General features: G+C 65.3%; 48 protein-coding genes and 1 pseudogene (2 of these 49 only partly in view). 25 read left to right on the forward strand and 24 right to left on the reverse strand.

Translation table 11 applies throughout. The features are described 5' to 3' along the window. The 9 genes from otnK to KY49_RS33940 all read left to right on the forward strand — a co-directional run. Positions 1–396, forward strand: the 3' portion of a protein-coding gene (gene otnK / locus KY49_RS33905; protein WP_042588946.1) for a 3-oxo-tetronate kinase. Its footprint begins 906 nt before the window's first position; 396 of the gene's 1,302 nt are visible here — the last part of the coding sequence; the start codon falls outside the window, past its left edge; its stop codon occupies positions 394–396. Further along, positions 393–1,031, forward strand: coding sequence for a 3-oxo-tetronate 4-phosphate decarboxylase (gene otnC, locus KY49_RS33910; RefSeq protein ID WP_042588591.1), 639 nt, complete (start codon positions 393–395; stop codon positions 1,029–1,031). The genes otnK and otnC overlap by 4 nt, the downstream gene beginning before the upstream one ends. A 107-nt stretch (positions 1,032–1,138) precedes the next feature. Further along, positions 1,139–2,464, forward strand: coding sequence for an MFS transporter (locus KY49_RS33915; protein WP_042588947.1), 1,326 nt, complete (start codon positions 1,139–1,141; stop codon positions 2,462–2,464). Between the two features lie 57 nt (positions 2,465–2,521). Beyond that, positions 2,522–3,298 (forward strand): 2-oxo-tetronate isomerase, encoded by a 777-nt coding sequence (gene otnI, locus KY49_RS33920; RefSeq protein WP_042588592.1) that lies wholly within the window; start codon positions 2,522–2,524, stop codon positions 3,296–3,298. Positions 3,299–3,326: 28 nt separating this feature from the next. Beyond that, a complete protein-coding gene (denD, locus tag KY49_RS33925) occupies positions 3,327–4,298 on the forward strand; it encodes a D-erythronate dehydrogenase (RefSeq protein WP_042588593.1) in 972 nt (323 codons plus the stop codon). A gap of 665 nt (positions 4,299–4,963) precedes the next feature. Then, complete coding sequence (locus KY49_RS33930) at positions 4,964–5,290, forward strand: hypothetical protein (protein WP_143134745.1); 327 nt, start codon at positions 4,964–4,966, stop codon at positions 5,288–5,290. A 74-nt stretch (positions 5,291–5,364) separates the two neighbouring features. Next, positions 5,365–5,673 (forward strand): hypothetical protein, encoded by a 309-nt coding sequence (locus KY49_RS33935; protein WP_059883315.1) that lies wholly within the window; start codon positions 5,365–5,367, stop codon positions 5,671–5,673. Positions 5,674–5,870: 197 nt separating this feature from the next. Next, entirely contained in the window at positions 5,871–6,278 is a 408-nt protein-coding gene (locus KY49_RS37970) for a hypothetical protein (protein WP_157380886.1), read from the forward strand. Between the two features lie 267 nt (positions 6,279–6,545). Beyond that, positions 6,546–6,929: a hypothetical protein gene (locus KY49_RS33940; protein WP_042588596.1), complete on the forward strand. Its 384-nt coding sequence runs from the start codon at positions 6,546–6,548 to the stop codon at positions 6,927–6,929. A 265-nt stretch (positions 6,930–7,194) separates the two neighbouring features. Here the strand turns inward: KY49_RS33940 and KY49_RS36665 are convergent, their stop codons facing one another. The 4 genes from KY49_RS36665 to KY49_RS33955 all read right to left on the reverse strand — a co-directional run bounded on the left by KY49_RS36665 (position 7,195) and on the right by KY49_RS33955 (position 11,179). After that, on the reverse strand, positions 7,195–7,617 hold the full coding sequence (locus KY49_RS36665; RefSeq protein WP_071762749.1) for a hypothetical protein: 423 nt from the start codon (positions 7,615–7,617) through the stop codon (positions 7,195–7,197). A 472-nt stretch (positions 7,618–8,089) separates the two neighbouring features. After that, positions 8,090–9,112 (reverse strand): 2Fe-2S iron-sulfur cluster-binding protein, encoded by a 1,023-nt coding sequence (locus KY49_RS33945; RefSeq protein WP_042588597.1) that lies wholly within the window; start codon positions 9,110–9,112, stop codon positions 8,090–8,092. A gap of 25 nt (positions 9,113–9,137) precedes the next feature. Then, a complete protein-coding gene (gene hcp / locus KY49_RS33950) occupies positions 9,138–10,805 on the reverse strand; it encodes a hydroxylamine reductase (protein ID WP_042588598.1) in 1,668 nt (555 codons plus the stop codon). Positions 10,806–10,978: 173 nt separating this feature from the next. Beyond that, positions 10,979–11,179, reverse strand: a complete 201-nt coding sequence (locus KY49_RS33955; RefSeq protein ID WP_010089345.1) for a DUF3079 domain-containing protein — start codon at positions 11,177–11,179, stop codon at positions 10,979–10,981. Between the two features lie 209 nt (positions 11,180–11,388). Here KY49_RS33955 and KY49_RS33960 point away from each other — a divergent pair, with 209 nt between their 5' ends. Beyond that, a complete protein-coding gene (locus KY49_RS33960) occupies positions 11,389–13,455 on the forward strand; it encodes a c-type cytochrome (RefSeq protein WP_042588599.1) in 2,067 nt (688 codons plus the stop codon). A gap of 149 nt (positions 13,456–13,604) precedes the next feature. Further along, positions 13,605–14,291: an aspartyl/asparaginyl beta-hydroxylase domain-containing protein gene (locus KY49_RS33965; protein WP_042588600.1), complete on the forward strand. Its 687-nt coding sequence runs from the start codon at positions 13,605–13,607 to the stop codon at positions 14,289–14,291. Between the two features lie 34 nt (positions 14,292–14,325). Here KY49_RS33965 and KY49_RS33970 read toward each other — a convergent pair whose 3' ends face one another. Beyond that, a complete protein-coding gene (locus KY49_RS33970; protein WP_042588601.1) occupies positions 14,326–15,282 on the reverse strand; it encodes a LysR substrate-binding domain-containing protein in 957 nt (318 codons plus the stop codon). Positions 15,283–15,361: 79 nt separating this feature from the next. Between KY49_RS33970 and KY49_RS33975 the strand changes: the two genes are divergently transcribed. Next, entirely contained in the window at positions 15,362–15,760 is a 399-nt protein-coding gene (locus KY49_RS33975; RefSeq protein ID WP_042588948.1) for a nuclear transport factor 2 family protein, read from the forward strand. Between the two features lie 28 nt (positions 15,761–15,788). Here the strand turns inward: KY49_RS33975 and KY49_RS33980 are convergent, their stop codons facing one another. Continuing rightward, positions 15,789–16,727: a LysR substrate-binding domain-containing protein gene (locus KY49_RS33980; protein ID WP_042588602.1), complete on the reverse strand. Its 939-nt coding sequence runs from the start codon at positions 16,725–16,727 to the stop codon at positions 15,789–15,791. Between the two features lie 143 nt (positions 16,728–16,870). Between KY49_RS33980 and KY49_RS33985 the strand changes: the two genes are divergently transcribed. Beyond that, positions 16,871–17,296: a PACE efflux transporter gene (locus KY49_RS33985; RefSeq protein WP_042588603.1), complete on the forward strand. Its 426-nt coding sequence runs from the start codon at positions 16,871–16,873 to the stop codon at positions 17,294–17,296. Between the two features lie 81 nt (positions 17,297–17,377). On the opposite strand, the gene KY49_RS36670 is transcribed toward KY49_RS33985, so the two are convergent. The 9 genes and pseudogenes from KY49_RS36670 to KY49_RS37975 form a co-directional block, all read right to left on the reverse strand. Beyond that, positions 17,378–17,863 (reverse strand): hypothetical protein, encoded by a 486-nt coding sequence (locus KY49_RS36670; protein WP_231636626.1) that lies wholly within the window; start codon positions 17,861–17,863, stop codon positions 17,378–17,380. Beyond that, on the reverse strand, positions 17,860–18,534 hold the full coding sequence (locus KY49_RS36675) for a M35 family metallo-endopeptidase (protein ID WP_080405474.1): 675 nt from the start codon (positions 18,532–18,534) through the stop codon (positions 17,860–17,862). Before KY49_RS36675 ends, KY49_RS36670 begins: the two co-directional genes overlap by 4 nt. Then, the gene (locus tag KY49_RS33990; RefSeq protein ID WP_042588604.1) at positions 18,524–19,081 is read right to left on the reverse strand and encodes a hypothetical protein; all 558 of its coding nucleotides are present in this window, start codon (positions 19,079–19,081) and stop codon (positions 18,524–18,526) included. The genes KY49_RS36675 and KY49_RS33990 overlap by 11 nt, the downstream gene beginning before the upstream one ends. Beyond that, positions 19,078–19,755 (reverse strand): PAAR domain-containing protein, encoded by a 678-nt coding sequence (locus tag KY49_RS36680; protein ID WP_082062493.1) that lies wholly within the window; start codon positions 19,753–19,755, stop codon positions 19,078–19,080. Before KY49_RS36680 ends, KY49_RS33990 begins: the two co-directional genes overlap by 4 nt. Before the next feature lie 310 nt (positions 19,756–20,065). Then, positions 20,066–21,016 (reverse strand): choline ABC transporter substrate-binding protein, encoded by a 951-nt coding sequence (locus KY49_RS33995; RefSeq protein ID WP_042588605.1) that lies wholly within the window; start codon positions 21,014–21,016, stop codon positions 20,066–20,068. A gap of 105 nt (positions 21,017–21,121) precedes the next feature. Continuing rightward, complete coding sequence (locus tag KY49_RS34000; RefSeq protein ID WP_042588606.1) at positions 21,122–22,129, reverse strand: GlxA family transcriptional regulator; 1,008 nt, start codon at positions 22,127–22,129, stop codon at positions 21,122–21,124. Positions 22,130–22,249: 120 nt separating this feature from the next. After that, positions 22,250–23,146: a choline ABC transporter permease subunit gene (gene choW / locus KY49_RS34005; RefSeq protein ID WP_042588607.1), complete on the reverse strand. Its 897-nt coding sequence runs from the start codon at positions 23,144–23,146 to the stop codon at positions 22,250–22,252. Further along, positions 23,139–24,454, reverse strand: a pseudogene (locus KY49_RS34010) (quaternary amine ABC transporter ATP-binding protein); the annotation flags it as partial. The pseudogene KY49_RS34010 and the gene choW, both read right to left, overlap by 8 nt. Positions 24,455–24,807: 353 nt before the next feature. Then, positions 24,808–24,981, reverse strand: a complete 174-nt coding sequence (locus KY49_RS37975) for a hypothetical protein (RefSeq protein ID WP_156162666.1) — start codon at positions 24,979–24,981, stop codon at positions 24,808–24,810. A gap of 56 nt (positions 24,982–25,037) precedes the next feature. Between KY49_RS37975 and KY49_RS34015 the strand changes: the two genes are divergently transcribed. The 11 genes from KY49_RS34015 (at position 25,038) to KY49_RS34100 (ending at position 45,417) form a co-directional block, all read left to right on the forward strand. After that, positions 25,038–26,012 carry a MurR/RpiR family transcriptional regulator gene (locus KY49_RS34015; protein ID WP_052495828.1) on the forward strand — a complete coding sequence of 325 codons (975 nt, stop codon included), beginning with the start codon at positions 25,038–25,040 and terminating at the stop codon, positions 26,010–26,012. 57 nt (positions 26,013–26,069) lie between these two features. Further along, a complete protein-coding gene (locus tag KY49_RS34020; RefSeq protein WP_042588609.1) occupies positions 26,070–27,629 on the forward strand; it encodes a peptide MFS transporter in 1,560 nt (519 codons plus the stop codon). Positions 27,630–27,660: 31 nt separating this feature from the next. Further along, positions 27,661–28,635, forward strand: a complete 975-nt coding sequence (locus KY49_RS34025) for an isoaspartyl peptidase/L-asparaginase family protein (protein WP_042588610.1) — start codon at positions 27,661–27,663, stop codon at positions 28,633–28,635. 363 nt (positions 28,636–28,998) lie between these two features. Next, positions 28,999–29,649 carry an NADPH-dependent FMN reductase gene (locus tag KY49_RS34030; RefSeq protein WP_042588611.1) on the forward strand — a complete coding sequence of 217 codons (651 nt, stop codon included), beginning with the start codon at positions 28,999–29,001 and terminating at the stop codon, positions 29,647–29,649. 215 nt (positions 29,650–29,864) lie between these two features. After that, positions 29,865–30,080, forward strand: coding sequence for a hypothetical protein (locus KY49_RS34035; RefSeq protein ID WP_042588612.1), 216 nt, complete (start codon positions 29,865–29,867; stop codon positions 30,078–30,080). 96 nt (positions 30,081–30,176) lie between these two features. Then, positions 30,177–31,076, forward strand: coding sequence for a hypothetical protein (locus KY49_RS34040; protein ID WP_042588613.1), 900 nt, complete (start codon positions 30,177–30,179; stop codon positions 31,074–31,076). Between the two features lie 1,003 nt (positions 31,077–32,079). Continuing rightward, positions 32,080–40,767 (forward strand): ESPR-type extended signal peptide-containing protein, encoded by an 8,688-nt coding sequence (locus tag KY49_RS37980; protein WP_156162667.1) that lies wholly within the window; start codon positions 32,080–32,082, stop codon positions 40,765–40,767. Positions 40,768–40,868: 101 nt separating this feature from the next. Beyond that, positions 40,869–41,543 carry an OmpA family protein gene (locus KY49_RS34085; protein WP_042588616.1) on the forward strand — a complete coding sequence of 225 codons (675 nt, stop codon included), beginning with the start codon at positions 40,869–40,871 and terminating at the stop codon, positions 41,541–41,543. A gap of 399 nt (positions 41,544–41,942) precedes the next feature. Continuing rightward, positions 41,943–43,088 carry a DUF2827 domain-containing protein gene (locus tag KY49_RS34090; protein WP_042588953.1) on the forward strand — a complete coding sequence of 382 codons (1,146 nt, stop codon included), beginning with the start codon at positions 41,943–41,945 and terminating at the stop codon, positions 43,086–43,088. Positions 43,089–43,102: 14 nt separating this feature from the next. Next, positions 43,103–44,257, forward strand: coding sequence for a DUF2827 domain-containing protein (locus KY49_RS34095; protein WP_042588617.1), 1,155 nt, complete (start codon positions 43,103–43,105; stop codon positions 44,255–44,257). Between the two features lie 23 nt (positions 44,258–44,280). Continuing rightward, positions 44,281–45,417, forward strand: a complete 1,137-nt coding sequence (locus KY49_RS34100; protein ID WP_042588618.1) for a DUF2827 family protein — start codon at positions 44,281–44,283, stop codon at positions 45,415–45,417. Between the two features lie 19 nt (positions 45,418–45,436). Here the strand turns inward: KY49_RS34100 and KY49_RS34105 are convergent, their stop codons facing one another. The 7 genes from KY49_RS34105 to KY49_RS34135 form a co-directional block, all read right to left on the reverse strand. After that, positions 45,437–45,808, reverse strand: a complete 372-nt coding sequence (locus KY49_RS34105; RefSeq protein WP_010096823.1) for a hypothetical protein — start codon at positions 45,806–45,808, stop codon at positions 45,437–45,439. An 80-nt stretch (positions 45,809–45,888) separates the two neighbouring features. After that, positions 45,889–46,689 (reverse strand): EAL domain-containing protein, encoded by an 801-nt coding sequence (locus KY49_RS34110; protein WP_042588954.1) that lies wholly within the window; start codon positions 46,687–46,689, stop codon positions 45,889–45,891. Positions 46,690–47,208: 519 nt separating this feature from the next. Then, positions 47,209–48,351: a DUF2827 domain-containing protein gene (locus KY49_RS34115; protein ID WP_042588619.1), complete on the reverse strand. Its 1,143-nt coding sequence runs from the start codon at positions 48,349–48,351 to the stop codon at positions 47,209–47,211. A gap of 160 nt (positions 48,352–48,511) precedes the next feature. Then, entirely contained in the window at positions 48,512–50,509 is a 1,998-nt protein-coding gene (locus tag KY49_RS34120) for an acetyl-CoA carboxylase biotin carboxylase subunit (protein WP_042588620.1), read from the reverse strand. Between the two features lie 49 nt (positions 50,510–50,558). Continuing rightward, positions 50,559–51,344 carry an enoyl-CoA hydratase/isomerase family protein gene (locus KY49_RS34125; protein ID WP_042588621.1) on the reverse strand — a complete coding sequence of 262 codons (786 nt, stop codon included), beginning with the start codon at positions 51,342–51,344 and terminating at the stop codon, positions 50,559–50,561. A 17-nt stretch (positions 51,345–51,361) separates the two neighbouring features. Beyond that, positions 51,362–52,969, reverse strand: a complete 1,608-nt coding sequence (locus KY49_RS34130; protein WP_042588622.1) for a carboxyl transferase domain-containing protein — start codon at positions 52,967–52,969, stop codon at positions 51,362–51,364. A gap of 74 nt (positions 52,970–53,043) precedes the next feature. Further along, on the reverse strand, positions 53,044–54,225 hold the full coding sequence (locus KY49_RS34135; protein ID WP_042588623.1) for an isovaleryl-CoA dehydrogenase: 1,182 nt from the start codon (positions 54,223–54,225) through the stop codon (positions 53,044–53,046). A 170-nt stretch (positions 54,226–54,395) separates the two neighbouring features. Here KY49_RS34135 and KY49_RS34140 point away from each other — a divergent pair, with 170 nt between their 5' ends. Further along, complete coding sequence (locus KY49_RS34140; RefSeq protein ID WP_042588624.1) at positions 54,396–55,145, forward strand: TetR/AcrR family transcriptional regulator; 750 nt, start codon at positions 54,396–54,398, stop codon at positions 55,143–55,145. Between the two features lie 81 nt (positions 55,146–55,226). Here the strand turns inward: KY49_RS34140 and KY49_RS36700 are convergent, their stop codons facing one another. Both KY49_RS36700 and KY49_RS38945 read right to left on the reverse strand, forming a co-directional pair. Then, positions 55,227–55,481, reverse strand: a complete 255-nt coding sequence (locus KY49_RS36700) for a PAAR domain-containing protein (RefSeq protein WP_080435435.1) — start codon at positions 55,479–55,481, stop codon at positions 55,227–55,229. A 234-nt stretch (positions 55,482–55,715) separates the two neighbouring features. Then, positions 55,716–57,671, reverse strand: partial view of an RHS repeat-associated core domain-containing protein gene (locus KY49_RS38945; protein WP_415877470.1) — the 3' portion only. Its footprint extends 2,145 nt past the window's final position; only the last 1,956 of its 4,101 coding nucleotides appear in the window; its start codon lies beyond the right edge, outside the window; the stop codon is at positions 55,716–55,718.

A 57,671-nucleotide genomic window follows, 5' to 3' on the forward strand; every position in this document is an offset into this window, starting at 1 on the left:
GTGGTCGAGCAGGCGCTCGCGTTCGCGCGCTCGCACCTGCCCGAACCGGTGCTGATCTACGCGACCGCGACGCCCGACGAAGTGAAGGCCGTCCAGCAGGCGCTCGGCGTCGAAGCGGCCGGCCATCTCGTCGAAAGCACGCTCGCCGCGATCGCGCGGGGCCTGCGCGCGCTCGGCGTGCGCAAGTTCGTCGTCGCGGGCGGCGAGACGTCCGGCGCGGTCGTGCAGGCGCTCGACGTGAAGTCGCTGCAGATCGGCGCGCAGATCGATCCGGGCGTGCCCGCGACCGCGACGATCGACGCGGAGCCGCTCGGCCTCGCGCTGAAGTCGGGCAATTTCGGCGCGGTCGATTTCTTCGACAAGGCGCTGCGCCAACTGGACGGAGCCGGCCGATGAGCATCGAGGCGACACTGCGCGAGGAGATCTGCGTGGTCGGCGCGAGCCTGTATGCGCGCGGCCATGCGGTCGGCAGCGCGGGCAACATCAGCGCGCGGCTCGACGACGGCTGGCTGATCACGCCGACCGACGCGTGCCTCGGCCGGCTCGACCCGAACGACATCGCGAAGGTCGGCCTCGACGGCCGGCCGGTGTCGGGCGGCAGGCCGTCGAAGACGCTGACGCTGCATCGCGGCATCTATGCGCGCAACGCGGAAGCGAACGGCATCGTCCATACGCATTCGACGCATCTGGTCGCGCTGACGCTCGCGGGCGTGTGGCGCGACACCGACGTGCTGCCGCCGATCACGCCGTACTACGTGATGAAGGTCGGCCACATCCCGCTGATCCGCTACCGCCGCCCCGGCGACCCGGAGGTCGCCGCCGAAGTCGCCGCGCTCGCCGACCGCGTGCGCGGCGTGCTGCTCGACCGGCTCGGCCCGGTGATGTGGGGCGCATCGGTGTCGCAGGCGTCGTATGCGCTCGAGGAGCTCGAGGAAACGGCGCGCCTGTGGCTGATGACCGAGCCGAAGCCCGAGCCGCTGTCCGAAGCGGCGCTCGACGAGCTCAGGCAAGCGTTCGGCGCGCGCTGGTAACTCACCATTTCTGCCCGCCGTGTGCGCGGGCCCTTTCCGTCAGCACACACCAACGACCGGCGTCGTACGCGCCGCCGGCACCCCCCATCATTGGATTGGAGACGACGATGACAGCTCTCGATGCGGCCGCAGGCCGTTCGCCCACCGTGGCCGCCCGTTCGGCCGAACTGGATCTGACCTACAAGAAAGTTTTCTGGCGCATCGTGCCGTTCCTGATGCTGTGCTACGTGGTCGCGTATCTCGACCGCGTAAACGTCGGCTTCGCAAAACTGCAGATGTCGCAGGATCTCGCGTTCAGCGAAACCGTGTTCGGGCTCGGCGCCGGGATCTTCTTCATCGGCTACTTCCTGTTCGAACTGCCGAGCAACCTGCTGATGCACCGGATCGGCGCGCGCATCTGGATCGCGCGGATCATGATCACGTGGGGCATCCTGTCCGCGCTGTTCGCGTTCGTGAAGACGCCCACGCAGTTCTACGTGCTGCGCTTCCTGCTCGGCCTCGCGGAAGCGGGCTTCTACCCGGGCGTGATCCTGTACCTCACGTACTGGTTCCCGTCGCACCGTCGCGCGAAGATCATCGCGGTGTTCATGTCCGCGATTCCGGTGTCCGGGATCTTCGGCAACCCGCTGTCGGGCTGGATCATGGAGCGCTTTCACGGCGGCTCGGGCTTTCACGGCTGGCAGTGGATGTTCATGATCGAGGCCGTGCCGGCGCTCCTGATCGGCATCGCGACGGTGCTCTATCTGGACAACAACATCCGCGGCGCGAAGTGGCTGAGCGATCGCGAGAAGCAGCTGCTCGAGGACGAGATCGCCGCGCAGCCGCAGGAGCAGCAGCAGCACGGCAAATCGCTTACGGCCGTGTTCGCGGACCCGCGCATGTGGTGGATGTCGCTGATCTACTTCGCGTTCGTCACCGGCCAGTACGGGCTGACGTTCTGGATGCCGACGCTCGTCAAGTCGACCGGCATCACCGACGCGCTGCAGATCGGCCTGCTGTCCGCGATCCCGTTCCTGTTCGCGATCGTCGCGATGAACCTGTTCGGCCATAGCGCGGACAAGCGCCGCGAGCGCCGCTGGCACCTGATCGTGCCGGCGCTGATGGGCGCGGCCGGCTTTGCGGTCGCCGCATCGTACTCGCACAATACCGCCGTGTCGATCGTGTTCCTGTCGATCGCCGCGGGCGGCGTGCTGACCTGCGCGCCCCTCTTCTGGTCGCTGCCGACCGCGTTCCTCGCGGGCAGCGCGGCCGCGGCCGGCATCGCAATCATCAACTCGGTCGGCAACCTCGCCGGCTTCGCGAGCCCGTACGTGATCGGCTACCTGAAGGACGCCACGCACAGCACGTCGGCCGGCATGTACGTGCTGTCGGCGATGCTCGTGATCGGCGCGCTCGCCGTCTGGCTCACGCCGGCCAGACTGGTCAACCGCTGATCGACGCGGGGGCGCCGCGCGGCTGCCCCCTTTTTCTCACTGACAGGATCTGCTGCCATGCCACGCTTCGCCGCCAACCTCTCGATGATGTACAACGAATACGCGTTCCTCGAGCGCTTCGCCGCCGCCGCTCACGACGGCTTCAAGGCGGTCGAGTACCTGTTCCCGTACGACTTCGCCGCCGAGGACATCCGCGAACGCCTCGACCAGCACGGCCTCACGCAGGCGCTGTTCAACGCGCCGCCCGGCGACTGGGCCGCCGGCGAGCGCGGGATCGCGTCGCTGCCGGGCCGCGAGGACGAGTTCCGGCGCGGCCTCGACACCGCGCTCGACTACGCGCGCGTGCTCGGCAACACGAAGCTGCACGTGATGGCCGGGCTGATCGCGCCGGGCCAGGACCGCGCGCGCCATCGCGCGACCTACGTCGCGAACCTCGCGCATGCCGCGCAGGCCGCCTTCGCGCACGGCATCACGATCCTCGTCGAACCGATCAACCAGCGCGACATGCCCGGCTATTTCATCAGCAGGCAGGACGATGCGCATGCGATCTGCGCGGAAGTCCGCGCGCCGAACCTGAAGGTGCAGTTCGACTGCTACCACTGCCAGATCGTCGAAGGCGATCTCGCGATGAAGCTCAAGCGCGATTTCACGGGCATCGGCCACATCCAGATCGCGGGCGTGCCGGAGCGTCACGAGCCGGATCTCGGCGAGCTGAACTATCCGTACCTGTTCGACCTGATCGATGCGCTCGGCTACGACGGCTGGATCGGCTGCGAATATCGCCCGAAGGCCGGCACGTCGAACGGCCTCGGCTGGCTGAAGCCGTATCTGTAATTCCCGCATTTCCACGAGGGCAACGCACATGAAAGTACTGATCACCGGCGGCGCCGGGTTTCTCGGCCAGCGTCTCGCGCGCAAGCTGCTCGAACGCGGCGAGCTGACCGGCGCGGACGGCCGGCTTCAGCCCATCACCGAACTGGTGCTGCTCGATGTCGTCAAGGGCGGCGATCTCGGCGATCCGCGCGTGACGTCGATCGTCGGCGACATCGCCGAGCGCGCGGTGCTCGAAAGCGCGATCGACACGCAGACGGGCGCGATCTTCCATCTCGCGGCGATCGTCAGCGGTCAAGCCGAAGCCGATTTCGATCTCGGGATGCGGATCAACCTCGACGCGTCGCGCACGCTGCTCGAAGTGTGCCGCGCGCGTGGGTATCGTCCGCGCGTCGTGTTCACGAGTTCCGTCGCGGTGTACGGCGGCGCGCTGCCGGACGTCGTGCAGGACGACACCGCGCTGAACCCGCAATCGTCGTATGGCGCCCAGAAGGCGATCGCCGAGCTGCTGCTGGGCGACTATGCGCGGCGCGGCTTCGTCGACGGCCGCGTGCTGCGGCTGCCGACGATCAGCGTGCGGCCGGGCCGGCCGAACGCGGCCGCGTCGTCGTTCGCGAGCGGCATCATCCGCGAGCCGCTGAACGGCGAGGAAAGCGTGTGCCCGGTGCCCGGCTCGACGCGCCTGTGGCTGCTGTCGCCGCGCGGCGCGATCGACGCGCTCGTCGCGGGGTGCGAGATCGATGGCGCAAAGCTCGGCAACAAGCGCGTGATCAACCTGCCGGGGATTTCGGTGACGGTCGACGAGATGATCGCCGCGTTGCGCGAGGTCGCGGGGGACGAGGTCGTGAAGCTGATTCGTCGCGAGCCGGACGAGCGCGTCGAGAAGATCGTCGGGAGCTGGCCGGGGCGGTGGGATACGTCGCGTGCGGAAGCGCTCGGGTTGAAGGGGGATGCGTCGTTTGTCGACGTGATCCGCGCGTATATCGAGGATGAGCGGCGCTGATTCGGTGGTCGCACTGCGTGAACGAACCCTCGCATGTGGAACGGATGCGGGGGTTCTTTATTGGGTTATTGTGCGGTTGAGGGGGTACAACATCGATCGTCCGAGTTCGGCCAGAAGGAGACATTCGACGCGACGAGCCAAATCGTTGACAATCGCCGTTTTGGCATCCCGCCTACTGCGCATCAGTTTATGTCCCGCCCGCTTCGCCCGCCCGACCTGATTGTGAACTTCTCCCTAACGGCGCACCGATCAGACGGTTCGTCGAAGGAGGTCATTTCAGGCTATCGTCCGATCTACAAGGTGCGCAATGACTACGGATCGTCTGCACATCACGAATTCGTGGACGCCACGGGCGTCTGCACCGGGCACCAATGTAAGGCAGAGGTTTGGCTTTTATCGCCTGAGGCATATCCACACACGTTTTGGCTCGGTCGACGCGTTGAAGTAGCTGAGGGTTCAAGAGTTGTAGGCGTTGCAGACGTCCTGGAAATAGTCAATCCGCTGCTCGAATTGAGCGCAGATGGCTGAGTGCGTCGGTGTCGAAAGACACGCTCCACAAACGGCTTCGGTTGACCGTATCGGGCACCGGTCGGCCATAATCCGCCATTCGGCACCTAGGTTTAAATTGCTGACAATTGGGCATGTCCGACCTAAAGAGAGCGCGCATGCTGGCTGATCGCGATATCCACTCGAACTGGAGCAAGACCTCGGAGTATCTTCGCGAGGCGCGAGCCCACCTCTCGGAAACTGCCGAAGGCGTGTGCGCGGATGAGATCGCCGAATTTGAGGAGTTCCTGACGCACAACGAGCTCGAACTGGCGCTGGACGCCATCGAAGCCTCTTTCAGGAAGGGGGACGATGCGAACTGGCGCGTGCTGGAGTATATGGCCATGGCAGCGCTGAGCATGGAGCTGGTAGATCGCCAAAGAATGTACGATCAATGGCTAACACAAGCGCGAGGCTGGAATTACAGGACGGTTCTGCCACGATAGGAGCGTTCGTCTGAACTTGCCGCAACGGAGATGTGCTATGTTGATCCGTCAACAAACAAGTTAAAGGTCGCACCGTGGCACTGGTCAATTTCTACAATAAAACACCCTCAGACACTCAGATCGCTTCAGACCTAAGCAACGACGAGCTTGTCGTGTTCACGCACCCTACCAGCGCCGAAAGAGACCTTGCCCCGCAAGTGGAAGCGCTGGTCGATTTCGAATTTAATACGCACCACACGACCACCCTTCCGAATTGGAACGGCGACGCCTACTTCGTAATGGTTCGCAGCGATTTTGACTATGCCGTAAAGCGCGAAAAATTGCGTGCGCTCGCGGTGAACTGGGTCGATGCTGGGTACCCCAACCAAGTCAAACACGTCTAGCCTTCACAAGACAGCTCAGCCGTTCGCTCGGCGGCTCCGACCCGCAGTTTGTGGGTCGGCTTCAGCCCACCGGATCGGGCAGCGGTCGGCCAGTTTCTGACATTCGACATCGATGGGAAGATGGTCGACAATCGCAATCGGACCCCTTCAATTCGTCTGTCCCTGATGGGATAAATTCGAGCAACGAGAGAGGACGAATGCCGATGAACGACACGGTCGCACTTATCGTAGATCCTGATTTCGGCGCTCGTATTCAAGAAGTGGTCGCAAGAGTCCGGCACACTTGGGTCGTTGCTACTCCTGCGAATGTTGCCGTTGCCGAGCAAATCTGGAGAGCATCGCCGAACTCGCCGGGGCTCAACATGGAAGGCGGCGTTACCACGTTCATACAATACGGGGTGAATCGGGAAAGCTGGTGCGACGCAATTCTGGATTCTGTCGACGATCACCACAATTCTTACTCTGGCGATCCTGGTTATTCGATCCTGGAGGTCTATGGGATACCGCTTACCAACCGACTGCAGTCTGTGCTGGTCGAACTGGGATTCTCGGTATTTACATCGATGGACTATGGTTTTTGTGCGCGCAAGCTCCAACCTGCTTGAGAGAGACGGACACCCCTAACGGCCGCTTTGGGAAACCACGGCCGGCCGCTTATGGGTCGTTTTGAGCCGGTAACGTGCCACCGGGGAGGTATCCGGCGGAGTTCTGCCATTATGAGCAATTCACGACCAGCGCCCGTATTAGCGCTTAAGTGCCGGGCTGACGCTCGCAGCGATACGCTCGAAACTTGTTCTGCGATCTGGCACGCCGAGGCGCCTGCCCGGGTGCGGCCCGTGCGATGATGTGCCATGACTAATATGAGACATGGAATGACGACTAAATTCGACGAGGCGACAACGGCGGCGATCGCCGCGTTTGCCCAATTGGATTTCTACACGGCTGTGCAAGCGATGCGCGCCGAGGCCGATTACGACCGAGAACGAGACCAGTGGATCTCGCGCTATATCGACGAGCACGGCGGCGGCGCGGACGATGCAGCATACGATGCCTTGCACGCGCAGGCCCAGGCAGCCCCGGAATACGCGCAGTTCATCGATGCGGTTCGCCGGGAAATCCTGGAATACTTCGGCGTGACCGACCATCAACTGGACTGGATGGTCCTGCTGCGCAATGACGACAGCGATGAGCTTTGGGCGGAAGTCAACCGGCAGCGGAGCGCGCTGGGAACCGGTGAAGTGCGCGGAGATCTCTGACCATTGCTTGCCATTGGGGTCTCAAGTCGTGCTGGATGCGGGGCTAGAGTCAGGTCAGTCACGTGGTACGCCGGGGGCTCTCAGTTGCTGCAGCCGATCCGCTAAGGGAGGACAAGCTTTCGGATCTTCGGACCGAGTCAGGATTGCGGTCGTCCGGCTTGGACCGGGTTCCCTGCGGGACATTGCTGGTCATCGGGCCTCTCGAACTGAACCAGCAATCCGCGTCCGCAGCCTTGCGGTATCTTGTCCCGCTATTCGGGCGGCCTTACTGCCATTCGCCGGGATGACAGATCACCCAACCCGGATGATAGCTATCCATGTCCGTATGACCCCAGCACCAGTCGTGCTGGTGAATGACCTTCATCAACTCTTCGCGTTGTGCGCAGACGCTGCCCGGCGCATATTGCCCGTTAGACAATATTTTCGGTGCCGGGCCGTTCCGGCATTTGCCATTAAGCACTTCTTCCTGATGCATCAGTGCCTGGACGGCAGGTGGAATGGTGCGGGCCAACGTGGCCTTGTATTCGATGCAGGCTGGCGCCTTGGGATCGTTGGACTTGCGGGCACACTTGGACTGGAGTTTGTCGATGTTTCTCGATACTTCTGGCGGGTACGTCTCGGCGTGCGCTGTAGCAATACATCCAGCCAGCAACAGGCAGGCCGCGGCAAGTGATCTGATCAAAATCATTTCGCGTATGACACGATGCGTCCGGTAGCTCAGGAACGGGCGAATTATGGCACGCGCGCGATGTACATGTCGCCGGGACGCGGAGCGCCATTCGACCGCGGCTAACGTCAAATACACCCGCGAGTATGTTCCGCTCACTGGGCATGTCCGGCGGCCTTCATTTGATGACCTTGCGCCAAAACACCAGGTATGCGGCCGACGAGGATGCGACCAGCAAAATCGCCCACATCGGAGCCAGACTGATCAGAACGGAGGTGACGTCAAGCATTTGGATTCCTTACTAACTCAATAACGACTCTCAACACACATCTGCTTCACGCGGAACCGGCAACCTGGCCAGGCATTGCGTCCCGCTTGAACATGCATATATCGTAAATCTACAAACAGCAGCGCACCTGTGGTTTCCTGTCGCACCGCCAATGCGTCAAACGGGCGCACGCACAGCGCACACGCCCGTTACCACACACGAGCTTCACGCCGTGAAGCGCTCGCTCGCAAATTGCGCGTCAGGCACGCCGGCCGCAACAGCAGCGGCCTGCACGCCCCGCACGAGCGCCGGCGGCCCGCACACGTAGATATCCGGCCGCACGCCCGTGCCCGCCAGCGCCGCGCTCAACGCGTCCACCGGCGTGCCACGAAACCCCGACCAGTCATCGCGCGGATGCCACACGCAAAGATCCACCTTCAACTGCGGCATGTCGGCCTGCAACTGCTGCAATGCATCGAGCATGAACAGCTCGCTTTGCCGGTTCACGCCGAAGAACAGCCTTGCGTCGATCATCTCCTGATATTCGGCCATCCGCCGCAGCATCGACAGGATCGGCGCAAGCCCCGTGCCGCCGGCGACGAACCAGCGCGGCCGCAGGCTTTCCGCGAACAGGCCGAAGCCGCCCATCGGCGCGCGCACGGTCAGCGGATCGCCGGGCTGCGCGCGCTCCCGCAGGTACGTCGAGAACCATCCGTCCGGCCGCAGGCGGATCAGGAATTCGAGGCGCCCCTCCCAGTTGCTCGTGTTGGCGAGCGAAAACGGCCGGCGCACGCCGCTGCCCGGCACCTCCAGCTCCGCGAACTGGCCGGCCTCGAACTCCACGGCCGAGCCGTTCGCATCGTCGGGCTCGACCTGCAGCTCGACGCGCATCGTCTGGTCCGCGATCGTGTCGAGCGCCGCGATCCGCGCGATGCGCACCGGCACCGGCTGCAGCAGCACCTTCGCGTGATCGTACGGCGCGACGACGCGCAAGTCGCTGCGCGGCGTCGTCCGGCACATCAGGATCGCGCCCGGCTGGCCGGCCGGCAGCGCGTCGATGCTGTGCTCTCGCAAGTCGTAGTCGCCGTCGGCAACCGTGGCGTGACACGCGCCGCAACTGCCGCGCCGGCACTGCGACGGCAGCGTGATGCCGGCCTCGGCGGCCGCCGTGAGCAGATCCTGCCCGTCCTCGCACGCGAAGCCGAACGGCTGCCCGTCGCGCGTCGTGATCTCGATCTGATAGGCCATCCGAAGGATTCCTTCACGACGCGCGTCAAGCGGCCTGGCGCGACAGCGACGCGGCGAGATCGGCGCCGGCCTCCCCGATCGGCTGGATGCCGAACTGCTCGACCAGCACGTCGAGCACGCCCGGCGTGAGGAACGCCGGCAGCGTCGGCCCGAGCCGGATGTTGCGCAGGCCGAGCGCGAGCAGCGTCAGCAGCACCGCCGCCGCCTTCTGCTCGAACCACGAGATCACCAGCGACAGCGGCAGGTCGTTCACGCCGCACTCGAACGCGTCGGCAAGCGCGGTCGCAATGCGGATCGCCGAGTAGCTGTCGTTGCACTGCCCGATGTCGAGCAGGCGCGGAATGCCGTCGATGTCGCCGAATGCATGCCGGTTGAAGCGGTACTTGTTGCAGCCGAGCGCCATCACGACCGTATCGCCGGGCGCCTGCTCCGCGAATTCCGTGTAGTAGTTGCGGCCCGGCGCGGCGCCGTCGCAGCCGCCGATCAGGAAGAAGTGGCGAATCTGGCCGGCCTTGACCGCGTCGATCACCTTGTCCGCGACGCCGAGCACCGCGTGACGGCCGAAGCCGACCGTGATGGTCTCTTCCGGCGCCGTCGCCGGGAAGCCGGGCAACGCCCGCGCAGCCTGGATCAGCGTCGAGAAATCGTGATGCTCGAGATGGCGCACGCCCGGCCAGCCCACCGGCCCCGTCGTGAAGATGCGCTGCCGGTACTGCGGCAACGGCTCGATGATGCAGTTGGACGTCATCAGGATCGGGCCGGGGAAATGCGCGAAGTCGCTCTGCTGGTCCTGCCATGCGCCGCCATAGTTGCCGGCGAGATGCGGGAACGCCTTGAGCGTCGGATACGCATGGGCCGGCAGCATTTCGCCGTGCGTGTAGACCTGGATGCCGGTTCCCGCGGTCTGTTCGAGCAGCGCATGCAGGTCGCCGAGATCGTGGCCGGACACCAGGATCGCCTTGCCCGCCACCGGCGTCACGCGCACCGACGTGGGTTGCTGCGCGCCGAAGCGGCCGGTGTTCGCGCTGTCGAGCAGCTCCATCACCTTCAGGTTCAGCCGGCCCAGTTCGAGCGCCTTCGCCAGCAGCGCGTCGACGTCGGCCGGATCGTGCGCGAGAAAATCAAGCGCCGCCTCGATGCCCGCATAAACCTCGTCGCTCTCGTAGCCGAGCACCTGCGCATGATGCGCATACGCGCACACGCCTTTCAGGCCGTAGACCACCAGCGCACGCAGGCCGATGATGTCCGCACCGACCTTGTCGGCGCCTGCCTCGATGCCGACGTTCGCGGCCTGCTCCAGCATACCGGCCAGTTCCGCCGCCGGCTGCCACGTTGCCGGCCCCGACAGCGTCGGCAAGGCCGTGCCCGTGTCCCGCGCGACCGCCTCGCACACGCCCTTCACCCGATCGCGGATCTGCGCGGCCTCGCGCAGCAGCGTCACGAAGCGCGCCGCACGAAAGTTCACGTTGGTCAGCGTCGTGAACATCGCGTACAGCACGAACCGGTCGGCCTCGCGGTCGGGCTCGCCCATGCCGCGCGCGAGCGCGCCGTACTGCGCGATGCCCTTCACCGCATGAACCAGCAGGTCCTGCAGGTCGGCCGTCGTCGCGTCCTTGCCGCAATTCCCCTTCGCCGACGCACAGCCGGGCCGCGCACCGCTCCGGTCAGTCTGTTCGCATTGGTAGCAAAACACGGGTTTCTCCTTTTTGATCGTGGGGGCGGGTCGGCGCAGACGGCGGCGGAACACGCGTTCCGCTCGGCCACGCAGCTCGCCCGCCTCAAGATGCTCTTTCCGTGCATCTTTTTTTATGATGTTCCGTCCGCCGTTTCGATACCCTGACGCCGATCAAGAATCGAGGTACTGCGTCAACCGGTCTCGGCAGGCGCATCCGGACATTCGATGCCCCAGTCGCCGTACTGATACCAGTCGTCGCCGAGCAGCTCGGCGGGATGCTGGGTACGGCTGGAGCCGTTGCCGCAACGCATCGACTGGGTCGGGCAGTAGTTGTCGCAGCCCCAGCAAATTCTTTCCGGGTGAACGGGATGCAGCGGGAATTTCTTGGCCATGATTCGACGTCGCCTCTGCGGGTACGACATCGACTCTATTGCGCGCTCGACGGCCGGCTCTGCGACATTCTTTCGCACCGCCGACGACGCGAAGCCGATCGAGTACGCATTCCACGAGCGATCGGCCGCTTGTTGATTCCCGTCAGGAAAGCGCCATGGCCCGCGGCGATACGATGAATCGTCGCGCAAAACAAAAAATTCCCACACGCATGAAGTCATCGACAAGCAGCCGGATTCGGACCTTCCTCACAGCGGTCACCTCGATCACCGCGCTGTTGCTCCTCATCCCGGCCACGGCGTCGGCCGCCCCGCAGTCCGGCGACGCCGAGCTGCTGAACAAAGGCGCGTACGTCGCGCGCATCGCCGACTGCGTCGCGTGCCATACCGCGCCGAACGGCCGGCCTCTCGCGGGCGGCCTGTCGATGAGCACGCCGTTCGGCGTCGTCCATTCGACCAACATCACGCCCGACGACGCGACCGGCATCGGCCGCTATACGTTCGAGCAATTCGACCGGGCGATGCGCAAGGGCGTCGCGGCCGACGGCCATCACCTGTATCCGGCGATGCCCTACCCGTCCTTCGCGAAGTTCAGCGACGACGACATGCGCGCCCTCTTCGCATACCTGAAACAGGGCGTCGCGCCGGTCAGGCAGGAGAACAAGCCGCTCGGCATCAAATGGCCGTTCAATCAGCGCTGGGGGCTGGCGCTGTGGAATGCGCTGTTCGTCGACGACACGCCCTACCGGCCCAACCCGGCCAGGGACGCGACCTGGAACCGCGGCGCCTACCTGACCCAGGGCCCGGGGCATTGCGGCGCGTGTCATACGCCGCGCGGCCTCGCGTTCCAGGAAAAGGCCATGTCCGAGTCGGGCGGCAACGGGCCGCTCTATCTGTCCGGCGCGACGGTCGAGTCGTGGCGGGCCGTCAATCTGCGCGCGCTATGGCCCGTCGAGGATTTCGTCACGTTCCTCAAGACCGGCAGGAATCGCTATGCGATCGCCAGCGGCGGCATGACGGACGTCGTTCACCACAGTACGCAGTACATCAGCGACGCGGACCTCACCGCCATGGGCGTCTATCTGCAATCGCTGCCGAACCTGACGGCCGACCGGCGGAGCGCCGAAGCGCCGATGCGCGGCGAACCGGCGGGCAGCGCGCCCGACGCGTTGTATGCGTCGAAAGGCGGTCTCGGCTATGCGCAGTTCTGCATCGGCTGCCATCAGGCCGACGGCGGCGGGTTCTCGCCGGTGTTTCCGCCGTTGTCCCGCAATCCCGCCGTGCTGTCGAAGGACCCGGCCTCGCTGATTCACGTCGTCCTGACCGGGTGGACGTCGCCGCGCACCGGCGCCCATCCGCACGTCTATACGATGCCGGCGTTCAACCTGCTCTCCAACCAGGAACTGGCCGAGATCCTGACGTTCGTCCGTTCCGCGTGGGGCGGCCGCGAGGACCCGATCCTGCCGTCGGACGTCGCGCGGATGCGCCGGACGCTGGCCATCGGCAACGGCGATGCGTCGTCGTTCCCCACCCCGCGCTTCGCGACGCTGCTCGACCAGCCGAACGCCGCGCAACTGATCAGGGGGATGCGTCTGAATCTCGACACGAAAGCGCTGCTGCCGAACCACGTCGGCGCGTCGCTCAACTGCGCGAGCTGCCACCTGAACAGCGGCACCGTCGCGCTCGCGTCGCCGTACCTCGGCCTGTCCGCCCAGTTCCCGAGCTATGCGCCGCGAGCCGGCAAGGTGCTGTCGCTGGCGGAGCGCATCAACGGCTGTTTCCGGCGCTCGATGAACGGCACGCCGCTGCCGGTCGATTCGGACGACATGAAGGCGATGGTCGCGTACTTCGACTGGATGCAGAACGGCGCGCACCCGAAGGACAAGCTTCCGGGGCGCGGAGTCGGCAAGATCGACACCGCGCTGCAGCCTGACCTGACGCACGGCAAGGCGGTGTACGCCGCGCAATGCGCGTCGTGCCACGGCGCGGACGGCGCCGGCACGCGGCGCGCCGACGGCACGCCGATCTATCCGCCGCTGTGGGGCGACCAGTCGTTCAACATCGGGGCCGGCATGGCGCGCCTTTACACCGCCGCGGCGTTCGTGAAGCACAACATGTCGATCGGCTCGCACAATCGCTTCCCGCTCGGGCAAGGCGGGTTAAGCGACCAGGATGCGGTCGACGTTGCCGCGTGGTTCACGACGCGGCCGCGCCCGGACTTCCCGGACAAGATCCACGACTGGCCGAAGGGCGGCAAGCCCAAGGATGCGCGGTATTGATCGGCGACGACGGCGGCGGGATGGGGGGAGGGCGTTTAATTGCTTCCGTCACCTTTTCGTCAGCGGGTGTAACCTGACGTAACCCAACCCTGACGGGCGTTCAGGCAGACTGTCCGCAGTCCATCGCCCCGTCCGCCGCCCGACCGACCATGTCCGCCTACGAGTACGCTGCCGGCCTGCTCCGTACGCTCTACGACCGCCACATCGACGGCGGCGCGGTGCTCGACGCCGCCGCCTTTCCGGACGCCGAGCGCTTCGTCCGCGCGTGGCCGGCCATCCGCGCGGAAGCGCTTGCGGTCGCGCGCGACCTGCCGCGCATCCCGCGCTTTCACGAGATCATGCGCGAGCAGCGCGACATCTCCGCGAACGACGCGCGCGACTGGCGGATGTTCATCATGCAGGCGTACGGGCAGCCGTTTCCGCGCAACCTGTCGCGCTGCCCGACCGTCGCGTCGCTGGTTGCCGCGTCGCCGGACGTGCTGTCCGCGTCGCTGTCGTTCCTCGCGCCGGGCAAGCACATCCCGCCGCATCGCGGCCCGTTTCGCGGCATCCTGCGCGGCTATCTCGTGCTGTCGATGCCGAGGCGCGCGGACGGCTCGCCTGCCGCGGTGCTGAAGATCGATGGCCGCGAATACCGGCTCGAAGAAGGCCGCTTCCTGCTGTGGGACGACACGTTCGAGCACGAGGTGTGGAACGACAGCGGCGAAGTGCGGATCGTGCTGCTGCTCGACATTCGCCGGCGCGGGATGCCGCGCGCGCTGACGTGGCTGTCGAATGCGGTGATCGGTGTCGTGCGGATCGGAATCCGGTTGAGGGGCAGGTCGATTCCGGTGTAGCGGCGCGAACACGCATCGGACAACGAAGCCTTTGCTACGCCGGCTTCGACCGATCTTCCTGCGCGAGACGCGTCAGGACCGCCTCGAGGGCGCGAATCTTCGGTTGCGTCGCGCGCTGCGACGGATAGACGAGAAAGTAACCGAGACCGTTCGGCACGACATCGCCGAACGGCGCCACCAGCGTTCCGGCTTCGAGCCGATCCCTCGCCATCCGCGGATCGCCGATGGCCACGCCATGCCCCTGCTCCGCCGCCGTGAGCGTCAGTTCGAGGGTATCGAATACGAGCCCGGCCGCCGGGTCGATCTGCGTCGCGCCGAGCGCATCGAGCCAGCATCGCCATTCGTCCCGGCCGCGTCCGGGATGAAGCAGATGCGCGTGCGCGAGGTCGGCGACCGACTTCAGCGACGCGGCCAATCCGCTTGCGCACATCGGCGTAAGAGACTCCTCGAACAACGGAACCGACACCATCCCTGCCCAGTTCCCGGCGCCGCGCACGACGATTGCATCGACGTCGGCGCCGGTGAAATCCGGCGTGTCGTCCGCCGACGTATGGATGCGCAGCTCGGTGCGTGCAAGCGCCTGATTGATCGCCGGGAGCCGTGGCAGCAGCCAGCGGATCGCGAAGGTGGACGGCAACCGCAGCGTGAGAATCGGCGCGGATCGGGCATGAACGTCCGCATGACGGGCCAGTTGCATGAGGACGTCGACGGCCACCGTCAGCAATGCGTCGCCTTCCGCAGTGAGCGTCAGCCCCGACGCGTGACGCACGAACAGCGCGCACCGGTAATGCGCTTCCAGTTGCTGCACCTGACGGCTCACCGCGCCCTGGGTCCGGCACAAATGGTCGGCGGCCTTGCTGATGCTGCCGAGTTGCGCGGCCGCGACGAACGCCTGGTACGCCGTCAACGGAGGCAGCGAACGCGTGAGATCGGCCAGCGGGTATGCATGCGGCGCATGCCCGGATTGCGGATTTTTCGATGGTTCGGTCATCGGTGCATCGCTATCGTAGTTGCGCCGGCGTCGAGTTGGCGCTTGCGGCCGGCATGTCGACAATCAGCGGAGAGTAATGATGGTTTCATCGTCGGAGGCACTATACACGCGGCAGGTGGATGCTTACCTGAAGGCTCTGGAGCGCGGCGACACCGCTGCGATCTGCGCGTTGTTCGCGCCGGACGCGCGGATTTTTTCGCCGTTTCTCGGCTGGATGGAGCCCGGGCCCTTCTTCGAAAAGGTCGAGTCGGCGTCCGGGCAGAGCAGGATCACGCCGATCGACATCTGCGTCAGCGCGACCGGCGCGCGTCGGGCGACCGGTTACTTCGTCTACGACTGGGGACTGAAGGACGGTTCCTCGGTTCGATTCGAATGCGTCGACGTATTCGAATTCGACGACAGCGGACTCATCGAGCGCATGGTCATCGTCTACGACACGCATCCGGTGCGCAGTGCGGTCGGCGACAAATACGCGTAGCCGGGCATCGGCGTAACAAAGCGATGCTTCACACGCGATGCGCCGGCGCACCGCCTTGCGTCATCCGCGCGATCGCCGCGCGTGTCTGCGCGAGTTCGTCGTCCAGCCAGTCGAGAAACCGCCTGACCTGCGGCTGCCGCTCGCGCCCCGGCCGGCACAGCGCGACGTAGCGCGTGCCCGCGAGCCGCACCGACGGCTCGATCGGCGTCAGCGCGCCCCGTTCGACGTGCTCGGCCACCAGCACCGAACTGGCGAGCACGACACCCTGGCCGTGCAGCACGGCCTGCAACGCGTAGTGCTCGTCGTCGTAATGCCGGAACACCGCGCGCTGCAGCCACGCGGTCCGGCCGGCCGCCCGGCACCATGACGGCCAGTCGACCGGCAGCGGCACGGCGCTCTCCCACGCGATCTCGACCAGGTCCAGCCGCCCGTCCGGGCGATTCACGTCGAAGCCGGGCGCCGCATACGCGCCGAAATACTCGTCGATCAGTTCGTGCCGGAACAGCGCCGGGAAGTCGCGCGAGGTCGCGCGGATCGCGAGATCCACGCGCGCGTCGCGTTCGAGATCGACGAGCGCGTTGCCGGTCTCGACCTTGATGTGCAGCGGCGGATCGGCCTGCTGGAAGCGGCCGAGACGCGGAATCAGCCACATCGACGCAAACGCGGGCGTCGTGGTCAGCACGAGCGTGCGCTCGGCCGGCTCGGGCCTGACGGCCTCGAGCCCGCGGCTCAGCGCGAGCAGCGCGTCGTGGCATGCGCGGAACAGGCGCTCGCCGTCACCGGTTAGTCGCACGCCGCCCGGGTCGCGCTCGAACAGCAGCACGCCGAGCCGGCTTTCCAGCGACTTGATCTGGTGCGACACCGCAGCGGGCGTCACCGACAGTTCCTGCGCGGCGGCCTTGAACGTGCCGAGGCGCGCCGACGATTCGAATACACGCAATGCAGTCAGGGGAATTTTCGAGAACACGGGCAGGGCAAGCCGGACGCGATCCGGGTTGAGTTCGATTCAATCCGGATGAGATTAGGTGAATTGAACCCGGCGCGCAACGCGCCTAGTCTGGCGAGGCGTCGCGGCATCGCGCCGCGTTTTCATCGGAACGGAGAAGCAACGTGCAAGGCCTACCCCGCAAGATCACGCAGGCAATCCTCTACGAGGCGATCGCGATCGCCTGCATCTCGCCCGCGATTGCCGCGCTCTTCGGGGAAGGTCTCGTTTACTCGGGCGCGCTGTCGGCAACGATGTCCGCCATCGCGCTGCTGTGGAACATGGTCTACAACACGCTGTTCGAGCGATGGGAAGCGACGCGCGTGCAGCGCACCCGGACGCTCGGGCGCCGCATCATCCATGCATGCGGATTCGAAGGCGGGTTGATCTTCATTCTGGTGCCGGTCGTCGCGTGGTGGCTCGACATCTCGTGGTTCGACGCATTCCTCGTCGACCTTGGGTTGTTCGCGTTCTTCTTTTGTTATGCGTTCGTGTTCCAGTGGGCGTTCGATCGGGTGTTCGATGTCCCGGCGGTGACGAAGGAGGTGTGAACTGCAAGCAACAACGAGACAGCTTCACGTTCAACTATACGGAGAAAAGCCCCGCCAAAGCGGGGTCGCAGTCATGGCGAATCATCTAATCGCTCTTGTTTTCGGCGTGACACGTGAATCGCCACAAAGCCACGCACAACTACCTTTACATATTGGCGTCAATTCGACCACAACTTGATGAACAGTGAGCGCACCATCTGAATTCCTAGCCACCATCTCATCCGTAAAAGTCTTCCTGTCGATTAATATATTATCGTCCTTAATTCCAAGCTCCCGCAAATACGCTTTAACGTTCTCAGCACGGATCTCCTTCAGCCTTTCGACATTCTGTTCGCGCTTGTACGCCCCCGCGATCACAACCGCTTGAATTTCCGCGTCAGGCCATTTTTTTGCCTCAATCACAATATCAGCTATGGCGAGTCTATCCCTGTTGGAAATATCTGTAGCATTGAACGGCAGTTCAGCCTGCACCTCTTCCCCGATGGTACAGGCGACCGCCGGAACACTGAGGAACGCGAACGCTGATATCAAGAATACACTTAATTTGAATTTCCGATTTTCAATCATTGGATGACAATCCTATCAAATGTTGCAATATATCCAGTTATGCTATCCGCATTTCTAATCGCCTCATCCGGATTGCTCATCGCAAACAACTTCATGCCAAGTTCGGTATCACCATACCTGATATCCTCCGAGTCGAATGTATCAATGTAGTGAGTGCATTCGTGAATCAAAACCTTGACCTTCGAGGCATGATATAGCTCACCATCTGAATCAGTACAAAATTTTGAATAAATCGCTATGACCCGCTTTTCGGAGTCCGGCTTACATACTGCAGCATGATTGTTACCACTATCGGGGATAACAGAGCATGAAAGGTTTCGATTTCGCTCATCATCCCATCGAACAATTTTATCGGGAACAAGTTCTTGCATGGCCCTCAGCAATCGAGGGAGACCGACGACCATTATTCTTCTAATTTCCTCATCCGCGCGCCCAAAATAGGTTCTAGCGCGGTCCTGCTCGTTTCTATCCCATCGCGCAACCGCCGCGATACGGTCCTTAATCAAGGTGACTGCGGCATCACGCGCACGTAGCACTACATCCGCGAATTGTTTATTCGTCATATTCGAACATATTGGCGCCATGCTTACGGCAACCGGAACCTTTGACCCCGGCGTCGTGTTCGTTGTGGCCGAATTGTGAACCAGTTCGTAATCGTCGTCACGAGGCATTTTCGTCTCTCACAATTTCAAGGTGAAGCGATTCGGCGTCAGTTGTCGTAATGCGTTGCGTGTAGCCCGCGGCGTCCGTGACACCATCGAACACCTGGCCGGATGCGATACGAATGCGATAACGCACTCGGGCCAACGGTTCGCCCGTGTCTACGTCACTCAACACATATTGCTCATCATGCGTGCCGTGGCTGACGACGGGCGAGCGCGGGGCGCTTCCACTTTGTCCCGTCAACGTCGCCGCCTCCTCGCCTGTGAAGACCATGCGCATGTTGCGCTCGGCATAGAAGACCGGCGACGGATTGCAACCACAAACGTTGATGTCGCCGCTCAGCGCCCACGGCTTGCCATTTGGGCCTGTACCGGGCAGGCGCGGCCCCTTGGGCGCGATGAACCCTGCCTGTTTGCAGGCCGTGCAGTAGGTTTTCATGTAGAGCGTCGCAATATGCACGCGCGGCGGCGGATTAGAACAAGTGACGTGTTCCAATCCTTCCGTGATCGTCGCGCTGCCGCCACGATCGCCCTTGGCAAGGAAATAGCGGATCATGCGCCCTCCCCTTGGCGCACAACAGTCGAACGCTTCATCACGGTAAAGGTGCAGGCGGATGCAAGACCTTCACGCTCCGGGCTGTCGGTAACGGTGTCGCCGTTGTCCAACTCGCTACCGACGAAAGCCAGTGGCTCGAAGTCTCCGTTATCCGCCAGCCCAAGGCCGCTTACGATTCGTGCGGTTGAGCCGTCTGCATAGTGAACTTGATTACCCACGACACCAGCCTTGCCGAGACGAATACCTGTATCCCACTTGCCGGTAGCCTCGCGTAGTACGCCTCCGCGCGCGGTCGTTGCCCCTCGTACCGCCAGCCGATAGCGCGGCGGCGAAGGTGGCGGCACATAAGTCGCGTCGAACAGTCCCTCGACTGTTTCCGCTGCCTGAACAGGAATTCCCCATAACCGCTGAAGCGTTTCGACGATACGGTCGCCGTTGCTCAGTCGGCTGCCCACTAGTGCAAACGGCTTGTTGCCGGAAACCGCGTAATTGCCCGCACCGTCCGTAATAACGGCTTCGCGGCCATCCTCGTAGGTCACGACATCGCCGACGCGGGCAACGGCAAGCCCGGCGATAGTCAAGCTACCGGTTGCCTCGGTCACTCGACCGCCGCGTTCTGTGAGTGCGCCGATGGTGGCGAAAAGATAAGTCGGTGCCGTCTGCTCGTTCTTCATCAGGATTTCCTTTCTCGACAAATTGGTGAGGATTGCTCCGCACAAAATTTGCGTGAACGAGAAAGAAGAATCAATCTGACGAATACGAAATTCGCAACACTAATTTTTAGTGACCTTTTCAGACGGCATGCGATCCTGGTCTTACGCGTGACGTTCAGGATGACGCAAGATTCCGACTACCGAACTAGCGCTCGCAATTTGCGAATGGCAATCGCGCCAAGATCCCCCAAAAAGCAAAACGGCCTTCCCGCTTCAAGCGAGAAGGCCGCCGTCCGTGCGCGCGTCAACCGCGCGCACCGCACACCATGCGTCAATGCACCCCGAGATACGCCTTCACCGCCGGCAGCCCCGGCTTGCCGTCGATCGTCGTCACCCCCGCGAGCCACTTGTCGAGCGCCTGCGGGTTCGCCTTCAGCCATGCGGCAGCAGCCTTGTTCGGCTCCTCCTTGTTCATGATCGGCACCATCACGTGGTTCTCGATCGACGTCGTGAACTGCAGGTTCGACACGAACTTCGCAACGTTCGGGCAGCGCTGCGCGTAGTCGGGCGGCGTCGCCGTCAGCACCTTCGCCTCGCCGTAGTTCGGGCCGAATACGTCGTCGCCGCCGGTCAGGTAGTCGATCTTCATCTGCACGTTCATCGGATGCGGCTCCCAGCCGAGGAACACGATCCACTGCTTGTCGCGGATCGCGCGGTTCACCTCGACCAGCATCCCGGCCTCGCTCGACTCGACCAGCTTGAACTTGCCGAGCCCGAACTGGTTGCCGTCGATCATCTTCTTGATCAGCGCGTTGCCGTCGTTGCCGGGCTCGATCCCGTAGATCTTGCCGTTCAGCTTGTCCGCGAACTTCTGGATGTCCGCGAACGACTTCAGCCCGCCCTGGTACACGTAGTCGGGCACCGCGAGCGTGTATTTCGCGCCGGTCAGGTTCGGCGTCGCGAGCACCTTGATCGTGCCGGCCTTCGTGAACGGCTGGATGATCGGGTCCATCGTCGGCGACCAGTAGCCGAGGAACACGTCGATCTGCTTGCTCTTGATCCCGGCGAACGTGATCGGCACCGACGCGATCGTCTTGGTCGGCGTGTAGCCGAGGCCCTGCAGCATCGTCGATGCGAGGCCGGTCGTCGCGGCGATGTCGGACCAGCCGACGTCCGCGAAGCGCACGTTCTTGCATACCGGCGGATCGGCCGCATACACGGCCGTTGCCGGCGCGGCGGCGATCCCGACACCACATGCCGCTGCGATCAGTAGTCGCTTCATCTTTCTTCTCCTCAAAGTGTTGTCGTTCGCGTGAAATCCGGGATCGTGAATGGAAGCCGTTCGCCGCGATCCCGGCGGCGCACGGGCCGAATGGATCAGCGCCGTTCAGCGTCCGGGCAGCCGTCGTTCAACGCTGGGCGCATGACCGAACTGCGCGCGGTACGCCTTGCTGAAATGGCACGGCGAATGGAATCCGCAGACCGTCGTCACGCGCGCGATCGACGCGTCGGTCGTGCGCAGCAGGTCGCGCGCGCGCTTCAGGCGCAGCGTCAGGTAATAGTGGGTCGGCGACACGTTCAGGTAGACCTTGAACATCCGCTGCAGATGCCGCTGCGACAGCCGCACGAGCCGCGCGAGCTCGTCGAGCGACAGCGGCTCCTCGATGTTCGCCTCCATCAGCCGCACGACCTCGATCAACTCCGCGCGCGAGAAGCCGACGCGCGCGTCGACCGGAATCGGCTGCGGATCGGTCGCGCTGCGAATGCGTTCGAGGATGAACTGCTCCGACACCTGCGCGGCGAGCTGTTGCCCGAAGCGCGCGCCGACGAGGTTCAGCATCAGGTCGAGCGGCGCGGTGCCGCCGGTGCAGGTCAGGCGGTCGCGATCGACGACGAACAGCTCGTCGGCGAAACGCACCTGCGGGAACTCCGCATGCAGCGACGACAGGTTTTCCCAATGGACGGTGCAGCGGTAGCCGTCGAGCAGCCCGCTCGACATCAGCGCGTAGGCGCCGGTGCAGATGCCGCCGAGCGGCAGGCCGCGCTCGGCAAGCCAGCCGAGCGTCGCGCGCGCGTCCTCGTCGACCACGTCGCGGATGCGGATGCCGCCGCAGACGATCATCACGTCGGGCAAGCGTTCCGGGTCGAGCGCCTGCGTCGGCCGCACCGCGATGCCGTTGCTCGCATGCACCGGCGCGCCGTCGAGCGAATAGATCGACCACTGGTAGTGATCGGCGCGCCCGACGTAGTTCGCCATGCGCAGGACTTCGACCGCGCTCGAGAACGCGATCATCGAAAAATTCGGCAGCGTCAGAAAGCCGAAATGCGCGAGGGACGAAACCGGTGAAACGCAGGCGGCGGGCGCCAGGGCGGCAGCGGCGGCAGCGGACGTCACATCGCTCTCCTAACGGGCAGGTTGCAGGCGGCCAGCGCCGTGGCGTCGCCACGGCAGCCGATGCGAAACACGGAGAAGGCGGCCGGGAATGTCAGCGACAAGGCGCCGGCCGCCGGTCGATCAGGCCTGCGCGGGTGCGGCCTTGACGCGGAACAGTTGCTTGAGGCCCGCGAACAGCGGCGCCTTCGCGGTGCCGGGCGCGCGGCCGAAGCTCTCGGTGATGCGATCGAGGATGATCGCGAGCAGCACGACCGACAGGCCGCTTTCGAAGCCCAGGCCGATGTCGAGACGCTGGATGCTGGCGAGCACGTCGTTGCCGAGGCCGCCCGCGCCGACCATCGACGCGATGATCACCATCGACAGCGCCATCATGATCGTCTGGTTCACGCCCTGCATGATCGATGGCAGCGCGTTCGGGAACTGCACCTTGTACAGCAGCTGCCACGGCGTGCAGCCGAACGCCTGGCCCGCTTCGACGATCTCGCGGTTCACGTGGCGGATGCCGAGGCTCGTGAGGCGCACGGCCGGCGGCATCGCGAAGATCACCGTCGACAGGATCCCCGGCACGCGGCCGAGACCGAACAGCATCGCGGCCGGAATCAGGTAGACGAAGGCCGGCATCGTCTGCATCAGGTCGAGGATCGGACGCACGATCGCGGCAACCCACTTGCTCTTCGCGGCCCAGATGCCGAGCGGGATGCCGAGCACGAGGCTGATGATCGTCGACGACAGCGTGAGGCCGAGCGTGATGACGGTCTGATCCCAGAAGCCGGTCGCGAAGATCAGGAGCAGCGATGCGGTGGTGAACAGCGCGAAGCGCCAGCCCACGCGCCACAACCCGACGCCGATGAAGATCGCCATCATCAGCCACATCGGGATCGCCTGCAGGCTGTGCTCGACGAATGCCGCGAGGCCCTCGATCGCTCGACCGATCGCGTCGAACGTCTGCGCGTCGTGATCGAGCAGGTAGTGAACGGACTGGTCGACCCAGCTACCGAGCGGAATCATTTCAGACATGGGAGCCTCGCGAACGCGTGATGGCCTTCAGGATGAGCGCACGATCGACCGAGCCGCAATAGCAGCCGTCGTCGTCGACGACGGGTAGCGCATTCGGGCTCGCGACCACGCGCGCGACGACGTGTTCGAGCGACGCATCGCGGCGGATGCTCTCGATCGGCCGCACGGACGGCGCGGCATGGCCGATCGCGTCGCGCGTGACGAAGCCGCGGATCTTGCGCTCGGCGTCGAGCACGAACGCGTAATCGGCGCTGCCGTTCAGCGTCGCCTCGACATTCGCCGCGTCGAGCTTCGACATCAGCGGCACGGCGCCCGTCTGCATCAGGTCGCCGGCAGTCAGGTAGCGGCTCGTGTCGATGCCGTCGAAGAACGCGCGCACGTAGTCGTCGGCCGGGTTCGCGATGATGTCCTGCGGCGTGCCGACCTGCACGAGGCGGCCGCCCTCCATGATCGCGATCCGGTTGCCGATGCGCAGCGCCTCCTCCAGATCGTGCGACACGAACATGATCGTGCGGCGCTGCTCCTTCTGCAGCTGCAACAACACATCCTGCATTTCCCTGCGCTTGAGCGGGTCGAGCGCGGAGAACGCCTCGTCCATGATCATCAGCGACGGGTTCACCGCGAGCGCGCGCGCGAGGCCGACGCGCTGCTGCATGCCGCCCGACAGCTCGGACGGCAGCTTGTGCGAAAACGGTGCGAGGCCAACCTGCTCGAGCACCTCCATCGCGCGCCGTTCGCGCTCCTTCTTGCCGACGCCCGCGACCTCGAGGCCGAACGCGGCATTCGACACCACGGTGCGATGCGGCATCAGCGCGAACGACTGGAACACCATGCTCATGTCCTTGCGGCGCAGCGCGGTGAGTGCCGAGCGGCGCGCCGACGCGACGTCGAGGCCGTCGATCATCACCTTTCCCGCGCTCGGATCGACCAGCCGGTTCACGAGGCGGATCAGCGTGGATTTGCCGGAGCCGGACAGGCCCATCAGCACGAAAATTTCGCCTTCCTGCACGTCGAACGATACGTTGTGCACGCCGACCACCTGGCCCGTGCGCTTGAGTACTTCGTCCTTTGTCGCACCGGCGGCGAGCATGTCGAGCGCCTGCTGCGGATTGCTTCCAAATACCTTGCACAGACCTTCGACCACGACCTTGGGGGCATCCATCGAAACCTTCTCCTCGTGTAGCGGGGACTCACGCGTGTCACAGCGTGCCTACATAGTTGCCAGAAAAAACCCCGACCTGCCGACGAATTACGACAAACGCTTGCGCAAATACGACACGGGGGAAAAGCGGCGTCCGGCCGCGCCGGGTGAGGCCGCGCGGCCGGCGCGGGTGGTTTGCGGCGGCGCAAAACCCGTATCGCCATGACTGGCGGACATCACGGGCAGAACTTGTGCGGAGCAACGTGCCGAGGATACGGCGGCGGCATGTGCAACATGGCCTCCGCCGCGCGTCGCTTTCGGACAAATCCACGTCCGATCGGCTGGATTGATTCGTGCCGCACCGAGCTGGTGCGCGACAGCGAGCCGGCAGGCGTCGCAACGAGATCGCCTGAAAAGCGAATGCCCGTGCGGAAACCGGTGCGCCTGTCGAGCCCGATTGCGCCGACTACCGCCGTTCGCCCGCTATATGCTTCGGGGTCCTTCAGGCCGAACCGGAACGTTACGGACGGGCGCCGGCGCTCGCTTCGACGCGATGCGCCGATGCCGCCACGCGCACCGCCATCCGCAAAAAATGTCGCAAAAGTTGCGTCGCGCGTGGTCGTCGCCTGTTGAATTGTCCAGACGATTGAATACCTGTTTTCACGTTTTCACCAACTTGAAAATCAATATTCACGCAACCATACTTCGCCCGTCCCGTTATCCCGCTACCCAGGCTAGCCATCCCTCCCCGTGAGCAACACCGAGCCGCCCGGCGCGATCGAGCGCATTCACCATGCATCCGCGACCGCATCCGACGCGCTGAAGCCCGTCGCGCGATGGCTGGCGTCCCATTCGCTCGACGCCGCAACGCTCACGATCGAGGAAGTCGCGCAAGCGTGCGGCGGCTCCGTCGCCAGCGTCAACCGGTTCGCGAAGCACGCCGGATACCGCGGGTTTTCGGCGCTGAAGGCGGACCTTGCCGCGGTCGTGCGGCAAGCGCTGCAACCGGTGGAGAAACTGGCGGCGCAGGCAACGCAGGAAGGGATCGGCGCCTGGCTCGCGGATCACCAGCGCAATCTGGCCGCGATGGATTCGTCGCTTCAAACGGAGCGGCTGGCCCAGGTGGTGACGCGCATCGTCGCGAGCAACGCCGTGTATTGCCTCGGGCTCGGCCTGAGCACCTACCTGACCGGCTTGCTTGCAGACACGTTGATGCCGTATCACCGGCGGGTCGTGTGGGCCGCCGCGGGTGGCGGCAGCGAGCAAGCCGCCCGGCACATGACGCACATCGGCGCCGGCGACACGCTGATCGCGATCTCGCTGCCCCGCTATTCGCGCGACACGGTCGAGCTTGCGCGCTTTGCTCGCGAACGCGGCGCTTTCGTCGTCGCGCTGACCGACAACCCGACCGCGCCGCTCGCCGCCGCGGCCGACGCCGTCCTGCTGGCGCCGGCCGAGCATCGCGTGCTGTCGTCTAGTTCGGTGGCGATGGTGGCGCTCGTCGAAACGCTGGCATCGGAAGTGCTGAAAGCGACACCGCAGACGCAAGCCGTCGCGGCCGCGTTGTCGCAAACCGTTCTGCCGTATCTCGCGTTCGACACCACGGCTTCGACGCCGGCGCAAGCGGAAGCCGACGGGACGCGCGACAACAAGGCCAGCAACGTTGGCCGCCGGCGTGGCGCAGCCGCTCCCGGCGCACCTCGCAAGACACGCACCCCTTCGTGACCTTGCGAGCGTCGCCATCACTCCATTCAGCAGCTCGGGTATTCGAGGAAACCCAACATGACCACGACTTCCGATAGCGTCACGGTTCAGCCGCTCAGGGATACGGCGGGGCTCGCGGGGCATCCGCGCGGCCTCACCACGCTGTTCTTCACCGAGATGTGGGAGCGGTTCAGCTTCTACGGGATGCGAGCCATTCTCGTGCTGTACATGGTCGCCGCTCCGGGCCTCGGCGGGCTCGGCTACGACACGCCCCATGCGACGGCGATCTACGGCACGTATTCGATGGCCGCATTCCTGCTGTCGCTGCCCGGCGGCATCATCGCCGACCAGTGGCTCGGCACGCGTCGCTCGGTCTTGATCGGCGGCATCATCATCGCGGCCGGCCACTTCACCATGGCCATTCCCGCGGTCCCGACGTTCTTCGCGGGGCTCGTGCTCGTCGCATGCGGCACGGGCCTGCTCAAGCCGAACGTGAGCGCGCTCGTGGGCGGCCTCTACTCGCAAGACGACGACCGCCGCGACAGCGGCTTCTCGCTCTTCTACATGGGCATCAACATCGGCGCATTCCTCGCGCCGCTCGTCTGCGGCTTTCTCGCGGAAGCCGAGCCTTTCAAGAACGTGCTGCGCTCGTTCGGCATCGATCCGGTCAATAGCTGGCACTTCGGCTTTGCAGCGGCAGGCGTCGGCATGCTGCTCGGCCTCGTCGTCTTCTGGTTCCAACGCGGCCGTCTTGAGCACGTCGGCGACCGCCTCGCGGCGAAGCCCGCGGCATCGACGCGGAAACGTCAAGACGGTGCGCGGCAGACGGCGGCCTACGTCGCGCTCGGCGTGTTCACCGTCGCCGGCACGGGGCTCGCGGGAAGCAACTGGCAGAACGTGCTTCCGTTCCTGCTGGCGTTCGATGCGCTCGTGCTCGTCATCATGATGGGCATCCGGGAGCAACTGACCGGCGCCGAGTGGAAGCGCCTCGCCGTGATGGGCATCTACTTCGTCGTGACGATCGCATTCTGGTCCGCGTATGAACAGAAAGGCTCGAGCCTGAGCCTGTTCGCCAAGGAAATGGTCGAGCGCAACATCGGCAGCTTCGTCGTGCCCGCGGCCTGGTTCCAGTCGCTGACCGCGCTGTACGTGATCCTGCTGGCGCCGGTGTTCGCGGCGCTCTGGGTGCGGCTCGGCCGTCGTCAACCGTCGAGCCTCGCGAAGCTCGCGATCGCGCCGCTGCTGATCGGCTTCGGCTATGCCGCGTTCGCGATCCTGTGCTCGACGCTTCATGTCGGCGTGAAGATCAATCCGCTCTGGCTTGCCGGCCTGTTCCTGTTCGAAGTGTTCGGCGAGCTGTGCCTGAGCCCGATCGGCCTGAACCTCGTCACGAAGCTGGCGCCCGTCAAGCTCGTCGGCCTGATGATGGGGCTCTGGTTCTTCGGCAGCTCGTTCGGCTACAAGCTTGCCGGTTACTTCGCGGGCTTCTACGTGCCCGACCCGGCGCGGCTGACGATGCTCCATGGCAGCATCGCCGCGGGGCTCTTCGCCGTCGCGGCCCTGCTGTTCCTGATGATGCCCATGATGAGAAAGCTCGTCGGGGACGAATCGGCAAAGGCCGCGACGCATACGCATTGACGTTCGAACCGAATACCGCAGGAAACGTGAAATGGAAAGGACCATCCTCGCAGTCCACGGCGGCGCCGGCACGCTGCAGCGCGGCGTCATGACGCCGGAACAGGAAGCCGCTCATCGCGCCGCGCTCGAAGCAGCGCTCGTGGCCGGCCATCTGGTTCTGAAAGCCGGCGGGTCGAGCGTCGACGCCGTCGTCGCCGCCGTCGTCTCATTGGAGAATTGCCCGCTGTTCAACGCGGGGCGCGGCTCGGTGTTCACGCATGCGGGCACCCACGAAATGGATGCGGCCGTCATGGAAGGACACACCGGGCGCGCAGGCGCGGTGGCCGGCGTGTCTCGCATCAGGAATCCCGTCGAAGCGGCACGGCGCGTGATGGGTCGATCCACGCACGTGCTGCTGTCGGGTGCAGGGGCCGAGCAATTCGCGATCGACGAGGGCCTCGCATTGGAGCCCCCCGAGTACTTCCACACCGATTTCCGCTGGCAGCAGCTGGTTGCCGTGCGCGACACCGGACGCGCATTGCTCGATCACGACGGTGCGGCGCTGCTTCGCCAGCAGGCGCCTGCCGATTCGAGCCGGCTCATCAACGGCGAGCACAAGTTCGGCACCGTCGGCGCTGTCGCGCGCGATGCCAGCGGTCATCTCGCCGCCGCGACCTCCACGGGCGGCTTGACGAACAAGCGCCACGGACGCATCGGCGATTCGCCGCTCATCGGATGCGGCACCTTCGCCGACACACGCGTGGCCGTGTCCGCGACGGGAACGGGGGAAGCATTCATCCGCGCGGTCGCGGCCCATGACGTCGCCGCACGGATGAAGTACGGTCATGCGATGGTCGACGAGGCCGCGCGCACGGTCGTCAACGAGGTGATTCCGAGCCAGGGCGGCAGCGGAGGACTCATCGCCGTCGATGCCGACGGGCGCGTGTCGATGCCGTTCAACACCGAAGGCATGTATCGCGGCGTCATTCAGGCGGACGGCAAGCGGTATGTCGACATCTATCGGTAGACGGCGACGTGTCGCCTCCATCGAGCGGCGGGCTCATGCATGCCGCGACGAGGCATGCTTCTTCCTCGACATCCGCGACGAAAAAAAGCCCCGCCTGCATCCGTGCCGGCGGGGCCAACCCATGTCAGTAGAGACATCATGGAGGAGACGGAGCCATCATATCGACGGCCCGCCGCGCGCCCAACCAAGCATTTCTGCTATCGATCTGCGCCGCCGCGCACACGATTCACCGGCCCGCGCGGCATATCGATAGAACGAAAAGTCGTTTTCAGACTGGCGGCGGGGTCGTTACCATGCAGGTTTTAAGCCCGTGTTTAAGGCTGTGCCAGGCCGCCGGGCAACCGATCCTCGAGGAGCGCCCCCTTGACTGCATTCGATCAACACCGCCGGCCATTCGTCGTCGGCATCGGCGGCACCACCCGCGCGGCCTCGTCCACCGAACGCGCGCTGGCGTTCGCGCTGCGCGGCGCGCAAGCGGCCGGCGCCCGCACCCGCCTGTTCGACGGTCCGTTCCTGCACACGCTGCCGCACTACGCGCCCGAACACGGCGCGCTGACCGACGCGCAGCGCGAGCTGATCGACACCGTGCGCGAAGCCGACGCGATCATCATCGCGACGCCCGGCTATCACGGCGGCGTGTCCGGCCTCGTCAAGAACGCGCTCGACACGCTCGAGGAGCTGCGCGCCGACCAGCGGCCCTATCTCGACGGCCGCGCGGTCGGCCTGATCGTCACCGCGTACGGCTGGCAGGCCGCCGGCACCGTGCTGACGTCGCTGCGCTCGATCGTCCATGCGCTGCGCGGCTGGCCGACGCCGTTCGGCGCGACCGTGAACACGCTCGAAACGCGCTTCGAGAGCGCCGACAGCTGCTCGGATCCGAAAGTCGTCGCGCAGCTCGAAACGGTCGGCACGCAGGCCGCCGAATTCGCGCTCGCGTTCGCGTCGCATCGCGCGGCGTCGCATGCGGCATCGGTCGACGCGCTCGCGCCGGTGCTGAAGATCGCCAACCAGTAACCCGCCCGTTTCCTCTTTTCCCGTTCCGCCGCCCGCGCCCAGCGCCTTGCCCGCACGCGCGCGGCGCGCATCCGGCGCATCCGGCCGCCGTACGCGCGGCCGTCCACCGTCGATAAGGTTTCAGCCCGCCGCGTGATTTGCATTGGCCGAAAGATTGGTTCACGCCGCTCGCGGGTTTTCGTACGCTGAAAGCCCGAACCCTCTTCAAGCGCGCCATGATCCGCACGATCCGCTACAAGGGCTACGAAGTCGCGCCCGCCGCCGCGCGGCTGCCGAACGGCCTGTTCGCCGCCAACCTGACGATCGAAAAAGCAAGCGGCGGCCCGTCGCGCACCGTCTCGTTCGACGCGATCGATTTCTTCTTCGAGGAAGAGCACGCGCTCGCCTACGCGTCCCGCTGGGGCCGCCTGTGGGTGGACACGCACGCTTGACCTAGGTCACGCAGCCGTGCGCATGGCCGCACGAAAATACGCGAAAACGGGAGCCGTGGGAGAATCCTTCGCTCCGTAATCGCAATAACAAAAGCCATGACTGACACGCTGCAGAAAGAGCAGGCAGCAGATCACGCAATGCGCAACTGGACCTTCGAGAGGCAAGGTCCGGTAAAGATCGGTTCCGATGCGCACAAGCAGATGTTTTGCCGCATGCTGCTCGACACACACAATCCGTACAAGCCGGCTGTGATCGACTGGCCGCCGCTCAAGCCCGAAGAGCTGGAGCGGCTCACGTCGCTGCCGATCTGGGACATCGCCGTGCAGACGGAAGGCCGCGCGTCGATTCGCGTCGCGACGTTCGCGTCGGCCATCCGCGACCCGCTGCTGAAGCAGGCGCTCGACATGGACGGCGGCGAGGAAGCGCGTCACAAGGTCGTGCTGTCCAAGCTGGTCGAGGCCTACGGCATCAAGCTGGCGCCCGAGCCGGCCTACCCCGCACCGAAGGACGCCGAATGGGCGTGGATGGTGACGGGCTTCAGCGAATGCATCGACAGCTTCTTCGCGTTCGGTCTGTTCCGTTCCGCGCAGCGTTCCGGCTATTTCCCGGAAGCACTCGTCGAGACCTTCGAGCCGGTGATCCAGGAAGAAGGCCGGCACATCCTGTTCTTCGTCAACTGGTACGCCTGGTACTGGCGCAACATGGCGTGGTGGCGCCGGCCCGCGTTCTTCGTGAAAGTCGCTGCCGTGTGGGCGTTCCTGATCTGGGAACGGATCGGCATCGCGCGCGGGATCGACGCCGAAGGCGTCGCGCACGACGCGAACTTCCCGGCGACCGGCACCGCGGCCGTCGGCGACGCGCTCAATCCGCGCGAGCTGATCGAACTGTGCCTCGCCGAGAACGACCGGCGGATGGCCGGCTACGACAAGCGGCTGCTGCGGCCGATGTTCGTGCCGCGGATGGCGAGGTTTGCGCTGCGGTTCATCAGGAAATAGCGTCGGATGTGGTTCGCGGCGTCTCGCCGCGAAGATCGATTGCGCTTGTCGGCCGGGGCTGGTGTCCGCCAGCCACCTCGTGTTGCGTCCACCGACTGCCTGAAGTCAGCCCTCCTGACGCGACGTCCCGCCTGCCCTTCACGCACGCTTCATTTCCCGCTCCTCGACAAGGAACCGTCCAGCAGCGTCTTGCCGCATCGCGGCCCGATCCGATCGATCCGGACGCGCCGCCAGTCCCGACGCCGCCCCGTGACCGCCGCTCGGCGGCTGCAGCGAATGCCATCGCCGAATCGTGCGTTGCGATTTCCTTCCGCAATTGAGCCGATTGTTGAGGAACCGCAATGTTCACTCAAACAAATTCGAAATGGACATGCAGCCGGCGCGGCTCGCGCCCGGCCTCATTTTTTTCCTGCCGACGATCTGCATCCTCCCCGAACCGGCCCGTCAGACGGTCGCATCCCGGCGATGTGCGATGCGCAGACTGGCATAGCCGGATTACCGTCCTTTACGCATTTCTCATCTCAAATTTCAACATAAAACAAAAAGCAAAACCAGCAAAAACATGCAATTAACAAATTAATATCAACACACCGGAAACCATCTCGATTTCGCTTTCAACATTACAAATACACAACAAAGCAGGCAGCGCGCAAACGTTTGCCATTTCATTTGTCTTACTTTATCGTCTTGCCGCTCATCAATCCATCGACAACACCGCCACCAAACCATTGACGGACAAGGCCATCGCGCAACAAGACGTCACGCCACGCACCTTTCAATACACCTTCTCATTTTTTGACGCGGCCTTACATCAGAATTGCCGCCCTCACCACTTATTAACCAAATTTTAACTTTCTCTCGCGCTCATTTTTCACTCTTTAGCAATTCATAAAATCCATCTCAAATAAACTCCGCCCATATTTTTGGGATTGCACGAGCGCACGGCACATTCATCTAACGAAAGAGCCCGGTGTGTTGCGTGATTATTTGGAGGTAGTTGGATATGAACCGCACATACCGCTCGATCTGGAACGAATCGCTTGGCGCCTGGGTCGCCGCATCGGAACTCGACTCGGCACGGGGCAAGCCGAACAAGTCGGCCGTGGTGGTCGCCGCGATCGCCGCTCTGGCGATCGGACTGCCGTCGCTTGCGAGCGCCAACACATTGAATACCCAGCAGACATGCTTCACCGGATCGAACGGAGCGGTCGGCCGGGTCAACCCGGGCGGCACGGCTAATCAGGCCGGTGACGGTTCCGGCACCTATTCGGTCGTCGCCGGCTGTAATTCGAACGGCAACGGCTGGACCGGCGTGACGGTGTACGGCTCGTTCTCCCAGGCGAACGGCAACGGCGCGACGACCTACGGCATGCAGTCGTCCGCCGCGCTGTGGGGCACGGCAGCCGGCCTCGAAACGACCGCGAGCGGCACCGGCGCGACCGCGCTCGGCTTCGGTTCGACGGCGAACGCGCTGAACTCGGTCGCGATCGGCGGCGCGGGCGGCAACGGCACGACGCCGCTGTCGCAGGCGAACTCGACCATCGCGTCGGGCGCCGGAGCGATCGCGATCGGCAGCAACGCGACGAAGGGGGCGCAAGCGGCCGCGTCGGACTCGATCGCGATCGGCGGTCAGTCGTCCGTCGCGGCGACCGCGACCTCGGGCATCGCAATGGGTCGCGGCGCGACGGTCAACGGCGCGTTCGGCATCGCCCAAGGCGACGGCGTCGTGTCCGGCGCGATCGGCCAGAACGTTGCGATCGGCTCTAGCGGCACGACGGCCAACAGCAGCACGGCGACGGGCGGCGCCGTCGCGATCGGTCGCGGCCAGACGGCGACGGGCGACGGAGCGGTCGCAATCGGCGACCCGAACGTCGCGACCGGCACCGGCGCCGTTGCGGTAGGCGCGAACAATACCGCGAACGGGCAAGGCGCCATTGCGCTCGGCAACGCCAATACGTCGACCGGGACGGGTTCCGTCGCGCTGGGCAACACCAGCGTCGCGACCAGCAGCGCGGTGGCAATCGGCAGTTCGGCAATCGCCACGGGCACGAACGGCTCGGTTGCAATCGGCAACTCGGTGACGTCGACCGGCACTGGATCGATAGCGATCGGCAACAGCGGGAGCTTCGGTGCCAAGGCCATTGCCTCCGGCTCGGATGCATTGGCGCTCGGCAACGGCTCGACCGCGAGCGGGACGGCAGGTTCGGTCGCCCTGGGCTCGAGCAGTGTGGCCACCAATTCGTTCGCGACCGCATTGGGCGCAAACTCCAACGCGTCCGGCAGCGGTTCCGTCGCGATTGCGCAAGGGTCCAGCGCAACAGCCACCAATGCGCTGGCGCTCGGCGTCAACTCGACGGCAAACGTAGCGAACTCGGTTGCACTCGGCAACGGCTCGGTGACGAGCGCCACCGCGACGACGGCAACCGGCGGCACCGGGACGGTCAGCAGCACCACGATCGGCACTCAGACGTTCGGCACCTATGCCGGCGCGAGCGCGGCGAACGGTGTGGTCAGTGTCGGCGCGCCCGGCTCGGAACGCCGCATCCAGAACGTCGCCGCCGGCCTCGTCGGTGCGGCCAGCACGGATGCGATCAACGGCAGCCAGCTTTACGCGGTCGCCAGCACGACGACGTCGAGCATCGCCAGTTTGTCCACGTCAGCGTCGACGGGTATTTCGTCGGCCAATAGCTCGATCGTTTCGCTTTCCACGTCGACGTCGACCGGGATCAGCACCGCGCAAAGCGGCGTCAATTCGCTGTCCACCGGTCTGTCGACGACCAACAGCACGGTTACCTCGTTGTCGACTTCCGCTTCGACCGGTATCAGCACGGCGCAGAGCGGCGTCAGCTCGCTGTCTACCGGCCTGTCGACGACCAACAGCACGGTTACCTCGTTGTCGACCTCCGCGTCGACCGGCATCTCGTCGGCCAACAGCTCGATCGCCTCGCTCTCCACGTCGACTTCGACCGGCGTCAGCTCGCTTTCGACTGGACTGAGCTCGACGAACAGCTCCGTGACGTCGCTGTCGACGTCTGCTTCGACCGGCATCAGTACCGCACAAAGCGGCGTCAACTCGCTGTCTACCGGCCTGTCGACGACCAACAGCACGGTTACCTCGTTGTCGACCTCCGCGTCGACCGGCATCTCGTCGGCCAACAGCTCGATCGCCTCGCTCTCCACGTCGACTTCGACCGGCATCAGCTCGCTTTCGACTGGACTGAGCTCGACGAACAGCTCCGTGACGTCGCTGTCGACGTCTGCTTCGACCGGCATCAGCACCGCGCAAAGCGGCGTCAACTCGCTGTCCACCGGTCTGTCGACCACCAACAGCGCGGTCACTTCGCTGTCGACCTTCGCGTCGACCGGCATCAGCACGGCGCAAAGCGGCGTCAACTCCCTGTCAACCGGCTTGAGCTCGACCAATAGCTCGATCGCGTCACTGTCGACTTCCTCTTCGACCGGCATCTCGTCGGCCAACAGTTCGATCGCCTCGCTCTCCACATCGGCCTCGACGGGCATCAGCTCGCTGTCCACCGGCCTCAGCTCGGTGACGACCAACACCAACAACCTCGGCAACAGCACTGCCGCGGCACTCGGCGGCGGCGCCACCTACAACCCGGCGACCGGCACGATCTCGGCGCCGTCGTACACCACGTACAACGCGAACGGCACGACGACCACCGCGAACAACGTCGGCTCGGCGATCAACAACATCAACAGCCAGGGCATCAAGTACTTCCACGCGAACTCCACTGCGCCGGACAGCAAGGCCCTCGGCACCGATTCGGTCGCGATCGGCCCGAACGCCGTCGCGAACAACGCCGGCGACGTCGCGCTCGGCAGCGGTTCCGTCACCGCGGCCGCGAATCCGACTGCCACCGGCACGGTCGGCGGCACGACCTATTCGTTCGCGGGCACAACGCCGAGCAGCGTCGTCAGCGTCGGCGCAGCCGGCGCCGAGCGCCAGGTCACGAACGTCGCGGCCGGGCGAATCTCCGCCACCAGCACGGACGCGATCAACGGTTCGCAGCTCTACGCGACCAATACCGCGATCAACACGCTGTCGACGTCGACCTCGACGGCCGTCGGCTCGCTGTCGACCGGCCTGAGCTCGAGTTCGTCCGCGATTTCTTCACTGTCGACGGGCGTCAGTTCGCTGTCGACGGGCCTCAGCTCGACCAATAGCTCCGTTGCGTCGCTGTCGACCTCCACGTCGACCGGTATTTCGTCGGCTAACAGCTCGATCGCATCGCTGTCCACGTCGACTTCGACCGGCATCGGTTCGCTGTCGACAGGCCTGAGTTCGACCAACAGCTCCGTCGCTTCGCTGTCCACCTCGGCTTCGACCGGCATCAGCACCGCGCAGAGTGGCGTCAACTCGCTGTCGACGGGCCTCAGCTCGACCAATAGCTCCGTCGCTTCGCTGTCCACGTCGACCTCGACCGGCATTTCGTCGGCCAACAGCTCGATCGCGTCGCTCTCCACGTCGACTTCGACCGGTATCAGCACGGCGCAAAGCGGCGTCAACTCGCTGTCGACGGGCTTGAGTTCGACCAACAGTTCCGTCGCTTCGCTGTCCACGTCGACCTCGACGGGCATCAGCACCACGCAGAGTGGCGTCAACTCGCTGTCCACCGGTCTGTCGACCACCAACAGCACAGTCACTTCGTTGTCGACCTCTGCGTCGACCGGTATCAGCACCGCGCAGAGCGGTGTCAATTCGCTGTCCACCGGCCTCAGCTCGACCAATAGCTCCGTCACCTCGCTGTCGACCTCGACCTCGACGGGCATCAGCACCGCACAGAGCGGCGTCAATTCGCTGTCCACGGGCTTGAGCTCGACCAACAGTTCCGTCGCTTCGCTGTCCACCTCGACCTCGACCGGCATCAGCACCGCGCAGAGCGGCGTCAACTCGCTGTCGACGGGTTTGAGCTCGACCAACAGCTCCGTCGCTTCGCTGTCCACGTCGACCTCGACCGGCATCAACTCGCTGTCCACCGGCCTCAGCTCGACCAATAGCTCCGTCACTTCGCTGTCGACCTCGACCTCGACCGGTATCAGCACCGCACAGAGCGGCGTCAACTCGCTGTCCACGGGTTTGAGCTCGACCAACAGCTCTGTCGCTTCGCTGTCCACGTCGACCTCGACCGGCATCAGCACCGCGCAGAGCGGCGTCAATTCGCTGTCGACGGGCCTGAGCTCGACCAACAGCTCTGTCGCTTCGCTGTCCACGTCGACCTCGACCGGCATCAACTCGCTGTCCACCGGCCTCAGCTCGACCAATAGCTCCGTCACTTCGCTGTCGACCTCGACCTCGACCGGCATCAGCACCGCGCAGAGCGGCGTCAATTCGCTGTCGACGGGTTTGAGCTCGACCAACAGTTCCGTCGCTTCGTTGTCGACCTCGACTTCGACCGGCATCAGCACGGCGCAAAGCGGCGTCAATTCACTGTCCACCGGCCTCAGCTCGACCAACAGCACGGTTGCTTCGTTGTCGACCTCCACCTCGACCGGCATCAGCACCGCACAAAGCGGCGTCAATTCGCTGTCAACGGGCCTGAGCTCGACCAACAGCTCTGTCGCTTCGTTGTCGACCTCCACGTCGACCGGCATCAGCACCGCGCAAAGCGGTGTCACGTCCCTGTCGACTGGCCTGAGTTCGACCAACAGCACCGTTGCTTCGCTGTCGACGTCGGCCTCGACCGGCATCAGCTCGCTGTCCACCGGCCTGAGCACGGTGACGACCAACACCAACAACCTCGGCAACAGCACTGCCGCGGCACTCGGCGGCGGCGCAACGTACAACCCGGCGACCGGCACGATCTCGGCGCCGTCGTACACCACGTACAACGCCAACGGCACGACGTCCACGGCCAACAGCGTCGGCGCGGCCATCGACAACATCAACAGCCAGGGCATCAAGTACTTCCACGCGAATTCAACTGCGCCGGACAGCCAGGCCCTTGGCACCAACTCCGTCGCGATCGGCCCGAACGCCATCGCGAACAACGCCGGCGACGTCGCGCTCGGCAGCGGCTCCGTCACCGCGGCCGCGAACCCGACCAGCAGTGCGACCATCGGCTCGACGACTTATGGCAACTTCGCCGGCGCCACGCCATCGAGCGTCGTGAGCGTCGGCAACGCAGGGGCGGAGCGTCAGATCACCAACGTGGCGGCCGGCCGGATCACGTCGTCCAGCACGGACGCGATCAACGGCAGCCAGCTCTACGCAGTCGCGAGCACGACCGATTCGAGCATCACGTCGCTGTCCACGTCGACTTCGACCGGCATCGGCTCGCTGTCCACCGGCCTGTCGAGCACGAACAGTACCGTCGCATCGCTGTCCTCGACACTGTCGTCGTCCGACAGCGCGATTGCGTCGCTGTCGACCGGGCTCTCGACGACCGATAGCAGCGTGACCTCGCTGTCGACCTCCACGTCGACCGGCATCTCGTCGGCCAACAGCTCGATCGCGTCGCTCTCCACGTCAACCTCGACCGGCATCAGCTCGCTGTCGACCGGCCTGAGCTCAACCGACAGCTCCGTCGCGTCCCTGTCGACCTCCACGTCGACGGGTATCAGCACCGCGCAAAGTGGCGTCAATTCGCTGTCCACCGGCCTGAGCTCGACCAACAGCTCCGTCGCTTCGCTGTCGACCTCCACGTCGACCGGTATCTCGACGGCCAACAGCTCGATCGCGTCGCTGTCCACGTCGACCTCAACCGGCATCAGCTCGCTGTCCACCGGCCTCAGCTCGACCGATAGCTCGGTCGCTTCGCTGTCGACTTCCACGTCGACGGGTATCTCGTCGGCCACCAGTTCGATCGCGTCGTTGTCCACGTCGACTTCGACAGGCATCAGCTCGCTGTCGACCGGCCTTAGCTCAACCGACAGCTCCGTCGCTTCGCTGTCGACTTCCACGTCGACGGGTATCTCGTCGGCCACCAGCTCGATCGCGTCGTTGTCCACGTCGACTTCGACAGGCATCAGCTCGCTGTCCACCGGCCTCAGCTCGACCGACAGCTCGGTTGCGTCGCTGTCGACTTCCACGTCGACCGGTATTTCGACGGCCAACAGTTCGATCGCGTCGCTGTCCACATCGACTTCGACTGGCATCAGCTCGCTGTCGACCGGCCTCAGCTCGACCGACAGCTCGGTTGCGTCGCTGTCGACTTCCACGTCGACCGGTATTTCGACGGCCAACAGTTCGATCGCGTCGCTGTCCACGTCGACTTCGACCGGCATCAGCTCGCTGTCCACCGGCCTGAGCTCGACCGACAGCTCCGTCGCGTCCCTGTCGACCTCCACGTCGACCGGCATCTCGACGGCCAACAGCTCGATCGCGTCGTTGTCCACGTCGACCTCGACCGGCATCAGCTCGCTGTCGACGGGCCTGAGCTCGACCGATAGCTCCGTCGCGTCGCTGTCGACTTCCACGTCGACCGGCATCTCGACGGCCACCAGCTCGATCGCGTCGTTGTCCACGTCGACTTCGACAGGCATCAGCTCGCTGTCGACCGGCCTCAGCTCGACCGATAGCTCCGTCGCGTCCCTGTCGACCTCCACGTCGACCGGTATCTCGACGGCCAACAGTTCGATCGCGTCGTTGTCCACGTCGACCTCGACCGGCATCAGCTCGCTGTCGACCGGCCTCAGCTCGACCGATAGCTCCGTCGCGTCCCTGTCGACCTCCACGTCGACCGGCATCTCGACGGCCAACAGCTCGATCGCGTCGTTGTCCACGTCGACCTCGACCGGCATCGGCTCGCTGTCCACCGGCCTCAGCTCGACCAACAGCACCGTCGCATCGCTGTCCACCTCGACCTCGACCAGCCTCAGCTCCCTGTCCACCGGCCTCAGCTCGACCAACAGCACCGTCGCATCGCTGTCCACCTCGACCTCGACCGGCCTCAGCTCCCTGTCCACCGGCCTGAGCACGACCAACAGCACGGTCGCATCGCTGTCCACCTCGACCTCAACCGGCCTCAGCTCCCTGTCCACCGGCCTGAGCACGACCGACAGCACCGTCGCATCGCTGTCGACCTCCACGTCGAGCGGCATCGGCTCGCTGTCGACCGGCTTGAGCACGACCAACAGCAATCTCACATCGCTGTCGACGTCGACCTCGACCGCGATCCAGGCCGCGAAGACGCACTACTACAGCGTCAACGACAACGGCACGCAGCAGGCCAACTACGCCAACGACGGCGCAACGGGCGTCAACGCCATTGCGGCGGGCGTGAACGCAAGCGCCTCGGGCGCGAGCAGCGTCGCGGTCGGCGACGGCGCGAACGCGTCGTCGAACGGCGCGGTCGCCATCGGCCAGAACGCGTCGGCGACGGGCGGCAAGGCCGTGTCGATCGGCGTCGCGAACACGGCGAGCGGCGACGGCGCGGTCGCGATCGGCGATCCGAACGTGGCCACCGGCACCGGCGCGGTCGCGCTCGGCGCGAACAACACGGCCACCGGCAACGGCGCACTGGCGATCGGCAACGCCAACACGGCAACCGGCAACGGCTCGCTCGCGCTCGGCAACACGGCGACGGCCGCCGGCGCCGGCTCGCTGGCATTCGGCTCGAACGCGGTCGCGAACAACCTCAACGACGTCGCACTCGGCACGAACTCCGTCACGGCCGCCGCGAACCCGACGTCGAGCACGACGATCGGCGGCGTCACGTACTTCTTCGCGGGCAGCTCGCCGACGAGTGTCGTGAGCGTCGGCGCGCCGGGCGCGGAACGCCAGATCACCAACGTCGCCGCAGGCCGCATCTCGGCCACCAGCACGGACGCGATCAACGGCAGCCAGCTCAACGCGACGAACCAGGCCGTCAACAGCCTGTCGACGGCAACGTCGACGAGCATCGGCTCGCTGTCGACCGGGATCGGCTCGCTGTCCACCGGCCTGAGCTCGACCAACAGCACGGTTGCGTCGCTGTCCACGTCGACGTCGACCAGCATCAGCTCGCTGTCGACCGGACTGTCGTCGACCAACAGCAACCTCACGTCGCTGTCGACGTCGACCTCGACCGGCATCGGCTCGCTGTCGACGGGCCTCAGCTCGACGAACAGCACCGTGGCGTCGCTGTCGACCGGCGTGACGACCATCAACAACACGCTGAACCAGCTGTCGACGACGCTGAACAACAACACGACGCGCACGGTGAACACGAACGGCGTCTCGGCCGACATGAACGGCACCGGCACGGATCGTCCGACCGTCACCGCCGGCTCGAACTCGGTGGCGATCGGCGCGGCGTCGACCGACGGCGGCCGCTCGAACGTGGTGTCGGTCGGCAACGACACGCAGCAGCGCCAGATCGTCAACGTCGCGCCGGGCACGCAAGGCACCGATGCGGTCAACGTCAACCAGCTCAACGCGGTGTCGTCGACGATGTCGACGGCGCTGTCGGGCCAGCAGGCGCAGATCAACAACCTCGGTTCGCAACTGCAGCAAACCGACCAGATGGCGAAGCAGGGTATCGCGGCCGTCGGCGCGATGGCGTCGATCCCGCAGCTCGACCGCGACGCCAACTTCGGGATGGGCGTCGGCGCATCGACGTTCCTCGGCCAGAAGGCGATGGCGGTCAACATGCAGGCGCGGATCACCGAGAACCTGAAGGCGTCGATCAACGGCGGCTTCAGCGGCAGCCAGCGCGTGATCGGCGCCGGCATGCTGTATCAGTGGAAATAACCCGCGCCGCGCGGGCCGGGCGCAGCGGTCAGCGCCCGGCCCCGCCCGCCGCCCGCTCGACGCAGCGGGCTCCCGTCAACGATCGTATTCAGGACATCACCGTGAACACACTCACTTTCGCGCTCGCGCTCTCCGCGATAACCCTCGCCGCCTGCTCCAGCGCGTCCGGCCCGACGTTCAGCGCATCCGAGCTGCAGCCGCGCGACGGCGTGCGCACTTACCAGGTCGACTGCCACGGGATCTTCTCCGGCCCGAATACCTGCATGAAGGCCGCGCAACATCTCTGCGGCGACCAGCCGGTGCGCACGGTCGATACCGCGAAAGCGCTGCGCGATAATGCCGACCCGGCCACGCTGGTGTTCCAGTGCGGCGCGCCGGAAGCCGCTGCGCCGGCGCCGGCATCGTCGCCCGCGTCAGCGGCGCCCGCCCCCGTCGAACATGTGAATCTCGCAGGCGACGCGCTGTTCGCCACCGGGCTGGCGACGCTCACGCCGACCGCCCGCGCGTCGCTCGACGCGCTGCTGGCCAGACAGGGCAACACGGCGTTTGCGCGTGTGTCGGTCACGGGCTACACGGATTCGGTGGGCGGCGACGCGTCCAATCTCGCGCTGTCGCAGCGGCGCGCGCAAGCCGTCGCCGGCTATCTGAAGTCGCATGGCCTGAACGCCCGCACCGTCGCCGTGACGGGGCGCGGCAGCGCCGATCCGGTCGCCTCCAACGCCACGGCGGAAGGACGCGCGAGCAACCGGCGCGTCGAGATCTCGCTGGAACGTTGAACCCGCTGCGTCGCGCACCACCCGTGCCGATGTTTCGGCGAAGTTTCGGAATACGCACGACGGAACCCGGCCCGATCGCGGCATGCCGCGCGAATCCTGCCGGCCGTCATGCCGATTGGACGCATCCGATAACGTGTCGGCCTGCGCCGGCCCCGTCGGGGCCGCCCCGACTCCACAAACCGGCGATTTCCGTGCCACAATCGCCGCTGGCGGCCGGCCCGGCAGCGCGCGGCGACGCGTCGAACCGGCTTTGGCCGCCGATGTCGCCATCCGCGCCGCCCGGCCCGTTTCCGCGAGCCGCGCCGCCGCAGGCGCACACGTGACAACCAACGGCCTGCCGGGTCCGCGCGTCGGCGTTCGACGCCGACGGACCGGCGCCTCCGCACAGGGATTTTGCTGGTGACGGACATCAATCAAGCCGCCTCGCGCGGCGCCCGCAACGAACGCCCGGCCGTCGGCATCTCGCTGTTCGCGCGAGACGGCCAGGCGATCTGGGAAAACGGCATCCACCAGAACATCGCGTACCTCGCGATGATGCTGAAGCGCTCCGACCGCGTCGGCCCCGTCTACTTCCTGAACGGCGGCGACGCACGCGCGCTGCCCGCCGGCCTCGACCTCGACGGCCTCGACGTGCCGCTCGTGCAGCCGAACGACGTCACGCACGCACTCGACGTCGTGATCGAGATGGGCGCGCAGTTGCCGGTCGAATGGCTCAAGCACATGAAGGCGCTCGGCAAGAAGCGCATCGCGTGCTTCGTCGGCCATACCTACAGCGGCCTCGCCGAAACGCCGATCTTCGAGAAGCCGTCCGGACACATCTTCAACGGCGCGCCGTTCGACGAAGTGTGGGTGCTGGAGAAATCGCAGACGATCGACGTGCCGCTGCTGCGCACGCTCACGCGCGCGCCGGTCTACACGATCCCGCACATCTGGTCGCCGTACTTCCTCGACCGGCGCATCGCCGCGCTCGCGAGCGAAGGTGCGACGTTCGGCTACCAGCCCGGCCGCGCCGCGTGGCGGCTCGCGACGCTCGAGCCGAACATCTCGGTCGTGAAGACCTGCCATATCCCGATGCTCGCGTGCGAGGAGCTCTATCGCGCGCGCCCGGAAGCGGTCGAGCACCTGTTCGTCGTCAATTCGATGCACCTGAAGGAGCACCCGACCTTCCTGCACTTCGCGAACAGCCTCGACCTCGTCCGCCAGCACAAGGCGACCTTCGAGCCGCGCATCGACCTGCCCGGCTTCATGGCGCGCCACGCGGACGCGGTCGTCTCCCATCACTGGGAAAACCCGCAGAACTATCTGTACTACGACGTGCTGTACGGCGGCTATCCGCTGATCCACAACTCGACGCTGCTCGGCGACGCCGGCTACTACTACCCCGACTTCGATTCCGAAGCGGGCGGCCGCGCGCTGCTCGACGCGTGGCAGCATCACGACGCACGGCTCGACGACTACCGCGCGAAGGCCGACCGGCTGCTGAAGTCGGTCTCGATCGACAACCCCGCGAACCTCGACGCGTTCGTTGCGCGTCTGGTCGCCTGAACCGGAGCACACGCATGTCGGACTCCAATGCCCGTCAAGCGCCCGGCGAGGGCAAGCGCCTCGTCGTCGGCGTGTCGCTGTTCGTGCGCGGCGCCGGCCAGTCGCTGTGGGAAAACGGCATCTTCCAGAACTGCCTGCTGCTGATCCTGCTGCTGCGGCAGTCGCCGCTCGTCGCGGAAGCCGTGATGGTGAACGGCGGCGAACAGGTCGCCGATCCGCAGATGATGCTCGGCGAATGGAACGTGCCGCTCCTGTCGATGGACGAAGCGATGCAGCGCTGCGACGTACTGATCGAGATGAGCGCGCAGTTCAACGCCGATTACCTGCGCGCGTTCCGCGAGCGCGGCGGCAAGGTGGTGACGATGCGGGTCGGCAACGACTACGTGATCGACATCGAGCGCGCGATGTTCAACAAGCCGTCGGGCTTCCTGTTCTCCGGCGCGCCGTACGACAGCGTGTGGACGATTCCCGAATTCGAGCGTTCGTGCCTGCACTATTACCAGACGGGCCTGCGCGCGCCGGTGACGATCGTCCCGCACATCTGGCATCCGATGCTGTTCGACAAGGCGCGCGCGACGCTCGGGCCCGGCCTCGCGTTCGGCTACCAGCCCGGCAAACCGCGCTGGCGCGTGACGATGTTCGAACCGAACATCTGCATGGTGAAGACGAGCATCATCCCGATGCTCGTGACCGAGGAAGCGTATCGCGCGCAGCCGGACTTCCTGGAGATCGTGCGCGTGTGCAACACGCTGCACCTGAAGGACCACACGACGTTCGTCCACTTCGCGAAGAGCCTCGACATCGTCGATCACGGCCTCACGACGTTCGAGAGCCGCTATGCGGTATACGAGTTCATGGCGGCGTTCGGCGACGCGGTGGTGTCGCACACGTGGGAAAACGCGCAGAACTATCTGTATTACGAACTGCTGTACGGCGACTATCCGCTGATCCACAACTCGCCGTTCCTCGGCGACGCCGGGTATTTCTATCCTGACTTCGACTGCCAGGCCGGCGGCCGCGCGCTGCTGCAAGCGTTCGCGGAGCACGACGCGAACCTCGACACGTACCGCGAGCGGTCGAAGCGCGTACTCGATTCGGTCAGCATCTACAACCCGGACAATGTCGCCGCGTATACGGACGCGATCGCGTCGCTCTATCACGACGCCTGACGCACCGCGGACGGAGAGCCGACATGAAGATCAACGTTGCGATAACGATCAACGTGCAGCGCGACGCGGCGCAGTCGATCTGGTACAACGGCGCGAACCAGCACTGCGTGTACCTATACATGCTGCTGAAGCAGTCGCCGCTCGTCGGCGACGTCTGGCTCGCGCACGACGACGGCATCGCCGACTATCCGGAAGCGCTGATGATGGACGAATTCCGCGACGCGCTGCGGCCGCTGTCGGCAATCGTCCACCAGACTGACCTGCTGATCGAGATGAACGCGTTCATTCATCCGAGCCATGCGGACGCGGTCCGGCAGCGCGGCGGCAAGTGCGTGTCGTACCGTTTCGGCAACGACTACGTGATCGCGGTCGAAACGATCAACTTCGGGAAGAACGACTGGCGGCCCAACCCGCATCGCGTGCAGTTCGACGAGATCTGGACCAACCCGCAGCATGCGCACACCTGCGCGGCCTATTTCCAGGCGGTCTACCGCGCGCCCGTGTTCGTGCTGCCGCACATCTGGTCGCCGTATTTCATCGAGCGCAGCCTCGACGCCGATCCCGAGCTGAAGGCGCGTTTCGGCTACCGGAACCACGGGCCTGCGAAGCGCATCGCGTTCTTCGAGCCGAACCTCAACGTCGTCAAGAGCGCGGTCGTGCCGATGCTCGCGGCGAACGCGTGCTACGTCGCCCATCCGGAGCTGGTCGAGCACGTCTACATGACCAACACGTTCGACAAGAAGGAAAACGTCGCCTTCAAGCATCTCGCGCTCGGGCTGGAAATGGTCCAGGACGGCAAGGCGACCGCTGACGTGCGCGCGCCGTTCGTCGCGTGGGCCGCGCACCACACCGACATCGTCGTGTCGCACCATTGGGAAAACGGCCTGAACTACCTGCTCTACGACGCGCTGTACGGCAACTACCCGCTGGTGCACAACTCGCCGTTCCTGCGCGACGTCGGCTACTACTACGCGGACTTCGACATCTTCGACGCGGCGCGGGCGATCGTCACCGCCGCGCAGACCCACGATGCGCGGCTCGACGACTACGCGCGGGCGGCTCGGCAATACCTGGCCGGCGTCGATGCGCTGGCCGAGCACAACGTCCGCGCGCATTCGGAGCGGATTCTGCAACTGTTCGGCGACCGCGCGATCGGCTGATGCGGGAACGCGGGAAGCGCTACCCGCGAACGAGATGCCCGCAGGCGTCCATGAACGCCTGCCCCTGCTTGCGCCCGGCGCGCATCAGCACCGCGAAGATGCGCCGCGATGCGCGGCCGTTCACCTGTTGCTCGAGGCTGCCGGCGATGCCGTGCGCAATCGCCGATTCGCGCCCGTACACGCTCGTCAGAATCCCCGCGCAGTAATAGCGGGCCGCCAGTTCGCGGCTGGCCGCATCCGGCAGGCGCGCCGCCGCGATGCGGCGCGCGACCGCCTCCAGGCCGTCGAAGTAGCGGATCATGTCGACCTGCCTGCCGGCCGGCCCGGTGCTCAGGCGGACGAGAATGGCCGCCACCTCCCGGATCGCCGCCGGCTCGCGATGTATCGCCATCCTGCTGTGTGCGTCCACGGCCGCCCCACCTCTCAAGACTGCGTCAGCCCACCCGGCTGCACGACATCGAACGGATCGCATCACGCGGCATCCGAACGCCGGGAAAAGTGATCGCCCTGCGCCCACCGGACGCCGGCGTCGATCGACATCTGCCGGTCGAGCTCGGTCTCCACGCCTTCGACGACGACGTGCCCCGTGTTCTCGTGCGTCAGCGCCACCAGCCGGCGCACCTGATACCGGCCGACCGCGTTGTTCCGGATCATCGCCAGCATCGACCGGTCCAGCTTCACGATGTCCGGACGGCCGACCACGAAGTGGTTGTGCGCGCTGTGGCCCGCGCCGAAATCGTCGATCGCGATCCGGCAGCCGGTCTGCCGCGCCCGATGGACGAATGCACGGCCGGATAGCGGGTCCAGCGGCGTAGTTTCCGTGATCTCGAGCACGAGCCGCTGCGCGACCGCCGGCTCGACGTGGAGCCGATCGAAGATCGTCTGCCACTGTGCGTCTTCCGTCGCGCTCGATGCCGACACGTTGCAGCCGTAGACGGCTTGCGCATCGGCGCGCAGGCTGTCGATCGTCCGGCTGACCACGAGCTGGTCGAACCAGCGCATCAGCCCCATCGATACGAGCCCCGGCAGGAACGCAACGGGCCGCAACACGTCGCGCTGCCCGCGTGCGAGCCGCGCGAGGCATTCGCGGTAGAGCACGCCGCCCGACAGGTCGGTCCTGCAGACGGGCTCGCGCGCAAACGCGAGCCGGCGCTCGATGAAGCGGCATACCGCGACGGAGTCGGGATGTGCGGCGGTCGGATCGAACAGCTGGCCGGCGTCGTCATGATTCTCTTGCATCTGCGCCTCAAGGCGAGCATCGACCACATTCATTCCGGCGCTCCGGAAAACGTCGAGCCGCGCGAACCGGCCCATTCGTCACAATAAACGCCGGAGAATGAAAAAGAATCCTCCCGCACCTTGCCAACGAAAATCGACCGAATCGAAAATCCGGCCTTCGTTGAAATATCCGGAAGCCATTCTAGATTCAAGCAAATTCGAATACTGTTAACGATATTGAAATTACACGAATGAAATCCGGAACAACTTATTATTCGGCTCGCCGGATCGCGCTTTATTCATATGAAAATATGAATTGAAATCGCGCGCGCCGCGCGGCTCGACCGGGCCAAGACATCAACCATTCGTTCATTATGATATTCAATGAAGGTTGATTTTCCGGATTATCAATTCATCGCACACCGGCAATTAAAACTGACTGTCTTTAACAGTCTTACAGGATAGTTAACATTAAAATCAATTCCGGCGGACCACCCCCGGATCCGTCATCTTTGTGCCTTGCAAGCCGCCGAAGCCCCCACTTCGGCGGTTTTTTTTGCTCCCGCGACGCCGCTACGCCGCCGTCGCGCCGATCAACTGCGCAAGCAGCGCGTCGTACTCGGCGACGAGCGCGGGGTTCGCGGACGTATAGCGCCGCAGGATCTCGCGCTGGCGCAGCGCGTACCCTTCCCAGTCGTCGTCGTGCGTGTGCAGCGCGCGCAGCAGCGCGTCAGCGCCCTGCTGCACGTCGTTGTCCGGGTAGTAGTAGCCGAGATCGGGCGCGAGGCTCGCGTTGTGCACGAGCGGATAGCCCTGCCAGCACACGTCGAAGTAGAAGTAGTTGAGCGGGTTCTCCCACTGGTGCGACACGACGATGTCGGTCAGCTCGGACAGGAACACCGGCGTGTCGAAGCGGCCGACGAAACTCGCCTTGCCGGCGCGCACGACCTCCAGGTAGTTCATCAGCATCACGAACTCCTGGCTCTCGCGCGCGAGACGGTCCGCGTTCGTCACGTGCGTGAACGCGATCGCGTCCGGCTCGCGGCGATACGCCTCGTCGATGATCAGCAGCGGATACACGCAGAACTTCACGACGTTGTGGTTCGGCTCCATCACCGTGAGCCGCTTCGCGCTCGCGCCGCTCGGCCGGTATTCGCCGTGCCCGGGCAGCGTGCTGGCGCGCTCGGCCAGAAACATCGGATCCCAGACGAACGGCACGACGCGCCCCGGGCAGCGGCGCAGCGACTGCAGGAACGGCAGCGACGACGGCGCGATCTGCGGGATCGCCCACACCTCGTCAAAGCCGCGGTTGATGAAGAGCGAATCCCACAGCCGGCGGCCGAACAGCATCGACTCCATCGCGTTGATGTACTCGACGCCGCAGCAATAGCTGACGAGCTTCGCGCCGCGCGCCTTCAGGTACGCGGTCTGCGCGGCGTCGATCTGCCCGCCGAGCTCGATCAGCACGTCGAGCGCGTCCTTCGCGTCCGCGAACGCGCGCGTGTCGTACACCGCGCGATCCCACGGCAGCGCATCGGTCAGCGGCACGTCGGTGGTGTTGACGAGCGTCACGCGGTAGCCGTGCGGCGACGCCATCAGCAGCTTCGCGAGGAACAGCGCGTTCTGCTTGATGCCGTTGATCCAAAGGCTTTCGTCGGGGGCGCGCAGGCCGATCGTGATGCCGATGCGCAGGCCGTTCAGGACAGGAGACGTCATCGTCGGCGAGGATGGGAAGTTGGAGGGTCGCAGTGTCGCGCGCGGCCGCGCCCCGTTCGGGCGCTGCCGCGCTGACCGCCAGTTTAGCGGACTTCCGGCCGCCGGACTGTCAGGGATGGTCAGGACCCGCGCCGACCGGCGACGGGCCCTGACGCAGCGCTCAGGCTTCCGCCATCACGAGCAGTTGCGCGCCGTCGGCGACCTGGTCGCCGACGCCGTACAGCACTTCCGCGACGACGCCCGCGCTCGGCGCGCCGATCGTGTGCTCCATCTTCATCGCTTCCATCACGATCAGCGGCGTGCCCGGCTCGACCGCCTGCCCGGCCTCGACCAGCACCGCGATCACCTTGCCCGGCATCGGCGCGGTCAGGCGCCCGCCGCCGTGCTCGGTGTCGCCCGCGTGCGCGAGCAGGTTGCGCCATTCGAACGATTCGGACGCGCCCTGCGTGAACACGTGGAACGTGTCGCCGTCCGCATACACGCGGCCGCTGCTGCGCACGCCGTCGAGCGTCACGTCGAAGTCGAGCGGGCTCGCGCCGCGCGTCCACGCGAACGGCTGCGCCGGCGCGTCGCCGATCGCGAGCCGCTTGCCGGCCGCGTCGTCGTCGACGGTCACGGTGAGGTCCGACTCGCGATCGATCGCGCGCCATTCGAGCGTGCGGCGGTAGCCGGCATTCAAACGCCAGTTCGACAGCGCCGCCCACGGCGAACCGGGGTCCGCGAGCGCATCGCGCTCGCGCGCGCGCAGCGCCGCACAGGCGAGCGCGAGCGCCGCGCGCGGCGGCTGTTGCGGCGCGAACAGCGTGTCGTGGTTGCGCTCGATCAGGCCGGTGTCGAGATCGGCCGTCGCGAACGGCTCGCACGCGACGATCCGCTGCAGGAACGCGGCATTCGTATGAAGCCCGACCACCTCGCATTCACGCAGCGCGCGCATCATCCGGCCGAGCGCTTCCTCGCGGTCCGCGCCGTGCACGATCAGCTTCGCGATCATCGGATCGTAGAACGGCGTGATCGCATCGCCTTCGCGCACGCCGCTGTCGACGCGCACCGGCGCGCCGGTCGCGAACTCGACGCCGTCGGGCAGGCGCAGGTGCTTCAGCGTGCCGGTCGACGGCAGGAAGCCGCGCGCGGGGTTCTCCGCGTACAGGCGCGCCTCGATCGCATGCCCGCTCACGTGCAGTTGCGCCTGCTGCAACGGCAACGGTTCGCCCGCCGCGACGCGCAGTTGCCACTCGACGAGATCGAGGCCCGTCACCATCTCGGTGACCGGATGCTCGACCTGCAGACGCGTGTTCATCTCCATGAAGTAGAACGCGTCGCCCGTCATGATGAATTCAACGGTGCCCGCGCCGACGTAGCGGACCGCGCGCGCGGCCGCGACCGCCGCCTCGCCCATCGCCCGCCGCACCTCATCCGGCAGGCCCGGCGCCGGCGCTTCCTCGAGCACCTTCTGGTGACGGCGCTGCACCGAGCAGTCGCGGTCGAACAGGTAGACCGTATTGCCGTGCGTGTCGCCGAACACCTGCACCTCGACGTGGCGCGGGCGCGTCAGGTACTTCTCGATCAGCACGCGGTCGTTGCCGAAGCTGCTCGCCGCCTCGCGCTGGCACGACGCGAGCGCCGCCGGGAAATCGTCGGAGCGCTCGACCACGCGCATCCCCTTGCCGCCGCCGCCCGCGCTCGCCTTCAGCAGCACCGGGTAGCCGATCGCATCGGCCTCGCGATGCAGCAGCGCCGCGTCCTGCTCGTCGCCGTGATAGCCGGGCACGAGCGGCACCGCGGCCGCATGCATCAGCGCCTTCGCGGCGGCCTTCGAGCCCATCGCGGCGATCGCGTCGACCGGCGGCCCGATGAACACGATGCCGGCCTGCTCGCACGCATGCGCGAAGTCCTCGTTCTCGGACAGGAACCCGTAGCCGGGATGGATCGCCTGCGCGCCGGTCGCGCGCGCGGCTTCGATGATGCGCTCGATGCGCAGGTAGCTGTCGGCAACCGCCGCGCCGCCGATATGCACGGCCTCGTCGCACGCGGCGACGTGCTTCGCGTGCGCGTCCGCGTCGGAATAGACAGCGACGCTCGCGATGCCGAGACGTCGGCACGTCGCGGCGACCCGGCAGGCGATTTCGCCGCGGTTGGCGATCAGAATCTTGTCGAACATGGCTTCGATGTCGTCCGGTAAGGGATGGGGTTCGCGCTGCGCGCTGCTGTCACGCCCGCCATGACGGCGTGCGCTTCTCCAGGAACGCGGCGATGCCCTCGCGCGCTTCCGCGCCCGCGCGGGTCCGCGCAATCCATTCGGCGGTCTGCTCGATCAACGCCGCGTCGAGCGGACGGCCCGCGACGTCGGCCACGAGCCGCTTGCACGCCTGCACCGCATCGGGCCCGTTCGCGACCAGCGTCGCCGCGAGCTGCTCGACCGTCTCGTCGAGCGCACCGGCCGGCACCGCTTCGTGCACGAAGCCGAGCGCCGCCGCGCGCGCGCCCTCGAACACTTCCGCCGTCGTGAAGTAGCGCCGCGCCGCGCGCTCGCCCATCGCGCGCACCACGTACGGCGCGATCGTCGCCGGGATCAGCCCGAGCCGCGCCTCGGACAGGCAGAACTTCACGCCGTCCGCCGCGATCGCGATGTCGGCGGCGGCAACGAGGCCGACGCCGCCCGCATACGCATCGCCATGCACGCGCGCGATCACCGGCTTGCCGCAGCGGTGGATCGCCTCGAGCATCCGCGCGAGCTTGCGCGCGTCGGCGCGGTTCTCGTCGTCCGAGTAGCCGGCCATCTTCTTCATCCAGTTCAGGTCGGCGCCCGCGCAGAACGCGGTTCCTTCCGCCGCGAGCACCACCGCGCGCACGCCGGCGTGCGCGTCGAGCCATTCGAACGCGGTCGTCAGCTCGGCGATCATCGTCTCGTTGAACGCGTTGCGCACGTCGGGGCGCGCCAGCGTGACGGTCGCGACGCGGTTTGCTTCGTTGACCTTGATGGTTTCGTATCGCATCGTCCGCTCCTTGCTCGTTACATCCGGAACACGCCGAAGCGCGTGTCGTCGATCGGCGCGTTCATCGACGCGGCGAGCCCCAGGCCGAGCACGTCGCGCGTCTGCGCGGGGTCGATCACGCCGTCGTCCCACAGCCGCGCGCTCGCGTAGTACGGGTGCCCCTGGCGCTCGTACTGGTCGCGAATCGGCTGCTTGAACGCCTCTTCGTCGTCGGTCGACCACGCGCCGCCCTTCGCCTCGATGCCGTCGCGGCGCACCGTCGCGAGCACCGACGCGGCCTGCTCGCCGCCCATCACCGAGATCCGCGCGTTCGGCCACATCCACAGGAAGCGCGGGCCGAATGCACGCCCGCACATCCCGTAATTGCCCGCGCCGAACGAGCCGCCGATGATCACCGTGAACTTCGGCACCTTCGCGTTCGACACGGCCGTCACCATCTTCGCGCCATGCCGCGCGATCCCTTCGTTCTCGTACTTGCGGCCGACCATGAAGCCCGTGATGTTCTGCAGGAACACGAGCGGGATCTTGCGCTGGCAGCACAGCTCGATGAAATGCGCGCCCTTCACCGCCGATTCGGAAAACAGGATGCCGTTGTTCGCGACGATCCCGACCGGATGGCCCCAGATGTGCGCGAAGCCGGTGACGAGCGTCGTGCCGTAGCGCGCCTTGAACTCGTCGAATTCGGAATCGTCGACGATGCGCGCGATCACCTCGCGCACGTCGAACGGCTTGCGCGTGTCGACGGGGATCACGCCATACAGGCTCTGCGCGTCGTAGCGCGGCGGCTTCGGCTCGCGCAGCGTCACCGGCGACGCGAGCTTCGGCGCGAGGTGGCCGACGATGTTGCGCGCGATCGACAGCGCATGCGCGTCGTTCTGCGCGAGATGGTCGGCCACGCCCGACAGGCGCGTGTGCACATCGCCGCCGCCGAGATCCTCGGCGCTCACTTCCTCGCCGGTCGCCGCCTTCACGAGCGGCGGGCCGCCGAGGAAGATCGTGCCCTGGTTCTTCACGATGATCGACTCGTCGCTCATCGCCGGCACGTACGCGCCGCCCGCGGTGCACGAGCCCATCACGACCGCGATCTGCGCGATGCCCGCCGCCGACATCGTCGCCTGGTTGTAGAAGATGCGGCCGAAGTGGTCGCGGTCGGGGAACACGTCGTCCTGGTTCGGCAGGTTCGCGCCGCCCGAATCGACGAGGTACACGCACGGCAGGCGGTTTTCCGCGGCGATCTCCTGCGCGCGCACGTGCTTCTTCACCGTGACCGGGTAGTAGGTGCCGCCCTTGACCGTCGCGTCGTTGCAGACGATCACGCACTCGCGGCCCGCGATCCGGCCGATGCCGGTGATGATCCCCGCGCCCGGCGCGTCGTCGTTGTACATGCCGTTGGCCGCGAGCTGCGACAGCTCGAGGAACGGCGTGCCCGGATCGAGCAGCTGCGCGATCCGGTCGCGCGGCAGCAGCTTGCCGCGCGACAGGTGCTTGTCGCGCGCGGCCGGGCCGCCGCCCTGCGCGAGCTGTTCGATCTTCGCGCGCAGGTCGGCGACGACCGCCTCGAGCGCCGCGGCATTCGCGCGGAATTCTTCCGAGCGCGGGTTCAGCTTGGATTCGATGATCGGCATCGACGGGGCTCCGTTCGCGTGGCGTGGGCGTGGCGTGGGCGTGGCGTGGGCGTGACGTGGGCGTGACGTGGGCGTTACAGCGTTTCCGCGAACAGCTCGCGGCCGATCAGCATCCGGCGGATCTCGCTCGTGCCAGCGCCGATTTCGTAGAGCTTCGCGTCGCGCCACAGGCGGCCGACCGGGTATTCGTTGATGTAGCCGTTGCCGCCGAGGATCTGGATCGCCTCGCCGGCCATCCACGTCGCCTTCTCGGCCGTGTAGAGGATCACGCCCGCGCAGTCCTTGCGCACCTGGCGAATGTGGTCGCTGCCGGCCGAGTCGAGATGGCGGCCGACCGCGTACAGGTAAGCGCGGCACGCCTGGAACGTCGTGTACATGTCGGCGACCTTGCCTTGAATGAGCTGGAATTCGCCGATCGCCTGGCCGAACTGCTTGCGGTCGTGGATGTACGGCACGACCGCGTCGAGACACGCGGCCATGATGCCGGTCGGGCCGCCCGACAGCACCGCGCGCTCGTAGTCGAGGCCGCTCATCAGCACCTTCACGCCGCCGTTGAGCTGGCCGAGGACGTTCTCTTCCGGCACCTCGACGTCCTCGAACACGAGCTCGCCCGTGTGCGAGCCGCGCATCCCGAGCTTGTCGAGCTTCTGCGCGACCGAGAAGCCCTTCATCCCCTTCTCGACGATGAACGCGGTGATGCCGCGCGGGCCGGCTTCGACGTCGGTCTTCGCGTAGACGACGAGCGTGTCGCAGTCGGGGCCGTTGGTGATCCACATCTTCGTGCCGTTCAGCACGTAGCGGTCGCCGCGCTTGTCCGCGCGCAGCTTCATGCTGACGACGTCGGAGCCGGCGTTCGGCTCGCTCATCGCGAGCGCGCCGATGTGTTCGCCCGAGACGAGCTTCGGCAGGTATTTCCGTTTCTGCGCTTCGGTGCCGTTGCGGTGGATCTGGTTCACGCACAGGTTCGAGTGCGCGCCGTACGACAGGCCGATCGACGCGGACGCGCGCGAGATCTCCTCCATCGCGACCATGTGCGCGGTGTAGCCCATGTTCGCGCCGCCGTATTCTTCCGAGACGGTCATCCCGAGCACGCCCAGGTCGCCGAACTTCTTCCACAGATCCATCGGGAACTGGTCGGTGCGATCGACTTCCGCCGCGCGCGGCGCGATTTCCTTCGCCGCGAAGTTCGCGACGGCGTCGCGCAGCATCTCGATGTCTTCACCGAGCATGAATTGCACGCCGGGCAAGTTGATCATGTCTCCTCCGTCTCCAGAAAGTGCGTTGCGCGCACCGATTTCTGAGTTTTGCTCAAAACCGGTTGTTGCGCCGATTCGTTAGCCAATACTGCGGAAATTTTGCGTAGTTTCGCGCTTTGCGTGGGACGTCGTCAATAGTTTTTTGAGTGACACTCAGATATCATGGCCGGATGACAGCCGTGCATCCGACCGACATCATGACCGACACCGTGAAGGCCGAGCGCGCCGACGCGCCCCGCGCGCCCGCCGGCCGCAAATCGCAGCAGCGCGTGCAGGACATCCTGCGCGCCGGACGTGACGTGTTCGCCGAAAAGGGCTACGAGCACGCGACCGCCGCCGAGATCGCGCAGCGGGTCGGCGTGTCCGAGGCGACCGTGTTCAGCTATTTCCGCGGCAAGCGCGAGCTGTGTGCGCGGGTGATCGCGGACTGGTATGACGAAATCATCGCGGCGTTCGAGCTGGGGATGCCGCAGGATGCGCCGGTGCAGCAGCAATTCGCGTTCATCGTGCGCACCCACCTGCGGCTGATGCTGGTGAACGGCACCGGGCTGTGCGCGCTCGTGCTGTCGGAGGGGCGCGCGAAGCAGCATGTGCTGAGCGACGAACTGACCGCGCTGCAGCGGCGCTATACGGCGCCGCTGATGGACGTGCTCGCGCGCGGGCAGGCGGCCGGCCAGGTGCGCACCGACATGCCGCTGAGCCTGCTGCGCTCGATGGTGTTCGGACCGATGGAGCACGTGCTGTGGGACGCGATTCTCGGGCACCGGAAGCTCGATACGGAAACGACGGCCGCGCAGCTGATCGACATGCTGTGGGCGGCAGTGCAGCCGCCGGCGCCGGATCAGGCGGCGCTCGTGCGGTTCAGGAACGAGGTGGCGGAGGCGGTGCGGAGGCTGGAGGGGAACGGCAAGCGCGCGTGAGCGCGTCCCGGTCATTCGGCCAGCCGGCAGTGCGTGAGCTTCAGCGTGCTTTCAATCTCACGCCGGTGAAAGGCGAATCGGTCAGACAGTGGGGCCTCCCCCGGAAACAACGAGCGTCGCACCGCAGCTCGTGCTGCTGCCGTGGCGGGCGATTCGGCGCCCGCTCACTGCCGCCAAACCACCGTCCGTGATGACCCCTTGCCCGTGCAACGGACACGACACCGTATCACCGACGCACGCGACCGGACGACCGTCAACAACGACGCCCGCGTTAGCCGACGTCACCACCCCACCATGCGTGGTCTCCGTACCAATGGTTGCAACGGGTGTTGGCATTCAGGTATTCCTCAACACAACAATCGCTCTCTTGCAAGGCATCGACAAATCACAACCGGCAATCTGCCTTCTATTTTCTATCGGGCTTTCCAAAATAATTTGCCAACAGCGAACACACGCATAGATAACCGACCGCGCATACAAAAAACAGCCAGCCTCCCCCAAGGTACCTTTTCACGGGTTCATAGAAAAATGCCAGCGGCGCAAAAAAAACGATATATAACCAAGTCTTGCTTACTCTTCGCATTTTCTCTCCTCGCCAAGCACGCATTTCCCACCTTGTTTGACACCCTGCCACGCCCCCTGAACTGCCAGTTCCTTGCCGATCGCGGACTTCTTCGCACTCACTCTCGCCTGCAACTTGGCGGCACGATTTGCAGTCCTGCCGGTCTGCCTGGAAAGTACTTTCAACGCCTTGGTGGATTTGTAAACATTTTTCGCCGTACCAAACAGACCAGGCGCGACCGTTCCGACCGCCGCCGACACGCCAACGTCGGCCCAGTCGATTTTCACGCAGCCCAGATCGATGTCGGTGAGAGGACGCCCTTCGTCCCAGTTCTCCTTCACTTGCCCCAAGACCTGTTTTCCACTCTGCATTCCCAGTTCGATTGCCCCGCCAAGCAATGCTCTCGCCCCCAGTCCGGCCAGAACAATCAACGGAATGAACAACCCCTTCGGATCATATGCCTGATTAGGGACATTCAATGCGTAGGCATACTTGTTGTACCCTCCCAGAAATCCGATCGGATCCTGGTTGATATAGCGGCCCGTCTCCGGGTCGTAGTATCTGAAGCGGTTGTAATACAGGCCCGACTCCGCATCGTAGTACTGGCCGGGGAAACGAATCGGGTTATCCACCGAACTCGCGAACTCACGTCGCATGCGCCCGTAAGCACTCAAGTCGGCCGCCCACACGATCTCCTTGCGATCGTCGTATAGCTCCTGCGGCGTACCGAGATGGTCGGTCACGTAATGCCAAGCACGACCTTCCGCAAATTTCGACAATGGCCCCGAATGATCCGGGTGCCGCACGTACGTTACAACCTTGTCCTCGAGTTTTGTGCTCCCTGCGACAATCTCCTGCAACATCCAGTCGCCGTCCCACACGAAGAGTGTCGTTTGACTCGACCCATCCGGCTGCTTTCGGTGCTTCGCCACCCGCCGCCCCAGCGCGTCATACTCGTATTCCGTCCTTTCTCCGCCAGCATGCTCGACGGCAACCAACTGATGGTTACCGTCGTATCGATATCGCGTCACCTCCGGGGAGACCACGGACGCTTCCACTCCTGTTCTGTCCGGCTCACCTCGTAGCGCTCGCAGCGCCTGCAGCAGGTTTGCCGATCTACGTGGGTCACGCAACCGTTCACGCGGCTCGGGCGCAACGGCGGACAGCATCGTTCTGGACATTCTGTTGCCGTGACCGTCATATGCGTATTCCGTACGACGTTCAGGAAATGCCGACGACCAGAATTCATTCAGACGGTCCCCCTTGGCATGTCCCGGTGAAATCGATGACGTGCCCGCCTCACCCATCAGATTTCCCGCGCGGTCGTAATGAAATATCTCCGCATCGCTCGGCGACATCACACTCTTCAGATGCAGCAACGCGTCGTATTGATAGGCTTTCCTCCCGCGCAACGTATCGTCCAGGCTTGTCAACTGACCCGCAGGGTCATATTGCCAGGTTCGCCATGGACGCGAATGTTCCTGCGGCAGCGGCAGATCGCCCGGGCTCTGCCACCGATGAGCCGCAAGCAATCCATTGTCCCCATACGCGAATTCATGCGACGCCGCGCCTTGCGTGCGCCGAATTTCCCGGTGCAACGCATCGCGCTCGAAACTGGCCAACGGCTGTTGATTCAGCAGGACGCCATGGACGTGACCCGAGCCATAGCGCTGCCAGACAAGCGCGCCTGCGTCCGGCACGTACGTCGACACCCGATTGCCGATCGCGTCGACGTCATGCTTGAGTCGCCATACCCGACCGTGATGCGACTGTATTTCTGCCGTGCAGTGACCGGCCGCATCGTATTCATACGTCACCTGGATCGGCGAGCGTCCCGACGCAACGGCTTGCGCTTGCGTAAGCTGTCCCCGCACGTCATAGCGATAGCGCGCATGACTGCCATCGCTCGATTTCTGTTCGATCGGGCGGCCAATACCGTCATGGATGATACTTGTCGTGATCTG

Source organism: Burkholderia sp. MSHR3999, assembly GCF_000833595.1.
Taxonomy (GTDB): domain Bacteria; phylum Pseudomonadota; class Gammaproteobacteria; order Burkholderiales; family Burkholderiaceae; genus Burkholderia; species Burkholderia ubonensis.

Coding starts and splice junctions, on each gene's coding strand:
- otnC (WP_042588591.1), top strand. CDS start 393: ATGAGCATCGAGGCGACACTGCGCGAGGAGATCTGCGTGGTCGGCGCG.
- KY49_RS33915 (WP_042588947.1), top strand. CDS start 1,139: ATGACAGCTCTCGATGCGGCCGCAGGCCGTTCGCCCACCGTGGCCGCC.
- otnI (WP_042588592.1), top strand. CDS start 2,522: ATGCCACGCTTCGCCGCCAACCTCTCGATGATGTACAACGAATACGCG.
- denD (WP_042588593.1), top strand. CDS start 3,327: ATGAAAGTACTGATCACCGGCGGCGCCGGGTTTCTCGGCCAGCGTCTC.
- KY49_RS33930 (WP_143134745.1), top strand. CDS start 4,964: ATGCTGGCTGATCGCGATATCCACTCGAACTGGAGCAAGACCTCGGAG.
- KY49_RS37970 (WP_157380886.1), top strand. CDS start 5,871: ATGCCGATGAACGACACGGTCGCACTTATCGTAGATCCTGATTTCGGC.
- KY49_RS33940 (WP_042588596.1), top strand. CDS start 6,546: ATGACGACTAAATTCGACGAGGCGACAACGGCGGCGATCGCCGCGTTT.
- KY49_RS36665 (WP_071762749.1), bottom strand. CDS start 7,617: ATGATTTTGATCAGATCACTTGCCGCGGCCTGCCTGTTGCTGGCTGGA.
- KY49_RS33945 (WP_042588597.1), bottom strand. CDS start 9,112: ATGGCCTATCAGATCGAGATCACGACGCGCGACGGGCAGCCGTTCGGC.
- KY49_RS33955 (WP_010089345.1), bottom strand. CDS start 11,179: ATGGCCAAGAAATTCCCGCTGCATCCCGTTCACCCGGAAAGAATTTGC.
- KY49_RS33960 (WP_042588599.1), top strand. CDS start 11,389: ATGAAGTCATCGACAAGCAGCCGGATTCGGACCTTCCTCACAGCGGTC.
- KY49_RS33965 (WP_042588600.1), top strand. CDS start 13,605: ATGTCCGCCTACGAGTACGCTGCCGGCCTGCTCCGTACGCTCTACGAC.
- KY49_RS33970 (WP_042588601.1), bottom strand. CDS start 15,282: ATGACCGAACCATCGAAAAATCCGCAATCCGGGCATGCGCCGCATGCA.
- KY49_RS33975 (WP_042588948.1), top strand. CDS start 15,362: ATGGTTTCATCGTCGGAGGCACTATACACGCGGCAGGTGGATGCTTAC.
- KY49_RS36670 (WP_231636626.1), bottom strand. CDS start 17,863: ATGATTGAAAATCGGAAATTCAAATTAAGTGTATTCTTGATATCAGCG.
- KY49_RS36675 (WP_080405474.1), bottom strand. CDS start 18,534: ATGCCTCGTGACGACGATTACGAACTGGTTCACAATTCGGCCACAACG.
- KY49_RS33990 (WP_042588604.1), bottom strand. CDS start 19,081: ATGATCCGCTATTTCCTTGCCAAGGGCGATCGTGGCGGCAGCGCGACG.
- KY49_RS36680 (WP_082062493.1), bottom strand. CDS start 19,755: ATGAAGAACGAGCAGACGGCACCGACTTATCTTTTCGCCACCATCGGC.
- KY49_RS33995 (WP_042588605.1), bottom strand. CDS start 21,016: ATGAAGCGACTACTGATCGCAGCGGCATGTGGTGTCGGGATCGCCGCC.
- choW (WP_042588607.1), bottom strand. CDS start 23,146: ATGTCTGAAATGATTCCGCTCGGTAGCTGGGTCGACCAGTCCGTTCAC.
- KY49_RS34020 (WP_042588609.1), top strand. CDS start 26,070: ATGACCACGACTTCCGATAGCGTCACGGTTCAGCCGCTCAGGGATACG.
- KY49_RS34025 (WP_042588610.1), top strand. CDS start 27,661: ATGGAAAGGACCATCCTCGCAGTCCACGGCGGCGCCGGCACGCTGCAG.
- KY49_RS34035 (WP_042588612.1), top strand. CDS start 29,865: ATGATCCGCACGATCCGCTACAAGGGCTACGAAGTCGCGCCCGCCGCC.
- KY49_RS34040 (WP_042588613.1), top strand. CDS start 30,177: ATGACTGACACGCTGCAGAAAGAGCAGGCAGCAGATCACGCAATGCGC.
- KY49_RS37980 (WP_156162667.1), top strand. CDS start 32,080: ATGAACCGCACATACCGCTCGATCTGGAACGAATCGCTTGGCGCCTGG.
- KY49_RS34095 (WP_042588617.1), top strand. CDS start 43,103: ATGTCGGACTCCAATGCCCGTCAAGCGCCCGGCGAGGGCAAGCGCCTC.
- KY49_RS34100 (WP_042588618.1), top strand. CDS start 44,281: ATGAAGATCAACGTTGCGATAACGATCAACGTGCAGCGCGACGCGGCG.
- KY49_RS34105 (WP_010096823.1), bottom strand. CDS start 45,808: ATGGCGATACATCGCGAGCCGGCGGCGATCCGGGAGGTGGCGGCCATT.
- KY49_RS34110 (WP_042588954.1), bottom strand. CDS start 46,689: ATGAATGTGGTCGATGCTCGCCTTGAGGCGCAGATGCAAGAGAATCAT.
- KY49_RS34115 (WP_042588619.1), bottom strand. CDS start 48,351: ATGACGTCTCCTGTCCTGAACGGCCTGCGCATCGGCATCACGATCGGC.
- KY49_RS34120 (WP_042588620.1), bottom strand. CDS start 50,509: ATGTTCGACAAGATTCTGATCGCCAACCGCGGCGAAATCGCCTGCCGG.
- KY49_RS34125 (WP_042588621.1), bottom strand. CDS start 51,344: ATGCGATACGAAACCATCAAGGTCAACGAAGCAAACCGCGTCGCGACC.
- KY49_RS34130 (WP_042588622.1), bottom strand. CDS start 52,969: ATGCCGATCATCGAATCCAAGCTGAACCCGCGCTCGGAAGAATTCCGC.
- KY49_RS34135 (WP_042588623.1), bottom strand. CDS start 54,225: ATGATCAACTTGCCCGGCGTGCAATTCATGCTCGGTGAAGACATCGAG.
- KY49_RS34140 (WP_042588624.1), top strand. CDS start 54,396: ATGACAGCCGTGCATCCGACCGACATCATGACCGACACCGTGAAGGCC.
- KY49_RS36700 (WP_080435435.1), bottom strand. CDS start 55,481: ATGCCAACACCCGTTGCAACCATTGGTACGGAGACCACGCATGGTGGG.